The organism is Flavobacterium sp. C3NV, from assembly GCF_046825355.2.
Lineage (GTDB): Bacteria > Bacteroidota > Bacteroidia > Flavobacteriales > Flavobacteriaceae > Flavobacterium.
This window is the reverse complement of sequence record NZ_JBKQBJ020000002.1, coordinates 288,357-346,027: the sequence shown is the minus strand read 5'-3', so window position 1 is coordinate 346,027 and position 57,671 is coordinate 288,357. Positions and strand designations below refer to the sequence as shown.

Annotated in this window: 46 protein-coding genes and 1 pseudogene (2 of these 47 cut by a window edge); 24 read left to right on the top strand and 23 right to left on the bottom strand. The window is 33.3% G+C overall.

Annotated elements, in window-relative coordinates:
• The 13 genes from ACIDC4_RS04350 to ACIDC4_RS04290 all read right to left on the bottom strand — a co-directional run.
• Positions 1-451 carry the beginning of a RelA/SpoT family protein gene (locus tag ACIDC4_RS04350; RefSeq protein ID WP_412041902.1) on the bottom strand. 1,772 nt of this gene lie to the left of the window's left edge, so only the first 451 of its 2,223 coding nucleotides appear in the window; its start codon is at positions 449-451; its stop codon lies off the left edge, out of view.
• A 544-nt stretch (positions 452-995) separates the two neighbouring features.
• Positions 996-2,534, bottom strand: coding sequence for a serine hydrolase (locus tag ACIDC4_RS04345; protein WP_412041901.1), 1,539 nt, complete (start codon positions 2,532-2,534; stop codon positions 996-998).
• A 16-nt stretch (positions 2,535-2,550) separates the two neighbouring features.
• Complete coding sequence (locus ACIDC4_RS04340) at positions 2,551-3,342, bottom strand: TrmH family RNA methyltransferase (RefSeq protein WP_078008343.1); 792 nt, start codon at positions 3,340-3,342, stop codon at positions 2,551-2,553.
• A 399-nt stretch (positions 3,343-3,741) separates the two neighbouring features.
• A complete protein-coding gene (locus ACIDC4_RS04335) occupies positions 3,742-4,674 on the bottom strand; it encodes a DUF2167 domain-containing protein (protein ID WP_412041900.1) in 933 nt (310 codons plus the stop codon).
• Positions 4,675-4,719: 45 nt separating this feature from the next.
• The gene (locus tag ACIDC4_RS04330; RefSeq protein ID WP_412041899.1) at positions 4,720-5,805 is read right to left on the bottom strand and encodes a phosphoglyceromutase; all 1,086 of its coding nucleotides are present in this window, start codon (positions 5,803-5,805) and stop codon (positions 4,720-4,722) included.
• A 57-nt stretch (positions 5,806-5,862) separates the two neighbouring features.
• Positions 5,863-6,804: a hypothetical protein gene (locus ACIDC4_RS04325; protein WP_412041898.1), complete on the bottom strand. Its 942-nt coding sequence runs from the start codon at positions 6,802-6,804 to the stop codon at positions 5,863-5,865.
• A 175-nt stretch (positions 6,805-6,979) separates the two neighbouring features.
• Entirely contained in the window at positions 6,980-8,266 is a 1,287-nt protein-coding gene (locus ACIDC4_RS04320; RefSeq protein WP_412042020.1) for a DUF58 domain-containing protein, read from the bottom strand.
• Positions 8,267-8,343: 77 nt separating this feature from the next.
• The gene (locus ACIDC4_RS04315) at positions 8,344-8,958 is read right to left on the bottom strand and encodes a hypothetical protein (RefSeq protein ID WP_412041897.1); all 615 of its coding nucleotides are present in this window, start codon (positions 8,956-8,958) and stop codon (positions 8,344-8,346) included.
• Positions 8,959-9,019: 61 nt separating this feature from the next.
• Positions 9,020-10,033, bottom strand: a complete 1,014-nt coding sequence (locus ACIDC4_RS04310; RefSeq protein WP_412042019.1) for an AAA family ATPase — start codon at positions 10,031-10,033, stop codon at positions 9,020-9,022.
• 223 nt (positions 10,034-10,256) lie between these two features.
• Positions 10,257-11,459 carry a DUF4350 domain-containing protein gene (locus ACIDC4_RS04305; RefSeq protein WP_412041896.1) on the bottom strand — a complete coding sequence of 401 codons (1,203 nt, stop codon included), beginning with the start codon at positions 11,457-11,459 and terminating at the stop codon, positions 10,257-10,259.
• Complete coding sequence (locus ACIDC4_RS04300; protein WP_412041895.1) at positions 11,452-12,225, bottom strand: DUF4129 domain-containing protein; 774 nt, start codon at positions 12,223-12,225, stop codon at positions 11,452-11,454. Before ACIDC4_RS04300 ends, ACIDC4_RS04305 begins: the two co-directional genes overlap by 8 nt.
• Positions 12,218-13,027, bottom strand: a complete 810-nt coding sequence (locus tag ACIDC4_RS04295) for a hypothetical protein (RefSeq protein ID WP_488381128.1) — start codon at positions 13,025-13,027, stop codon at positions 12,218-12,220. Before ACIDC4_RS04295 ends, ACIDC4_RS04300 begins: the two co-directional genes overlap by 8 nt.
• 137 nt (positions 13,028-13,164) lie before the next feature.
• Complete coding sequence (locus ACIDC4_RS04290; protein ID WP_412041893.1) at positions 13,165-14,130, bottom strand: stage II sporulation protein M; 966 nt, start codon at positions 14,128-14,130, stop codon at positions 13,165-13,167.
• Between the two features lie 20 nt (positions 14,131-14,150).
• On the opposite strand from ACIDC4_RS04290, the gene ACIDC4_RS04285 reads away from it, so the two are divergent.
• The 8 genes from ACIDC4_RS04285 (at position 14,151) to ACIDC4_RS04250 (ending at position 21,445) form a co-directional block, all read left to right on the top strand.
• Positions 14,151-14,894 carry an RDD family protein gene (locus tag ACIDC4_RS04285; protein ID WP_412041892.1) on the top strand — a complete coding sequence of 248 codons (744 nt, stop codon included), beginning with the start codon at positions 14,151-14,153 and terminating at the stop codon, positions 14,892-14,894.
• 135 nt (positions 14,895-15,029) lie between these two features.
• Positions 15,030-15,881 (top strand): hypothetical protein, encoded by an 852-nt coding sequence (locus ACIDC4_RS04280; protein WP_412041891.1) that lies wholly within the window; start codon positions 15,030-15,032, stop codon positions 15,879-15,881.
• A 7-nt stretch (positions 15,882-15,888) separates the two neighbouring features.
• Positions 15,889-16,311, top strand: a complete 423-nt coding sequence (locus ACIDC4_RS04275) for a PH domain-containing protein (RefSeq protein WP_412041890.1) — start codon at positions 15,889-15,891, stop codon at positions 16,309-16,311.
• Positions 16,312-16,382: 71 nt separating this feature from the next.
• The gene (locus ACIDC4_RS04270; protein ID WP_065448238.1) at positions 16,383-16,985 is read left to right on the top strand and encodes a trimeric intracellular cation channel family protein; all 603 of its coding nucleotides are present in this window, start codon (positions 16,383-16,385) and stop codon (positions 16,983-16,985) included.
• A 140-nt stretch (positions 16,986-17,125) separates the two neighbouring features.
• Complete coding sequence (locus ACIDC4_RS04265) at positions 17,126-18,076, top strand: FemAB family protein (protein WP_412041889.1); 951 nt, start codon at positions 17,126-17,128, stop codon at positions 18,074-18,076.
• Positions 18,073-19,206, top strand: a complete 1,134-nt coding sequence (locus ACIDC4_RS04260; protein ID WP_412041888.1) for a DegT/DnrJ/EryC1/StrS family aminotransferase — start codon at positions 18,073-18,075, stop codon at positions 19,204-19,206. The genes ACIDC4_RS04265 and ACIDC4_RS04260 overlap by 4 nt, the downstream gene beginning before the upstream one ends.
• Positions 19,207-19,209: 3 nt before the next feature.
• The gene (locus ACIDC4_RS04255) at positions 19,210-20,706 is read left to right on the top strand and encodes an oligosaccharide flippase family protein (protein ID WP_412041887.1); all 1,497 of its coding nucleotides are present in this window, start codon (positions 19,210-19,212) and stop codon (positions 20,704-20,706) included.
• Positions 20,699-21,445: an acyltransferase gene (locus tag ACIDC4_RS04250; protein ID WP_412041886.1), complete on the top strand. Its 747-nt coding sequence runs from the start codon at positions 20,699-20,701 to the stop codon at positions 21,443-21,445. Before ACIDC4_RS04255 ends, ACIDC4_RS04250 begins: the two co-directional genes overlap by 8 nt.
• Positions 21,446-21,467: 22 nt before the next feature.
• On the opposite strand, the gene ACIDC4_RS04245 is transcribed toward ACIDC4_RS04250, so the two are convergent.
• Positions 21,468-22,352, bottom strand: coding sequence for a glycosyltransferase family 2 protein (locus tag ACIDC4_RS04245; RefSeq protein WP_412041885.1), 885 nt, complete (start codon positions 22,350-22,352; stop codon positions 21,468-21,470).
• 152 nt (positions 22,353-22,504) lie between these two features.
• Here ACIDC4_RS04245 and ACIDC4_RS04240 point away from each other — a divergent pair, with 152 nt between their 5' ends.
• Complete coding sequence (locus ACIDC4_RS04240) at positions 22,505-23,353, top strand: glycosyltransferase family 2 protein (protein ID WP_412041884.1); 849 nt, start codon at positions 22,505-22,507, stop codon at positions 23,351-23,353.
• Positions 23,337-23,759 carry a sugar 3,4-ketoisomerase gene (locus ACIDC4_RS04235; RefSeq protein ID WP_412041883.1) on the top strand — a complete coding sequence of 141 codons (423 nt, stop codon included), beginning with the start codon at positions 23,337-23,339 and terminating at the stop codon, positions 23,757-23,759. Before ACIDC4_RS04240 ends, ACIDC4_RS04235 begins: the two co-directional genes overlap by 17 nt.
• Here the strand turns inward: ACIDC4_RS04235 and ACIDC4_RS04230 are convergent.
• Genes ACIDC4_RS04230 through ACIDC4_RS04220 form a run of 3 tightly spaced genes read right to left on the bottom strand, consistent with a single transcriptional unit; the run spans position 23,737 to position 26,249 of the window.
• Positions 23,737-24,672 (bottom strand): glycosyltransferase family 2 protein, encoded by a 936-nt coding sequence (locus tag ACIDC4_RS04230; protein WP_412041882.1) that lies wholly within the window; start codon positions 24,670-24,672, stop codon positions 23,737-23,739. The two genes, ACIDC4_RS04235 and ACIDC4_RS04230, sit on opposite strands and share 23 nt — an antisense overlap.
• A gap of 6 nt (positions 24,673-24,678) precedes the next feature.
• Positions 24,679-25,566, bottom strand: a complete 888-nt coding sequence (locus ACIDC4_RS04225; protein ID WP_412041881.1) for a glycosyltransferase family 2 protein — start codon at positions 25,564-25,566, stop codon at positions 24,679-24,681.
• Complete coding sequence (locus tag ACIDC4_RS04220; protein WP_194616473.1) at positions 25,566-26,249, bottom strand: cell division ATP-binding protein FtsE; 684 nt, start codon at positions 26,247-26,249, stop codon at positions 25,566-25,568. Before ACIDC4_RS04220 ends, ACIDC4_RS04225 begins: the two co-directional genes overlap by 1 nt.
• Positions 26,250-26,589: 340 nt before the next feature.
• Here ACIDC4_RS04220 and ACIDC4_RS04215 point away from each other — a divergent pair, with 340 nt between their 5' ends.
• The 12 genes and pseudogenes from ACIDC4_RS04215 to ACIDC4_RS04160 all read left to right on the top strand — a co-directional run bounded on the left by ACIDC4_RS04215 (position 26,590) and on the right by ACIDC4_RS04160 (position 48,276).
• Positions 26,590-29,604 carry a tetratricopeptide repeat protein gene (locus ACIDC4_RS04215; protein WP_230036423.1) on the top strand — a complete coding sequence of 1,005 codons (3,015 nt, stop codon included), beginning with the start codon at positions 26,590-26,592 and terminating at the stop codon, positions 29,602-29,604.
• 112 nt (positions 29,605-29,716) lie between these two features.
• Positions 29,717-30,580: a PhzF family phenazine biosynthesis protein gene (locus ACIDC4_RS04210; protein ID WP_412041880.1), complete on the top strand. Its 864-nt coding sequence runs from the start codon at positions 29,717-29,719 to the stop codon at positions 30,578-30,580.
• Between the two features lie 161 nt (positions 30,581-30,741).
• Positions 30,742-32,496: a TonB-dependent receptor gene (locus tag ACIDC4_RS04205; RefSeq protein ID WP_412041879.1), complete on the top strand. Its 1,755-nt coding sequence runs from the start codon at positions 30,742-30,744 to the stop codon at positions 32,494-32,496.
• A 250-nt stretch (positions 32,497-32,746) separates the two neighbouring features.
• Positions 32,747-33,278, top strand: a pseudogene (locus ACIDC4_RS04200) (GNAT family N-acetyltransferase).
• A 64-nt stretch (positions 33,279-33,342) separates the two neighbouring features.
• Positions 33,343-33,792, top strand: coding sequence for a hypothetical protein (locus tag ACIDC4_RS04195; protein ID WP_412041878.1), 450 nt, complete (start codon positions 33,343-33,345; stop codon positions 33,790-33,792).
• Positions 33,793-34,368: 576 nt separating this feature from the next.
• Positions 34,369-36,045, top strand: a complete 1,677-nt coding sequence (asnB, locus tag ACIDC4_RS04190; RefSeq protein WP_055098428.1) for an asparagine synthase B — start codon at positions 34,369-34,371, stop codon at positions 36,043-36,045.
• Positions 36,046-36,368: 323 nt separating this feature from the next.
• Complete coding sequence (asnB, locus tag ACIDC4_RS04185; protein WP_412041877.1) at positions 36,369-37,985, top strand: asparagine synthase B; 1,617 nt, start codon at positions 36,369-36,371, stop codon at positions 37,983-37,985.
• A gap of 299 nt (positions 37,986-38,284) precedes the next feature.
• Entirely contained in the window at positions 38,285-41,023 is a 2,739-nt protein-coding gene (locus ACIDC4_RS04180; RefSeq protein ID WP_412041876.1) for a M16 family metallopeptidase, read from the top strand.
• 350 nt (positions 41,024-41,373) lie between these two features.
• On the top strand, positions 41,374-43,314 hold the full coding sequence (gene gyrB / locus ACIDC4_RS04175) for a DNA topoisomerase (ATP-hydrolyzing) subunit B (RefSeq protein ID WP_412041875.1): 1,941 nt from the start codon (positions 41,374-41,376) through the stop codon (positions 43,312-43,314).
• A 109-nt stretch (positions 43,315-43,423) separates the two neighbouring features.
• Complete coding sequence (gene mdh / locus ACIDC4_RS04170; protein WP_194616482.1) at positions 43,424-44,359, top strand: malate dehydrogenase; 936 nt, start codon at positions 43,424-43,426, stop codon at positions 44,357-44,359.
• A gap of 228 nt (positions 44,360-44,587) precedes the next feature.
• On the top strand, positions 44,588-47,578 hold the full coding sequence (gene secDF / locus ACIDC4_RS04165) for a protein translocase subunit SecDF (protein ID WP_412041874.1): 2,991 nt from the start codon (positions 44,588-44,590) through the stop codon (positions 47,576-47,578).
• An 83-nt stretch (positions 47,579-47,661) separates the two neighbouring features.
• A complete protein-coding gene (locus ACIDC4_RS04160) occupies positions 47,662-48,276 on the top strand; it encodes an acyloxyacyl hydrolase (RefSeq protein ID WP_412041873.1) in 615 nt (204 codons plus the stop codon).
• A gap of 54 nt (positions 48,277-48,330) precedes the next feature.
• Here the strand turns inward: ACIDC4_RS04160 and lgt are convergent, their stop codons facing one another.
• From lgt to ACIDC4_RS04130, 6 genes are all read right to left on the bottom strand, one after another.
• Entirely contained in the window at positions 48,331-49,263 is a 933-nt protein-coding gene (gene lgt, locus ACIDC4_RS04155) for a prolipoprotein diacylglyceryl transferase (protein ID WP_412041872.1), read from the bottom strand.
• Between the two features lie 63 nt (positions 49,264-49,326).
• Complete coding sequence (yidD, locus tag ACIDC4_RS04150) at positions 49,327-49,566, bottom strand: membrane protein insertion efficiency factor YidD (RefSeq protein WP_230036446.1); 240 nt, start codon at positions 49,564-49,566, stop codon at positions 49,327-49,329.
• A 22-nt stretch (positions 49,567-49,588) separates the two neighbouring features.
• Positions 49,589-51,067, bottom strand: a complete 1,479-nt coding sequence (gene cysS / locus ACIDC4_RS04145; RefSeq protein WP_412041871.1) for a cysteine--tRNA ligase — start codon at positions 51,065-51,067, stop codon at positions 49,589-49,591.
• 80 nt (positions 51,068-51,147) lie between these two features.
• Complete coding sequence (locus ACIDC4_RS04140; RefSeq protein WP_078008313.1) at positions 51,148-51,513, bottom strand: four helix bundle protein; 366 nt, start codon at positions 51,511-51,513, stop codon at positions 51,148-51,150.
• Between the two features lie 96 nt (positions 51,514-51,609).
• Positions 51,610-52,281, bottom strand: coding sequence for a GTP cyclohydrolase I FolE (folE, locus tag ACIDC4_RS04135; RefSeq protein ID WP_065448260.1), 672 nt, complete (start codon positions 52,279-52,281; stop codon positions 51,610-51,612).
• Positions 52,282-52,483: 202 nt separating this feature from the next.
• On the bottom strand, positions 52,484-53,680 hold the full coding sequence (locus ACIDC4_RS04130; protein ID WP_412041870.1) for a pyridoxal phosphate-dependent aminotransferase: 1,197 nt from the start codon (positions 53,678-53,680) through the stop codon (positions 52,484-52,486).
• A 122-nt stretch (positions 53,681-53,802) separates the two neighbouring features.
• Between ACIDC4_RS04130 and ACIDC4_RS04125 the strand changes: the two genes are divergently transcribed.
• On the top strand, positions 53,803-55,128 hold the full coding sequence (locus ACIDC4_RS04125; protein WP_412041869.1) for a PDZ domain-containing protein: 1,326 nt from the start codon (positions 53,803-53,805) through the stop codon (positions 55,126-55,128).
• Between the two features lie 159 nt (positions 55,129-55,287).
• A protein-coding gene (locus tag ACIDC4_RS04120; RefSeq protein WP_412041868.1) for a T9SS type B sorting domain-containing protein crosses the window boundary here: on the top strand, positions 55,288-57,671 show its 5' portion. 265 nt of this gene lie beyond the right edge of the window; only the first 2,384 of its 2,649 coding nucleotides appear in the window; its start codon is at positions 55,288-55,290; its stop codon lies off the right edge, out of view.

Genomic DNA, 57,671 nt, shown 5'->3' with positions numbered 1-57,671 from the left:
GTTTTATCAAAATTACACGAACGTCATCGTTCAGTGTAAGGATCATTTTTCTGAAATTTTCTGCCTGCATCGACGCATTCAGATCTTTTTGAACTAACGAAATTTTGGTTAAACCTTCAACAAGTTGCGCCACTTTTGGGTTAAATAAACGCTCAATATCCTCGACTGTCATAGGGGTATCTTCGACAACATCGTGCAATAAAGCCGCCGCAATAGAGGTCGCTCCTAAACCAATTTCAGAAGCCACAATTTTCGCAACTGCAATAGGATGAAAGATATACGCTTCGCCAGATTTACGTCTTTGTTCTTTATGTGCATCTACTGCGACATCAAATGCTTTTCGGATTAATTTTTTGTCGGTTGGACTTAAAGTCTGATAACTGATTCGAAGTAATTCTTTATACTCTTGGGCAATTGCTTTATTTTCTTTCTCAATATCTATTTCTATCATAACGGCATAGTTCAAGTACTAAAAATAAGAATAAGTTTGAATATACGCAAGGGAATGAAGGGTTGATTTTAGATTTTAGATTTCTGATTTTAGAGGGTAGATTTTGGCTTGTCAAATCGAGCAGAGTCGAGATTCTTTTGTAGTAAAAAGGACTTCGACTCCGCTCAGTCTGACATTAGCCAAAAACTTAAAAAATGAGATTTGTTAGAGATGGCTTGGTCAAAATTAGTGAGTGCATTTTTTGTTATCCCGAGGGTTAATTTTTTTCAAAAAAAGCAATATAAATGACGTCATTGTTAGCGAAGTCGAAGAAGATACAAGAAATTCTATAATCTTTGCCATTAAACGCAGATGACACGGATTTAAACGGATTTTATTTTAATTCCAAGAAACGTCATTGGTAGGAACGAGGGATCTCCACAAGAAACTAACACAAAGTATATTTAGATTGCGGAGCTACTAACGGAGATCCCTCGTTCGGGATTGACAAGATTGAGGTGATAACTGAGATTGAAAACTGCGACTGAAAACTGAAAACTAAAAACTACTCTTTCGAAAAATCCAAATCCTGAAAATCATAACTAAAATCAGTTAGTTCAGAGATTGGGAGCATTTTTAAGTTGATGACTTTTCCGGTTTCATCGTATTTGAAAAGCAAATGCGCATCGGCATGAAAAAAGGCGTTGTTCCATTTTACGACATAATTTCCATCTTTATAAAAGAAAACTTCACCAACAAGTTGTGGCGAACGTTTTGATGCAAAATAGGCCTTTCCTTTTTTCTCTGTTATGGTAACTTCTCCAAACCAATTGTCTTTGTAAGTTCCTGTAATTTTAGAGAAATCAATTTTTAGTTTGTCTTTTTTATTTTTTGCAACGGCTGCCCAAACTTCGTCAGTCACTTTATCTGCCGATGCTTCGCTGGCTTTCACACGGTTGCTGTAAGTGGTCACGTAATCTTCGGGTTTAATGCCCAGATAACTGTCTTTTATGGTGTTTGTTATGGCAGTAAATGCCGCTCCGGATTGTTGATTGGTCAGGACAATAATTCCTAAACCTATCTCCGGAATCAAAGTAGTTTGTGTCACATTTCCTTCTAATCCGCCGGTATGCGAAACTTGTTTGTATCCTTTTACATCACTCAAAAACCAACCTAAACCATATCCTGAAAAATGAGTATTGTAAGGTAGTTTTGTTTTTGCAGGAATAATGGTTTGCAATTGCCACATTTCGTCGTGTTCTTTCTCTGAAAATAATTGCTTATTGTCTCCGTATTTCCCGTTGTTGATTTGTAAAATCGCCCATTTGCTCAAATCATTTACGCTTGAATAAATTCCGGCAGCTCCATCAAAAAGCTGATTTTCATAACGTTTTATCGTTTTTAGTTTTCCGTCAACAGGAACATGCGGCGTAATAACGTTTGTAGTGTCTTTTAAACGTTTTACAGATGCTACACTATTGTTCATTTCCAGAGGTTTCATAATGCGTTCCTCAACAAAATCTGCCCAGGTTTTTCCGCTTACAACATGTACAATTTCTCCTGCGATAATGTACATCAAATTGTCGTAATCGTATTTGGTTCTAAAACTCGAAACTGGTTTTAAGTATCTTAAATTATGAACGATATCCTGTGCTTTAAAATCGCTTCCGTCAGGCCAGATCATCAAATCTCCTGCTCCAAGTCCGAGTCCGCTTCTATGCGTTAACAAATCACGAATTGTAAATTCGCGCGTTACAAAATCGTCGTACATTTTAAAATCCGGAAGATATTTCAGGACTTTATCATCCCATTTTATTTTGCCTTCATCAACCAACATGGCAAGTGCTGCGGTTGTAAATGCTTTACTGTTTGAGGCAATCCCAAAAAGGGTATTGGCATCTACTTTTTGTTGTGTAACGACCGATTTTACTCCATATCCTTTTGCCAAGACTACTTTTCCGTCTTTTACAATCGCAACCGCAATTCCGGGAACATCAAAAGCTTTTATAGTACGATTGACTAATTCATCTACTTCCTGATTCGTAATTTGAGCCGAAACTGAAAAAGAAAATAATAAGGCTAAAAGTGATAATTTATAACTCATAATTTTGAATATGTAATTAATTAAATCCTCTTTGGCGTTTGGCTTCAAAAATTAAAATAGCCGCCGCAACAGAGACATTCATGCTGTCGATTTCGCCCTGCATCGGAATAATAATATTCTGAGTTGCAGCATCACGCCAATCCTGCGTTAGTCCCGTGGCTTCTGTACCCACAACCAAAGCCGTTGGAGTAGTAAAATCCTGTGTATGATAAGAGGTTGAATTTTGTAGTGTAGCGCAGTAAAAATCGATCTTTTTTTCTTTCAAAAAAGCGATAATTTCAGCAGTGGTTCCTGTGGCAATCTGGTTGGTAAACAAACACCCAACGCTCGAGCGAACAATGTTTGGGTTGTACAAATCGCTTTTAGGATTGGCGATCAAAACCGCATCCAGATTTGCAGCATCGGCAGTACGTAAAAGTGCGCCAATATTTCCTGGTTTTTCTGGTGCTTCGGCAACAATTATCAACGGATTATCAGATAATTTTAAATCAGATAATGACATCGATTTGGTTTTGGCTATAGCCAAAATTCCTTCGGTGGTATCGCGATAGGCTAATTTCTGATAAACTTCTTTATTGATTTCGATTAATGAAACTGGCGTATTGACCAATTTATTAATCTGACTTTCAGTTACCAATTCCGGTAAAAACAAAACAGTTTCTATTTCGTAACCGCCTTTTATGGCAAGTGAAATTTCGCGTAATCCTTCAATCAAAAATGTTCCGGTTTGTTTTCGGGCTTTTGCCTTTTCTTGTAGTAAAACGAGCGATTTTATAAACGGATTTTGTATTGAAGTGATTTGTTTCATTTTTTTTAAAGGTACTTAGGTTCTGAGGCGCTAAGGTACTGAGATTTTTTTTAAAAGTTGCAAAGGTTGGGAGGTGCAAAGGTTCAGAGTTTTAAAGCGAAATAAAAAAAGTTAGCCACAGATTAAAGGATTAAAATGATTCCTATAGTTTTTTTAATCATTTTAATCCTTTAATCTGTGGCTAATAAATAGTGTTAATTCGTATAATTGCTTTGCCTGCTCGCTGTCGTTCAGGTCACGAATTTTTACCAATCTTTTTTTGCTTTGCGAAAAAATGGCATAAAAAAATAACCACAGATTAAAGGATTAAAATGATTCCTGTAGTTTTTTAAATCATTTTAATCCTTTAATCTGTGGCTAATAAATTAGTATAAATTCGTGAAATTCTTGGCAAAAAAATTATTCTTCTTTAGAATTGTTTTCTTCTAATAATGCAATTTCTTCTTCTTGTGGTTTTGATACCACCTGATCTTTTTTGCCAAAAAGAAATTTCTTAAGGCCTGCAAATGCTGCAATAATCCCGATCACGATGATTTTTCCAAATTTAGCCAAAATAGCAAAAAAGCCCACTTTTGCTAAAACTTTTCCGGCAACTAAACCACCAATTGTCCAGGCGGCAACGGTATCTGTGTCGGCATCAAAATCAAGATATTTATGTCCCTGATTAAATTCTACACTTTTTAAAATTCCCGGAATACTTGCTTTTACTTCGGCAAGTTCGTCCATTCCTGCAACGGCCGAAATATTGTACATTCCTTTTCTTCCTAAAACTCTTAAATCATAGTTTAAGGTATTGGCTTCATCTGTACCGAATTTTAATTCTTTGGCCCAATGCAATACTTTTAAATTATTGTCGTAATATGGTTTTGATGCCCATCCTACTAATTGCACTTCTGGATAACCGCCTTTTTTACGCTCTTCATTTTCTGCCTGAACATCTTCTTTCATGGTTTTCAGCAAATCGTCATAATCGATATCTCCGGCATCATCATCTTTTACAAAACCATCTCCCTGATAGCTAATTACGAACATCCAACTGTTGCTGTGTGTTACACCTTTGCCGTCAGGAACAAGCGATCCTAAAACACTTTTATCTTCAGGATTTCCCCATAAGTTGCTTAAAACATCCTGAGTTTGCGCTGCATTAAGAAACTTAAATCCTTTAGGGACATTAAGAGTTCCTTCTCCTGCTGATAAAGTGATTTTTCCAGATTCATATTTAAAAGATTTTTCGACCTTATCATAATACGCTGCAAGTGTATCGTTTGTTTGTGCTAATAATTTTGGACTGAATACAGTCATTAAAAAAAGAAATACTAAAGTTTTTTTCATTTTGGTCAATTGGTTTTGGTTGGTTGTTATATTTGGTTTAATTTATTATTCCTGAAATATTTCTTTAATTTCATCGGCCACAGGATGCGAAGTTGTAAAAGTGTATCCCATAACTTTGGCGATGGTTTGTGCGGTTTGTTTTTGATACAATTGCGATTGGGTTTTAACTTCGCCTTTTGGTGCAATTTCTGGTCCCATTGCAGCAAACCAAATTTCTGATGCTCCTGCAACGTCAGATCCGTGATCTGTCCATTCTTTCTTCTTTTTATCACCACGGCCATGATCGACAGTGATCAGTAAAGTAGTTTTGTTTTTGTACTGAGGATCATTTTGTACAAATTCCCAGATTTCCTTAATCCATTTATCTACCTGATTGGCAGCATCAAGATACGATCTGTATTGTCCTGAATGCGCCCACTCATCAGTTTCGCCATAAGCAATATAAAGTACTTTTGGTTTCTTTGTTTTAAGTTCGTCCATAGCCTGATAATGGGTAAAAACATCCAGACATTCATCTTCATGAAAAGGCTTATAAGAGTTATCACGCATGGCATTGAGCAGTTTCTGGGTTTCGGTTGGATTATTTCCTCCAATGCTGTCAAAGGCAGAAATTACAGGAAAGCCACTTCTTTTTTCGTTTAAGATTCGATCAAAGGCATTCCATGCACCAAAAGCTTTCACTTTACCGTTTAGATTAGGCTGTTGGTTTAAAAACTCCAGCACATTTACATTCGGATTGTCTTTATAATGATTAGAATTCACCGCATTGTCTGCGTTTCCGGTCATCATTTCGCTATATCCGGGATAGCTAATCCAGTATTTATTGGTAACATCTACTTTATTACCCAAATCACGATTGCCATAAATTTGCCCTTTCGAAGCAATTTCAGACCATAAAAAAGGCATTATTTTTTGGCGGGCTTCTGCAATATCAGCACTTCCGTATTTTTTGTAAATGTACTTTCTGTCTCCCTGATTGAATTTTTTATTGTCGGCAATTTCTTTGTCCATTCCCTTAAAAACTTCCTGCCATCTAAAACCATCTGTGGTTATGATGATGATGTTTTCTGTTTTTTGTGCGTAGGATAAAAGGCTTGTGAAAAATAATGTGAGTACAATTAATTTTTTCATTGTATGAGTTTCAAAGTTGAGACAAAAGGGTTTGAAATTTATTACTGAAATATTTTTTTATTCTATTTCATTAAACGAATTTACTTTGTAAAGTAATCGAAGTTTAATTGGGTCTTTTTTTGAATTTGGGTATTTCTCGCTGTTAACTCTTTGTTCAAAAATTTTCATTATATCTAAATCTAAATCATCTTTAACAGCGTAAATTATTTCGTTTTTTTTCTTTTTTAGTTCAAATTCGACCATTAGCTTACCTGATTTTAATGAGTTTTTAAATAATTCATTAAATATTTCATCTGTCTTTTTTATAAGTAATTCTATGTCTTCAAAAGAAATGTTTGCAGCTAATTCTTCGTCAGAATTTAAAAGCATAATCTTTTCTAGAGATGTTTCTTTTTTTCCTTTATATACAGAATCAATTTCTTTTCCGTTTTGATATTGTTTATAGGCAACTTGGCTTGTATTATTTTGATCAGGAGCTTTATCTAACCATAATAATTTTAAATCTTTTTTTAATAAATTTAAAATATAATTATTTCCCTTACTTTCTACAATCAACAATGGTTCTTCGATATCAAATGATATTACAGACCAGTAATATTTTAACTCGTTTTCGTTGGCTTTTCTAATAATATAATCCTGAGAAATTTCATTTCTAAATTCATCCCATATTATTTTAGATCCCGCAATATCCTGACTCATTTTGCCATCTAATATTGTATCATCTACATGAAATTGAATTGCTTTGCCTTCTACTTTTTGTATTTTCTGATTGTCTTTAAATTTTCTCCATAATTCAGGGCCAATTACTAGATTGTTCTGTAGTATTTTATAATCACTATTGGCAGATAAATTATTTTCTATTAGTTTTTTTGCTTTTTCAATTAATTTAGCGTCAGCGTATTTATATACTACACCTTTTGGAATAGTTATATTTTCTGTCTTTTGTGCATTAGATAAAAAACTATTAAAAATAAATAGTATTAGAATTAATTTTTTCATTTTTTTGAATTACAAAGGTTGAAAGAAACAAATATTTTTTGACTATTTTAAATTTATGGTAACAACTTGATGTTTTAATAATATTTATTAAAAGGACAATAACCAAGCAAATCTCAATTCTTTTTATTTCAAAAAAATAATTAAAAGTGCTTATTCTTTACATCTTCTCAAACTTCTACAAAATTCCTCTCGCTTTAATCTCTAAATATTTATTAATCGTATCCAAAGTCAGATTTTCAGGTTGTGTTAAAACCGAATGTATTCCGTATTTTTTCAGCTCGTTTGCGATTAATCGTTTTTCGAACATGAATTTTTCAGCAATTACTTTATCATAAACTTCCTGAATAGTGTCGGTTTTTTTATTGATGATCGAATTCAGTTCTGTATTGCTAAAAAAGACAACAACTAATAGATGACTTTTTGCAATTCCTTTTAAATAAGGTAACTGGCGATTTAAACCGTCCATGGTTTCAAAGTTCGTATACAAAATAATCAAACTTCTCTGATTGATGTTTTTCTTGATGTCGACATACAAACGGCTGTAATCACTTTCGAAAAAATCAGTTTTGATGTTGTATAAAGTTTCGAGGATTTTCTGCATTTGCGAAGCTCTTTTCTCAGCAAATACTCTGTTTTCTACTTTTTTAGAAAAGGCAAAAATTCCGGCTTTATCCTGTTTTTTTAGAATTACATTGGCTAAAACCAAAGTCGAATTAATAGCATAATCCAATAAACTCAATCCGTCAAAAGGCATTTGCATGACACGGCCTTTATCGATCGCCATATAAACCGATTGTGATTTTTCGTCCTGAAACTGGTTCACCATCAACGAATTTTTCTTTGCCGTGGCTTTCCAGTTTAGCGTTCTTAAATCGTCGCCCTGAACATATTCCTTGATTTGTTCAAATTCCATTGTATGACCAATTCGGCGTATTTTCTTGATTCCGTATTGATACAAATTATTCGAAAAAGCCAGTAAATCATATTTTCTTAACTGAATGTAAGAGGGATATGTAGGCACCATTTTATCTTTATCGAAAGAAAATCTTCTGGAAACCAATTGTAAAGGAGAAGAAACATAGATGTTTAAATATCCAAAGAAATATTCGCCGCGTTCTGTTGGACGCAGATCGTAACCAAATTCTTTTTGTTCCGAAGCTTTAATTGTTTTTACAATTTTGAAGTCACGCACCTGAAACTGAAACGGAATTTCGTCTATAATCTTAACGGAAATCTTAAAAGTATAACGGTTTTTGATACTGACAGTTACAGGATTTAAATCACCGTTCGAAAGTTTTTCAGGTGTTATTCTTTCTGCTTCGATTCCTGTTTTGGTGATGTATAAAATCAAAATATCAAGCCCTAAAAAAGTGACTAAAACCAAAACCACAAACCAAACAGCATTGTATAAGTTTGGAAAAATAAAAGCACAAACAAATAATCCAATAATGCCCAAAAGCATATAAAAGAAGAAGTTATTGAGGTAAAGGCTTTTTATGAATTTCAATTTTTATAAAATTAGGGTTAAAGATCTTTGTACTATATTTTAGTAAAGCTTTGATAATTAAAACCATCTAAAACGGCAATTTTCCAGATTCCATTTTCTTTTACAGCAGTTACTTTATATTTGGGAGTTTCTTTCCATTCTGTCCAGGTCCAGTAAAAAGTAGCTTTGTTATTCTGAATCTTTAAGTCGTTTATTTTTAATGTTTTCCAGTACGATTCAGGATAGTCTTGACACTCACACCACGGATTACTATCAGAGCCGTATGGAGGTAATTCTCCAACAAAATATTCGATCTTATTGGTTTTAAGATTCTCGCCAATTTTCAATGCAATTTTGTTATAATTGTCAATAAATTGTTGGGCAAAAAAATTAGAGTTTTTAAGTTCTGCCAATATTTTATTGTGTGTTTTTGTATTTAGTGCAACATATTTATCTCCTTTTTTATTTTCGACAACATCAAAATCAACTTTTGTTTTCTTGGTTTCGATCCATTCATAGGTTTTCCTGATCAATGTTTCGAGTTGCTGTTTATCAGTAGCAAAATAAATTGATGTATTTGTACGCTTCGCATGTTTCGTATCCATTGGTGTAAAACTCAACAACGAAATACAAATAAAAGACAGAAAAAATATTGTAGAAAATTTCATTAAAAAGGTTTATTATTAGCATAACGACTGAAAAACTGAAAACTGCCACTGCGACTGAAAACTATCTCGGAATTTCAACAGTTTCTATAATTTGCCTGATAATTTCAGAGCTTGTAATACCTTCCATTTCTCGTTCAGGCGCTACAATTACACGATGTTGTAAAACCGGAATTGTGGCTTCTTTAATATCCTCTGGAGTTACAAAATCGCGTCCGCGAATGGCGGCGAAACCTTTTGCAGCGTTTAAAATCGCGATCGAAGCACGAGGCGAAGCTCCCAGATATAAAAAGGCATTTTCACGGGTGTTTACTACAATTCTTGCAATATATTCCAGTAGGTTTTGTTCTACTCTTATTTGTTTTACTAAAGCCTGATATTCTTTTATTTCAGCAGCAGAAAGTATTGTTTTTATAGCTTCCAGTTTTCCGTGATCCTGCAATAAATGTTCTCTTTGGATAATTAGAATCTCTTCGTTTAATTTTGGGTAATCAATGGTAATTTTAAACAAGAAACGGTCTAATTGTGCTTCCGGCAAACGATAGGTTCCTTCCTGCTCAATTGGATTTTGAGTTGCAATAACCAAAAACGGCGTTTCAAGTTGGTAAGCAGATCCGTCAATGGTAATCTGGCGTTCTTCCATAACTTCAAAAAGTGCTGCTTGTGTTTTGGCAGGCGCACGGTTGATCTCATCAATTAAAATTAAATTAGAGAAAATAGGCCCTTTTTTAAACTCAAATTCAGAAGTTTTTAAATTGAAGATCGAAGTTCCTAAAATATCAGACGGCATTAAATCCGGCGTAAACTGAATTCGGCTAAAGCCAATATTCAACGTTTTCGATAATAATTTGGCTGTGATGGTTTTAGCAACTCCCGGAACACCTTCGAGTAAAACGTGACCGTTTGATAAAATTGCCACCAAAAGTTGATCGATCATTTTGTGCTGCCCTACAATTACGGTTTCCAGTTCTTTTTTGATACTGTTTACGTGATCTAAAAGCGGCGTTAGATTTATTCTGGTTTCAAAATTCACATTTTCGTTTGTGATTTCATTTTCTGTTGTATTGATATCGTCCATGTTGGTCTGTTTTCTGGTTGTTTTTTTTGCCACAGATTAAAGGATTAAAATGATTTTTATTAAAATTTATTAATTTTTTCTAATCTGTGTAATTCTTTAATCTGTGGTAAATATTTTTATTTAATTCTCTATTAATTATGTTTTTTTGCCACAGATTAGAATGATTCTCACAGATTTAAATATCATTTTAATCTTTTAATCTGTGGCAAATATTTTTTTTTATCTAATGTATAATCTTTTCTATTGCATTATTAATTCTAATTAAATCTTCTTCAAGACTTCCGTGATAACTATTTCGATGTTCGTTGATCAAAAATACAAGTTCCTGAATATCTGTTTCACTTTTTCCTGTTTTATGATGCAGTTTTTGAATAAAAGTATCGTCCAGTTTTGTGGTATCGATTAAATATTCGGTTCGCATTTTTTCTAAAAAGTATATAATCTTTTTATCAATGATATTGCGGTGATCGCCTTCCTGATAATATAAATTTCCTATGGTTTTGGTAAAATCAACAGTTGAATTGGCCAACGGTTTAAGGATAGGTACCACGCGTTGTTTGCGTTTAGCATTAAAAATAATAAAAATCAACATCCCGAATAAAAAGAAATACCAAGCCCATTTTAGTCCCGGCTGAGACATAATATAACGCAAGGGCGATTGAGAAATATTTTCATTATGCTGACCTTTAGTATACCAGAAAATATCGCCTTTTGGCAAATAAGACAAAACACTTTCGGCATATTGATAATGATCTGCTTTTAATAAATTAAAATTGGTAAAAGCAACGGGCTGGGTGTGCAAATAAAAGTACCCTTGTCTGTAAGGAACTTTTATATAATTGATATGTTTTTTTTGACTTGATTTGGTGCCATGGTATCCCAGAACAGTGGTGTTTAACGTGTCAATTTTAGAAAAATAATCTTGTATTTGATGGTCAAAAGTATATCTTTTAGTCTTTTTATTCGCCAGCCATAACTGAGTTTTATTGGCGTTCAAATAATCTGAATTGATTTCCAGTTTCAGCGTGTCTAATAAATATTTAGGAAAAGTCTTCATGCTTAAAAAAGCATTGTTTCCGTGCGAAACAAAATAAAAAATCTCCTTAATCGATTGTTCATCAATTGTATTCGATTCTGATATATTGATGAAAGTACCTTTTATTTTGTAGTTTTCTACCAGCGTATCTTCATCATATTTTGAATCTAAAAATTCATATGGCGTTACATTTGGGATTCTTTCTACTTTATGATTCTTAAAAAAGCCATTAATTTCCTTGTCCAAAACATATAATCCGTAAGGAATTTTGTCATTGACAGCATATGTTGGCCTCCAATCAATAGGTTTTGGCTGGTCACGATCTATTAGTAGAATCACGGCTAAAATAAAAACCAGAACAGCAATGTAAATTTTGATGCTTTTATCCATTACTAAAGGTTTTTATGGCGTTCTTAAATCGGTTTTCGGCTTTTATAAACGAGGTTTCATCAATAGTAAATTCGCCATACCAAATATAATTATACAAGTACGACAAATAGGTAAATTCTTCTTTATGTGCAGGTCGCTGCAGTTCGTATAAATAATCAGAATTGGTTTTTTCGATATCCCATTCGATATAATGATTTTGTGCCATTACTTTTAGCAGCCACAAATAATAATAACGAATCGCAATTCTTTTTTCTCCTGTCAAAAGACTTTCTTTTATTAATTTTTCGAAATCCAGAAGGTGAATATTCTTTTCGATATCAGAATAATAAACATTTCTTTTATTCGAGTTTTTACCAAAAATCCATTGACCTTCTTTATTGATTACTGCTTTTGCTATTAAGTAGATTACAAAAACAATAATTAAAACCGCTATTACCCTTAAAAAGATAGCGACAAAATCGAGAGAGGCTTTGGTATCTGACTCGCTAAAAATGCTACGGTAAATACGGGCAAGCCATTCAATAAAGCTTTGCCATAAACCTTTTTCAGGAGCTTTTTGTTCGTATACGAAATCAGAATCAGTATACTTTTTTTTGAAATTTTTAGAGAAGGTTTTGGCTTCTACAGTACTGGTATCAATTCGAATATCTTTCTCGGTATATTTTACGGTACTTATTTTTGGAGGTTCGGCTGTAGCCAAAGAATCCTGGGCATGCGAAATACCGGAAAAAAAGAGAAAAGATAAAAAGAGGAGAAGTTTATTCATTATTGCTTCCAATTGATTCAATTTCAGTTGCCGAAATTCTATCGTCTGCTCCCAAACTATAATAGATAATTCCCTGATTGATTACCAAAACGTTACTAAAAATATTACTCAATGCCATAATTAAAACAAATGCTACAGTAATCAGGATTAAAAAAACTGGCGAAGGTTCAAAAGGCATCTTCTCGAAATCAGGATTGGCAATTGCAAAGAAAAGAAACGCAAATATTCCGACAAAATAAAAAAACATAGTGATGGATGCCTGTATCATCTGAACCATAATCATGACGATAAGACTGGCTCCTATTGCAGACCAGAAATCTTCTTTTAGCAAAAGATGTGCATGATTTAATGATTCAAAAAAGCTTTTATCCTCTGTTAAATAGGTATAAAAACTCAAATTTACCCAGGTAAATAAAGTAGGTATCGCCACTATTAATAATGGTATGCCTACTAAGACAAAGCAGAGAAAAAATAAAGCGATTATAACGATAAATAAAACAGGAAATATAATGAATACAACGCCCAGGCCGAACTTAATTATTTTCCAAAGGCTTTTTCTAAAGGCGGCTAATATATCCTGTGTGGTAAAATCGTTAGTGTTTTTTTCGGCTATTAATTTTAAATATAAAATTGGATAGGAGGAATTAAAAAGGGATAAAAATATAACTATAACTACAAAAAGTATCGCAAATCCTGCAAGAAGGGGATAGCTTTCAAAGTAATTGAAGAGGTCATCCGGAGTAGTTTTTTCTAAAGTATTACCGGCCAGAGACTTAAAATTAGTTTCTAAAAATAAATACATTAATGCACCCATAATGAGCAGCATACCAACATTTATGGCGAAAAAAATCTTAAAAAAGTGTTTTCCGAAATTTTTGAAAAAGGTAAACGAATCTACGATATAGTCGCCGAGTTGTCGTTTTTTGTAAAGTTCAAACATTATAATGAAGTTATTTTTTTGTGAACAATGAAAGGATAAACCAAATAATAAAATGAGATGATCCCTAATGTAAGTAAGATGATAAAACTACTGAGCCAGTTGGGCATATCGATAGAATACCGCGTTATAAAACCTTCGAGAAATCCTGCACTTATGGTAAAAGGAAAGGTACTCAGGAATATTTTGAAACTGTTTTTGAAACCTATTTTAAGCGAATTTAATCGCGAAAAAGTTTTAGGAAAAAGGATCGAAGCTCCCAGAATAAATCCGGCTGCACTTTCGATTACAATGGCAAAAATCTCCATAGAACCATGAATCCAGATACCGCGAACACTTTTCCAGAAAACGCCCTGATCGTAGAAAAAGTACTGAAATGACCCTAACATCAATGAATTTTGAAGAAAAATATAAAAAGTTCCCAAGCCGCCAAATATGCCGTAAATGTAACATCTCGCGCCTACATAAAGGTTGTTCAGGGTAATACCAATAAAACTTCCCCAGTTGCTTCCGGAGCCGTAAACGGCCATTGGATTTCCTTTTTTGATGTTGTCCAGCGTCATGTTGACATAATTATCGCCCAAAATTAAGCGAACAAAATTTTGATCGTATCTTGCCGAAACGACGCCCATTGCCACCGTAACAAAGAACAAAATAAAAGCATAGAGTAAATACCTCCTGTATTCGTAAAGCAGTAAAGGAACCTCGGTTTTAAAAAATTCAAGGAATCTGTTTTTTTCGGTTCTTTTAGTTTTGTAAATCTTTTGATAAATCTGCGAAGCGAGGTGATTGAGATATACAACTGTCTTACTTTTTGGGTAATACGTTTGCGCATACGACAAATCATTCATCATTTGAATGTACAAATTAGCTAACTCATCAGGATTTTTTTTAGCTTTACCAAAAATAGCGAGCTCAAACTCCAGCCATTTTTCTTTATTTTGTTTTATGAAGGCAACTTCTCTCATTGTAGGCTAAAATATAAAATATGTCAGAATTATCTATTAATACAACCCAAAATGTTAAAATAAATTTTATTGCCGCTTCACCAGGCGAGCGAATAGGCTCTTATTTCATCGATCTCGCTATTAAAGTGGCTTATATAAGCGTGGTTTCACTTGTGTTTTTTTATTGGTTAAATCTCGGTAAATTATTCGACAGATTAGACAATTGGTCCAAAATTTCGATCGTTTTAATACTTTATTTTCCGTTTTTTATTTATTCGCTAACTTTAGAAAGCATTTTTGAAGGCCAAACCATCGGGAAAAAATTAGTAAAAATAAAAGTGGTTAAAATAGATGGTTATCAGGCGGGATTTGGAGATTACTTAATGCGCTGGTTTTTTAGACTGGTAGATATTACCCTATTGTACGGAATTGTCGCAATTGTAAGCGTGGTTTCGAGTAAAAAAGCACAACGATTGGGTGATATGGTAGCGGGAACTGCGGTAATTACCTTAAAAAATAAGATCGATATCAGCCATACCATTCTTGAGGAAATAGGAGAGGCTTATGTTCCTACTTATCCGTTGGTCATTAAATTGTCTGATAATGATATGCGTATTATTAAAGAAACTTTTAAGAATGCCGAAGCCAGAAATGATCATGAAGTCATTTATAAATTGGTCGCTAAGATCGAAAATGTAACAGGAATTAAAAACCAATCCGGTAACGAAAACGATTTTTTACGCGTTATTTTAAAAGATTACAATTTTTATACGCAGAATATGTAATTAATTTGTTTATGTGAGATGTTTTGTTAGGAATTTCGTAAATTTGTATATGCTTTTTATTGTACAAATTAGCGAGCATTTTTTTAAAGGCGAATCCGAAAAGCCCAAGAGTAGGAAAATTTAATCTTAAATACCATGAACTCTAAAAAAGTTATTACCGCAATATTATTGTTGTTTGTCTCTGTTTTATCTTTCGCTCAGGGCGGAAAAAAATTAGATAAAATTATCAAAAGAGATTATCAGATTATCGAATGTACAATTGCCAAAATATCCGATAAAACGGTTGATTATTCCTTACCAGGAGAAACATTGCAAATAGAATTGGAAGTATCCCAAATTGCCAGAATTGATTTTGCCAGTGGACGTTCTCAAACTTTTGCTGTAACTGCAACTACTCCCACTAATAATGACTCAGCGGCTCAGGTTGTTGTTTCTGCCGAAATGAAGCCTAACACAATTGCCGTTTTGCCAATCCCATATGTAAATTCAGGAACCTTAGAAACTTCTGAAGAAATGGCGAAATTTGCTCAAAACGACCTTTATAATAAACTGTTGGACAAATCTGCCAATCTTTTTCCGTTAACGGTTCAGGATTTAAGAGTTACAAATAGTTTGCTGCATAAAGCCGGAATCGATTATAAAAACATAGATGAAACTCCTATAGAAGATCTTCAAAAAATTCTGGGAGTCGACAATATTCTTGCCGCAAAAGTTTCGTATACTATTACCGAAGGCTCAACTGCTTCTACTTATAACAGTGGAAGTGCAAAAGTGAGTGACAATAATAAAAAGGTAAAAACAAGTGATATATCGACTACAAATTCCAGTAATCTAACGTATTACAATTACATGGTTTATTTTGATATGTATAAAAACGGGACAAAAATTTACTCACAAACCCGTAAACCATTCCTAAATATAAAAGACAGCTGGATGGACTCTATTACGTATTTATTGAAAAGAAGTCCAATTTATGTGAAAAAATAAGAAGTAAATGGAAAAATTTGAATCTAAAATTGACCTGTGGTTTATACTATTTTTGGCTTTGATTTTTGGAGGAATCCTTGTAAGATCAGCCTATGATCAAAATTGGATTGGTTTTTCTATTATACTTTTGGTGGTGATTTTTATTGCCTATATGTTTTCGACCACTTTTTATATAATCGAGAACAAAAAACTACGGATAAAATGTGGGATTTTTTTTAATCTTTCGATTGAAATTAAAGGTATTAAGAAAGTTTCTGAAAGTTACAATATCATAAGTTCTCCGGCGCTTTCTTTTGACAGGCTGGAGATCTTATACAATAAATTTGATACCGTTTTGATTTCTCCAAAGGATAAAATAAGATTTATTGAAGCAATCAAAAAAAATAATCCTGAGGTCGAAATAAAAATTAAGGAAAAAATTTACAAATGAGTTAAAATAATTTAATCTTTTGTGTCTTTGTACCTCTTGACCTTTGTACCTTTGCACCTAAAAAAAGTAAAATGTTTCATTTATTAGACATTATTGGTACAATGGCTTTTGCAATGTCCGGCGCACTAACGGCAATGCACAAAAAACTAGATCCGTTTGGTGTTTTTATCATTGCTTTTGTAACGGCAGTAGGAGGCGGAACCCTTCGTGATGTTTTAATAGGCAGAACTCCGGTGGGCTGGATGCAGGATTTAAAATATGTTTATGTCATTATTTTAGGTTTTGGATTGGCAATTCTCTTCAGAAAAAAGTTTGACAAATTAAGAACTTCCCTATTTTTGTTTGATACAATTGGGTTAGGTGTTTTTACTTTAATAGGCCTTGAAAGAGGTATCATGACGGGTTTACATCCTGTAATATGTATTGCTTTGGGCACCATGACGGCTTGTTTTGGCGGGGTAACCCGTGATATTTTGTGTACTGAAATCCCAACGATCTTTAGAAGGGAAATTTATGCGACCATTTGTATTTTTGGCGGAATTGTATTTTTTGCGCTAAAAAAACTGAATCTTGAAGACGATGTTTTGTACTTAGTAACTTCTCTTGTCATTATTACTGCTCGATTATTGGCCGTGAAATTCAAATGGTATTTGCCGGCATTTGACCACAAATAAGATTTTTTTGCTACCAATTTCACTAATTTTTACGAATCATTTTGACTGCAAAAAATGTGCGCATATTTGTTTTGTATTTTATGCAGAGAAAAATTAGTGTAAATTCGTGCGATTTCCAGCAAAAGAAGCAACAACAATAAATGACAAAATACACTGTAAAAAAATACGATCAGAACGATTATAAAATCTGGAATGACTTTATAGCTCAGGCTAAAAATGCTACATTTTTATTTCATCGTGATTTTATGGAATATCATAAAGATCGTTTTGAAGATTTTTCGCTTTTGGTTTACCAGGATGAAAAGCTAATAAGTATTTTGCCTGCCAATAAAGTTGGAAATTCTCTTTATTCACATCAGGGACTTACCTACGGCGGATTGGTGTATGCCAGTAAATTAAAAGCTGAGAAAGTAGAAGTCGTTTTAGATGCCGTTTTACTTTTTTTGAAAGAGAATTTATTTGAGACCTTTTATTACAAACCAATCCCAAACTTTTATTTTCCTGAAGGCAATAACGAAGTTGATTTTTTCTTGTTTAAAAGAGGAGCAGTTATAGAACGAAAAGAAATGAATCTGGCCGTTAATCTCGAATTGCCTTTACAAATCTCTAAAAGTAAGCTAAAACACTTTAGAAGAATAGAAGATCTCGATTTGGATATAATGGAAGAAGATGATTTTAATCCTTTTTGGGAGAAAATTTTGGAACCACGATTATTAGAGAAATTCAATGTAAAACCTGTTCATACCAAAGAAGAAATTTTACTTTTAAAACAGAATTTCCCTGAAAATATCAGGCAATATTCGGTTTATCAAAACGACGAAATTATTGCCGGAATTACCATTTTTGAAACCGAAAATGTGGTAAAATCGCAATATGGAGCCACTTCAAAAAAAGGTGAGGAATTTAGGGCGCTTGATTTTTTATTCATTAATTTGATCGAAAAGTACAAGCGAAAAGGAAAACGCTTTTTTGATATGGGAATTGTAAATGAAGAAAACGAAAGCGGCTATCATTCCGGACTTTTAAAACAAAAAGAAGAATTAGGATGTACGGTTTACAATCAGGATTTTTATAAAATTGAGATAAAATGATACCATTTCTGGACCTAAAAAAAATAAACAAACCTTATGAAACTGCTTTTCAGGACAAACTGAAATTGGTTTTAGATAATGGCTGGTATATTTTAGGGAAAGAAGTAGAAACATTCGAAAAGGCTTTCGCCGAATATTGCCAAACTCAATATTGTATAGGAGTAGGGAATGGTTTTGATGCTTTGGTCCTAATTTTTAAAGGCTACATTCAGCTGGGGAAATTGCAAAAAGGTGATGAAGTTATCGTTCCTGCCAATACTTATATTGCTAGTATTCTGGCCATTTTGCAAGCAGATTTAATTCCGGTTTTGGTTGAACCAAAGTTGGAAACGTATAATGTAGATCCTGATTTAATTCAACAGCAAATCACCTCAAAAACGAAAGCGATTTTAGCAGTTCATTTATACGGTCAATTGGCCGAAATGGATAAAATTAATCAATTAGCGATTGAAAATGATTTAATCATTGTTGAAGATGCAGCGCAATCGCATGGAGCTTTTAAATCCCAAATTCCAAATACCGATGTCCAGGAAAATAATCTAAAATCTAAAATCAACAATCTAAAATCAGCAACCGCTTATAGCTTTTATCCGGGTAAAAATTTAGGATGTTTGGGCGATGGCGGAGCAATAACGACAAACGATTCTGAATTAGCAAAAGTGCTTTTTTCGCTTCGTAATTATGGCTCTGAACAAAAGTATTATAACGAATATATTGGCGTAAATTCAAGATTAGATGAACTTCAGGCATCGTTTCTAAATGTAAAGTTGCCTAATTTAGATTCCGATAATGATAAACGTCGCGCGATTGCGAAACGCTATTTATCAGAAATTAAAAACGATAAAATAATGCTGCCGTTTTGGGATTTATCAGGTAATCATGTTTTTCATTTGTTCGTGATCCGGACTTCAAACAGAGAAGATTTACAAGCCTATTTGACTCAAAATAATATTCAGACCGTTATTCATTATCCGGTTCCTCCGCATCAGCAAAAAGCGCTTAAAGATTGGGATAATTTGTCTTTTCCGATAACAGAAAAGATTCATAACGAAGTTTTGAGTTTACCAATAAGTCCTGTTTTAACAGATGAAGAAGTTAGTTTTATTGTTGCTGTTTTAAATCGATATTAGATTGTGTCAGATAGTAAAAATTCATATCAACAGATTCTAAAAACAACTTCTATTTTTGGAGGGGTTCAATTTTTTACGATTTTAATTTCGGTAATACGAACGAAATTAATTGCAGTTTTCATAGGTCCCAGCGGAATGGGAATTATTGCTTTATTAAATTCAACTTTGGGTGTTATTAGCGGTATATCTGGTTTAGGAATAGAGACAAGTGCAGTAAAGAATATATCTGAAAAGTATAAAAATGAAGATTTAGACACAGTTTCAGGAATCATATCGATTGTTAGAAAAATTGTTTTTTTTACAGGTATTTTAGGAATGTTACTTGTTATCGTTTTTTCAAAGACGTTGAGTATTATTACTTTTGGAGACTCAACTCAGATTTATTCCTTTACGTTATTATCAATTACCTTATTATTTAAACAATTTTCTACAGGGCAATTAGTTGTTTTGCAAGGATTACGAAATATGCGTTTTTTAGCAAAAGCTAATTTATATGGTAATTTATTTGGCTTACTTTTTTCTGTTCCGTTGTACTATTTTTTAAGAATTGATGCTATAGTTCCAAGTATTATAATTACATCTTTATCTGCATTATTGTTTTCGTATTACTATTCCGGTAAAATTAAAATTAAATACGAAAAAGTCTCACGAAAAGTACTTTTAAAAGAAAGTAAAACAATTGTAAATTTAGGAATAATGCTTACAATCAGTGGCTTTTTTGCACTTGTAACAACATATTTAATTCAGATTTATATTGAAAAAAATGGTGGTTTAGAACAAGTCGGGTTTTATAATGCAGGTTTTACATTGCTTAATTCGTATGTAGGAATTATTTTCACGGCTATGAGCACGGATTATTTCCCAAAGCTTGCTTCGATTAATTCTGATAATGAAAAAATCAGGTCAAGTGTAATACAACAAGCATTTATTTCAATCATAATTATAACGCCAATAATTGTATTATTTTTAACTCTTATTCCAATACTGGTAAAAGTCATTTATACGGCTAAATTTGATCAAATCATTCCAATGGTTTGTATTGGCATTTTAGGAATGTTGTTTAGGGCTGTTTCATGGTCTATGGGTTATATTTTAATTGCAAAAGGAGATTCTAAGATTTTTATCAGAACCGCTTTAGGATTTAATCTTTTATCATTAGGCATGAATTTTTTAGGATACTATTTTTATGGTTTAGAAGGATTAGGAATTAGTTTCTGCTTGTATTTTTTAATTCATTTTACAGGTTTAAAAATAATTACTAAAAACAGATACGATTTCTACTTTGATAAAGATTTTTATAAAATTTATTTTATTTGTTTTTTAATATGTATCGTTACTTTTTTATTTCGTTATATTGAAATTCCAATTTTAAAATATAGTTTAATGACTATGATGATTATAATTTCTTTGATTTTTGGTTTGTATCAGATGAATAATAAGATGAATTTAAAAGAAATGCTTGCATCAGGAAAAGCAGAAAAAAAGAATCAGAATGATTAAGAGTGTTTATAGAAAATGTCGGTCTTTTTATCATAAGTTAAAGTTTTACTTTACTGTAAACTGGACAAAAACGCTTTATTTTAATTTTAAGAAATTTCCATTTCAAACTGCAAAAAAGCTTCCGGTTTTCTTTTATGGAAAAGTAAAATTTACTTCTATTACAGGTACGATAGCAATTGAAGCCCCAATTCGCAAAGGAATGATTGGTTTTGGTCAGCCTTATGAAATGAATACAGTTCATAGAGGAACAGCTGAGATTAATATAAAAGGGACTTTAATTTTTAAAGGACATGTACAGTTAGGGAAAGATTACTTTGTTTTTATAAAAAACAATGCATATTGTGAATTAGGGCATATGTCTTCTTTAGGATCAAATGGGAAATTAATTTGTACCGAAAAAATCACTTTAGGTAATTATGCAAGATTAGGATCAGAGTGCCAGCTAATAGATACCAATTTTCATGATATGATTGATACAAAAAGCCGTAATTTATTGAAGCTGACTTCACCCATACAAATTGGGAATTACAATTTTATCAGCAATAGAGTTTCAATTATGAAAGGAACAAAAACTCCCGATTATTGTACTATTGGCTCTAATAGTTTATGCAATAAGGATTATTCTTATTTGGGTGAAAATATTCTAATTGGTGGTATTCCTGTAAAATTGCTTAAAAACGATATTTCAAGAGATTGGGAAGGTGAAAATGAAAGTTTAAATGTTTTTTTGACAATTTGATTAATTGAAAAATCAATTAATTTTAAAACCTTAATTTCAGTTCCAACGGAATATATTTAATAAACAACCCAATATCGTACGTCTTTTTAGCCTTTACCATTTCCTGATGCACTCTTTTTAGAACCGCTTTATTTTCTGCTTTTGTTTTATTTAAGGCAATCGCTTTTTTAAGAATAAGATAGGTGGAATGATTTATTTTTCGGGTTCGGGAATTGAATTTTTTATAAAACTGACTTCCCAATGAGTTCTCTAGTTCTCTTTTCTGAATTAAAACCGAATCAATAAATTCAAAGTTATAGTTTCTGGCTGTTCTGATCCAAAGGTCTAAATCTTCGTACGCCAGATTTTCATCGTAACCGTTTAGTTCGTCCAAAACTTCTCGTTTTACCATCGAAGAAACAGAACAAATCATACTACTCTGACTTAAAATAGAGGAATAAATATCTCCTGTAGCAGGTTTTTTTAGTACTTTTTTCTCAGGATTCACTTCATAATAATAACGAAGATGTTTGTTGTTTTCAGAGATTATTTCGACATTTCCGTAAACGATGGCTAGTTTTTTCTGATTAGAATTTAAAAAAGTGTCAATTTGTTTTTCCACACAATTTGGCAATAAAACATCATCAGCCGCCAGATCAATTACATAATCTCCTTTTGCGATCTTCAATGCTTTATTAAACGTTTTGGTATTTCCTAAGTTCGTTTCGTTGGAGACAAATGGTATATCAGGATGGTTTTCGAGCCAGTTTTTAATGGTTTTTTCAGAAGAATCTGTACTGCAATCGTCTGCAATAATGAGTTCGATGTTTTTATAGGTTTGGTTTAGAACTGAATTCAATGATTCAACTACAAATTGTTCGTGATTGTAACACAAACAAATGATGGAAACTAATGGGGATTTTTGCATAAAAGTTGAATATGAAACCGCTTCTTGAAGCATTCAAAAATAAGAAATATTATGCCTGATTGCGTTAAGATTTGCTGAATAGAAAAACAAAACTAAACAGCAGCTTTTAAATTGTATTCTTTTCGTTTACTATTTTTTACATTTGCTTTAAGATGGAAGATAAATTAGAAGGCTTTTTTACCGAAACTGATGTTGAAATTTTGATTTCTACCATGAATCAGGATTCGTTAGATTTTTTAGTTCCAATGTTTCCGTTTCTTCATTTTTCTAATTTCCGAATCTTAATCATTAATCAAACTCAAATCGAAACAATATTAGAATCAGAATATGCTAATATCAGAGTTATAAATTCTTTCGAAAAAGGTTTGTCCAAAAGCCGAAATCTGGCACTTGAAACTGCTCAGGGAAAAATCCTTCTAATTGCTGATGATGATGTAATATATCACGAAGGATTTGTTGCCAAAATTATCAATGCCTATAATCAATTTCCGGATGCAGCTGCAATCAATTTTTGTGCTGTAAAGTCAGATGGAAGTTTGATGAAAAACTATCCTAAGCATTCTAAAACGAATATGAATGCCTTTGATGTTTTTAATACAAGTTCGATAGAAATGACATTGAATAAGGCAATTTTAGATAAAACCAAAATTCGTTTTGATGAAAATTTTGGGTTAGGAGGGATGTTCGAAATGGGAGAAGAAGCCATTTTTTTATTTGATTTAAAGAATAAAAAACAACAACTGGTTTTTGAACCGGAAGTAATTGTAAAACATCCTGAGTTGACATCTTCATCAAAAAAAAGCATCGAAGAAAAATATTATATTCAGGGCGCTTTATATACCAGAATTTTTAAAAGAAATTATATTTATTGGATATTTGTCAAGTTGTTTTTTGATTTAAAACAGCATAAAATAAGATTTGGCAAACTTAAATCAGCACTTAAAAATTCAAAAAAAGGACATCAAAAATTTGAAAAATTACAGCATGGCAATAAAAAATAACGGAATACAAATTTTATCGATTCCAAAGATAGAAGATCGAAGAGGTAATCTTTCTGTGATCGAAAATGATATTGTTCCTTTTGATATTAAGCGGGTTTATTATTTGTACGATGTGCCAAGCGGTTCTGAACGTGGTGGACACGCACACAAAGAACTTAAGGAGTTTTTGGTTGCTTTAAGCGGCAGTTTTGATGTGGTCCTGAAAGATGGAGAAGAACAAGAAATTGTGACCTTAAACAAGCCTTATGAAGGTTTACTAATTAATCCGGGAATTTGGCGGGAGCTTCAGAATTTTTCTTCAGGATCTGTTTGTTTGGTAGTGGCTTCAGAAGTTTATATCGAAGAGGATTACATCAGGAATTTTGATGAATTTTTAAATTATTCTAATGATAAACAGAAAAATTAATTCCCCATTTTTTTAAAATACGATTTGATTTAAAAAGAAAACGCAAACAAAAAGGCGGCAGCTTCAGTAAAAACCGAATCTTTGAAATTATATTTTGTTTGTCTACCTCTTTAAAATAGAATGAACTTTTCTCTTTATAGCCGGAAACATAATATTTAAAACCATATTCAATTCGGTACAAATCCAGAAATTTTTTGAGAGAAGGATTTTCTCTTTCAGCAATTTTAAATTGTTCAAAATCCATTAAATTCATCGAATTGATATTCTTCTTAGCGAGACTTTCGGGAATATCATTATTATAAATAGCCGTAGTATTATTGGTTATCGCTATGGGAAATTGTATTCCAATATTAGTCCATAATTCTAAATCCTGACCATTTGTTATGCCCGGAGTAAATCCTCCTAAAGTTTCGAGAATTTGTTTGGGTATCGCCAAAGACGAAGTCCAGGTCATTCTAAAAGGCATATTTGAAGCAAAATAATCTTTTACAACTCCACTAAAAGATTGGTCTACGCCATAATAATATGGAGTTTGAAAGTGGTTTTTGGCGGTTTTGATTTTATAGCGAGAACAGTAAATTCCACAATCAGGAAAGCTATGATATAAGTTGGCTAATTCTTCGAGATGACTCGGAAACCAATAATCATCAGCATCCAGAAAAGCGATCAATTTTCCTTTTGATTTTTCTATTCCAAGATTTCGTGCAACTGAAACGCCTTGATTTTTTTGATTAAAGATCTGGATTCTGTTGTCATTTAGTTTACGAACTAAAGCTTCACTTTCATCAGTAGATGCATCATTAATTACAATGATTTCAAAATCTGTAAAAGTTTGACTGAGAACACTTTTTATAGTGTTTTCAATATGACTGGCTTTATTGTATAACGGAATGACAACAGAAAAAAATACCATAATCGATTATTTTTTTAGATTACAATAATAGCCTAATTTATAAAAATCAAGTAAATATAAATTCGGATTTTCTGAAGTTAAATTAGTGAGGATTCGTTTCTTTGTTCTTCCATATATTGCCTTTATAATTCTGGTAAGATATAGTTTTTTTAATATTGCATAAAGGCTACTCAATCTGATTTTTTTAGAAGCGATTTTATTAAAGTGAATTAAGTCGTGCAAGTTTTTAACGGCTCTTTCGGATTTATTTATAAAATCGATACTGGTTTCTGAGTTGTGGTGAATTAAGCAATTTTCGATATGAGTAACCGGAACTGAATTGAAACGCAGATTTTCTATGAAAATGAAATCTTCATACCCATATTCATTTATAAATTCCGGAAAAGGAAATTGCAAAAGAATTTCTTTTTTTAAAAGTAAATTCCATGTAAAAACAAAATCGTACTGGTGTTTCAGTCTGTGATCTAAAGATTTAATTTCTCTATTTATTCCGTATTTCCATCGAAGCAATTTTTCTTTAGAAGGAATGTTTTCAGGATATTTTACACCACCAAAAATAACATCGTGATTCGATTTCGATAGTATTTCGATATAATTTTTAAGATAAGATTCATTCTCAGGCAAAGCGTCAGCTTCCATAATCAAAACACAATTATATCTTGATTTGGCGCATAATACGTTGATGTTTTTTCCTCTGCCTAAATTTTCTACATTAATAGAGAAGGAACAATTTTCTAATGAATTGATCTGAGAATTTTCAGAAATAAATTCCTGACTAACATCATCTTGTACAAGGATTTCATATTCAATTCCTAAACTATCGGCTTGTTTTTTAAGCTCTAAAACAAGCGGAAAAACATTATAATTATAAACAGGAACTAATATAGAAAGCATTACACGCTGCGTTGCACCACTTCAAAAATTCTTTCATCTTCACATTTTAATGTTTTAGACGGGAATTTTAGTAATAAAGCATAATCGTGAGTCGCCATGATAACGGTTTTACCATTAGCATTGATTTTTTTCAATACTTCAAGAACCTCAGAACTTGTTTGCGGATCTAAGTTTCCGGTTGGTTCATCGGCAAGAATAAATTCAGGATCGTTAAGCAAAGCTCTTGCAATCGCAACACGTTGCTGCTCACCACCGGAAAGCTGATGCGGCATTTTGTTAACGTATTCTTTCATACCTACTTTGTCCAGAACTTCATCAATTTTACGTTCCATTCCTTCTTTGTCAACCCAACCTGTCGCTCTTAAAACAAAAAGCATATTGTCTTTTATAGAACGGTCCGGAAGTAGTTTAAAATCCTGAAATACGATCCCAATCTTACGTCTCAAATACGGAATGTCTTTTTCTTTTAAAGTAGCCAAATCAAACTCAACTATGTGACCTTCACCTTCAGATAATGGTAAATCTGCATATAAAGTTTTTAAGAAACTACTTTTTCCGGATCCTGTTTTCCCAATGATGTAGATAAATTCACCGTGGTTAACATCCAGATTAATATGAGATAAAATTTTTCTTCCTTCCTGATATATAGTGACTTCTTTAAGAGATAGTACGGTTTGTGACATAATAAATTGATTTGATTGGTAAAAGTAATAAGATAACGCTTCGATTCAAAATAAATTTGAATCATTTCTTAATAAAATACCTAAATGAATTTTAAATCCTATAAGAGATATAAGTTCATTTTAGTAAGTGACGCTGAATTTTTTTATTTGTAATAACTTATATGATTTAAGATCAAAAAGAAGTCAGTAAAGCTCCTAACTTATAATTACTTATATCGCTTATATGGTTTAAACTTAATTTCTAAATATTCATTGTTAAATATTTGTTCATAATAAAAGCCTGAAACGTTTCGTTATAAACGGTATAAAATGATACATTTGAATACTAAATATAATTAAAATGCGTAAACTTTCCTGGTTCTTTTTATTACCAATTATCCTTTTTTCGACCATAGTTTCGGCACAAAAATCAGCTATTTACACTTACGATTTAAAGGAATTTGACAAAGCACTGGCTTTATATAATGACAAACAATATGCTTCGGCACAACTTATTTTCGAACATGTAAAAAACAATGCTACAACTGAGGAAGTGCAGTCAGATTGTGCTTATTATATTGCCAATTGCGCCATTAGAACCAATAAAGCAAATGCTGATGCTTTGATGGAAAAATTCGTAACTGATTATCCAACAAGTACCAAACAAAATCAGGCTTATATCGAGGTGGCTCAGTTTTTCTTCGAACAGGGAAATTATCCAAAAGCGCTGCAATGGTTTGATAAAGTGGATGAAAGCTACATGAGCAAATCTGATTCGGATAAATTTAATTTCCAGAAAGGATATGCGTATTTCAATGCCAAAAAGAAAAAAGAAGCTACGACTTACTTTAATAAAGTAGTGAATTCTCCAGAATTTGGTTCTCAGGCCAAATATTATTTAGGTTTTATGGCCTATGAAGGCGATGATTATAAAGAAGCAACCAAATATTTTGATGAAGTTTCAGGCGAAGAAAAATACAAAGAGAAGCTTTCGTATTATCAGGCTGACATGAATTTTAAGTTAGGAAATTTCCAGAAAGCAATCGATTTGGGACAAAAAGCAATGGCTAAATCAAATGAACTTGAAAAATCGGAACTGAATAAAATCATCGGAGAAAGTTATTTCAACTTAAAACAATACGACAAAGCGATTCCGTTTTTAGAGCAATATGCTGGTAAAAAAGGAAAATGGAATAATACCGATTTCTACCAGTTGGGTTACGCGTATTATGAGAAAAAAGAGTATGAAAAGGCGATTTCTCAATTCAATAAAATCATTGAAGGAAAAGATTTCGTAGCTCAAAATGCATATTACCATTTAGGTTTGGCTTATTTGAATACAGGGAAAAAACAAGAAGCTTTGAATGCTTTTAAAAATGCTTCTGAAATGGATTTTAATGCACAAATTCAGGAAGATGCCGCTTTGAATTATGCTAAAGTGAGTTATGATATCGGAAATGCGTATCAGACTGTTCCGGCAATTTTACTTGATTTCCTGAAAAAATATCCAAACAATTCAAGCCGATCTGAAGTAGAAAAATTATTGGTTGATTCTTATATTTCGACTAAAAACTACAAAGAAGCGTTGACTTTATTAGAGAAAAACAGGTCGGCAGAAAATAAAGCAGCGTATCAAAAAGTACTTTTTTACAGAGGATTAGAATTGTATAATGAATCGAATTATCAGGAAGCCGGAAAAATGTTTAAAAGTGCGATCAGCGAACAAAAAACGCCTGAGTTTACAGCACGCGCTACTTTCTGGAAAGCAGAAACAGAGTACGTTACTGCCGATTTTCAGAATGCCTTATTAAGCTACAAACAGTTTGCAGGATTGGCTGCTGCCAAAGGAACTGACGAATACAAAAACATCAATTATAATATTGGATATACTTATTTTAAACTGAAAGAATACGATCAGGCAGGAAATTCATTTCAGGCACAAATCGACAATTCAAAAGAAGATAAAGTTCGTTTGAATGATTCGTATTTGCGTTTGGGAGATTGCCGTTTTGTAAATTCTAAATACACTGCGGCAAATGAAGCTTACGCCAAAGCAATCGAAGCAAGAGGCGTTGATGCTGATTATGCTCAGTTTCAAAAAGCGATTTCTTACGGATTCATGTCTAAAAATGACAAGAAAATTGATGAGTTGAACAATTTCCTTTTGATGTATAAAAAATCAGAATATCGTGACGACGCTTTATACGAATTAGGAAATACGTATGCTACAGAAAAAAAGAACGATCAGGCGCTTAAAACCTATGATCAGTTGATTTCTGAATATAAAAACGGAGCTTTTACTTCAAAATCAATTTTGAAACAAGGATTGATTTATTACAACTCAGATCGTGATGCTCTGGCTTTGACTAAATTCAAAAAAGTAGCGGCTGAATTTCCAAAAACTCCGGAAGCTTTAGAAGCGGTTTCTACAGCGAGATTGATTTATGTAGATTCAGGAAAAGTAGATGAATACGCAACCTGGGTTCGTACATTAGACTTCGTTGCCGTTACAGATGCTGAACTGGATAATGATACTTATGATGCGGCTTTCAAGCAATACAGTCAAAATAACAGCAAATTGGCAATTACTGGTTTTACGGGTTATATCAATAAATTTCAAACGGGACTTCATTCATTAGAAGCAAATTATTATTTGGCACAATTGTATTATGCAGAAGGTTCTGAGACGAAATCGGTTGCTAATTATCAATATGTAATCGATCAGCCAAGAAGTGAATTTACAGAGCAATCCTTGATGAAATTAGCTCAGATTTACTTGAAAGCAAAAGATTGCGATAAATCGATTCCGGTCTTGAAACGTTTAGATGACGAAGCTGATGCGGTACAAAACAAAAGTTTTGCACAAGCTAACCTGATGAAATGTTACTACGACAAAAAAGATTACGATAATTCGGTTACCTATGCTGACAAAGTGTTGCAAAATCCAAAAGCCGATGCCAATGTAAAAGCCGATGCTCAAATTATTGTAGCGCGTGCAGCAATTCAAACCGGAGATGAAGACAAAGCGAAAGCAGCTTACGCAAAATTATCGACAACATCAAAAGGAGAATTAGCCGCAGAAGCATTGTATTATGATGCTTACTTTAAAACAAAAGAAGGCAAGTTTGATGCTTCGAATGTATCGGTTCAGAAATTGGCGAAAAATTATTCGGCTTATAAATATTACGGAGCGAAGAGTTTGGTGTTGATGGCGAAAAACTTCTACGGATTAAAAGACAGTTATCAGGCCACTTATATTTTAGATAACGTAATCAACAATTTTACGGATTATCCGGATGTTGTTGAAGAAGCTAAAAAAGAGTTGGCTGCGATAAAAGCAGAAGAGTCTAAAACGAATTCGTCTATTAATAAGTAAGAATAAAGAGCATAGAATGCAGAAAATAGAAAAAAGAGGCAAGATGAAAGATTGCTGAAAAGTCTTTTCTCTTTGCTCTTTTCTCTATTTTCTAAGAAAAAAAAGAAAAATAATGAGTTTACCCTTTTATATAGTTGATGTTTTTGCTGATAAAAAATATGCCGGAAATCAATTGGCGGTTTTTATGGATGCAGGAAATTTAAGTTCGGCAGAAATGCAGCAAATTGCGCGCGAAATTAATTTCGCCGAAAGCACTTTTGTAACCAAACTCGACAAAGAAAATAATAAAGCCGAGATAAAAATATTTACACCATCTCAGGAAATGCAATTTGCGGGACATCCAATAATTGGAACTTCATGGGTTTTGATGAATAAGGTTTTTGATAATGCTCCGGAGCATATAAAATTAAATGTTCCAATTGGTCCTATTGCAATTCATCAGTCTGAAGGTTTGATTTGGCTAAAAGCTGCCCAGCCGAAATTTTGGGATATTTTTTCGAAAGAAGATATTACAGTATTTAGTAATCTGGAAAATCATGATTTTGAAAATCAATTTCCTATTCAGGAAGTAACCACCGGAAGTGCTTTTGTAATGGTTGGATTAAGCAGCAAAAGAGCATTGGAAAATTTGGTTTTAGATAAAGATAAAACGGATGACTGGCTCAAAAAGAATTGCAAAACAAGCCATAGAGCTTTATATTTTTATTATTTAGAAGGTTCAAAATTGTTTAGCCGAATGTTGTGTATCGAACACAATCAGTTGGTAGAAGATGCAGCAACAGGAAGTGCGAGTACTTGTTTACAGGCTTTTCTATTAAAATATCACAAACCTGAATTTGATTTGATTAATTATCAGGGAGATTACATTGGTCGTCCGTCGCAGATTTACTTTCACGGAAGTGTAAAAGAAAATGATTTTGATATTCAAATAGGAGGAAAGGCTCAGTTTGTTGCAAAAGGAGATTGGGAAGCTTAGAATTAGAGAATAGAAGAAAGAACAAAGAGAATAGAGTCAAGAGAATAGAGTCAAGAGAATAGAACAAAGATTTAGAATATAGAAAATAGAGAAAATTTAGAAACAAGAGAGAAGTCTTTCTTCTTTGCTCTTTTTTCTTCTTCTCTTAAAATAAAAGAAATATGAAAATTAATTGCCATAATAAAATCATCATTTTACTTGTATTGTTTGCTGTCCAGCTTTCGTTTGCTCAAAAGAAAAAAGAGGAAACTATAGGAACAGAAACTGTAAACGTGGTAAAGCCTTATTCACCAACAATTTCGGATGCTTTTAAAGTAAAGGAAACTCCTTCGCTTGATGATAGCGGAAATCAGCCTAAAGAAACGATTAAATATAGTATTTTGTCGGTTCCTGTAGCGTCTACATTTACGCCATCAAAAGGAAAAGCAGAAGGTGTGGAGAAATCAAAAAGAGAAAAATTGTTTAATAATTATGCTACTTTAGGACTTGGAAATTACGGAACTTTAAATGCTGAATTATTCGTGAATCAGGATTTGGGAAACAATGATTATGTGGCTGGAATGTTCCGTCATCATTCTTCGCAAGGCGGAATAAAAGGGGTAGAACTAAATGATGAGTTTTATGATACAGCATTAAATGTAGGGTACGGCGTAAACAATCGCGATATGGCCTGGAATGTTGATTTAGGATATCAGAATCAGGTTTACAATTGGTATGGTTTACCGGCTGAATTTGGTACGACTTTAGCAGGACAAACTCGTGATGATTTAATTAGAGGAATTAATCCAAATCACTCTTATAATACTATTTCGCTTGGAGGAAATATTGAGTTTAATGAAGGGATTTTTAGTAAAATATCAACTAAATTCACCCACTTTTCAGATAGTTTTTCGTCTTCAGAAAATCGCTTTTATGTAAAGCCTTCTTTCAAGGTTGAAGTAATGGATCAGTCGATCAATACCAATATTATTGTGGATCACGTAAGCGGATCTTTCGAACATAATTATACTAGAGATAATACGCAACCTTTAAAATACAGTCTAACAAATTTTGGAATTGAGCCAAGTTTTGTAATTCTTGAAAACGACTGGACACTTGAATTAGGAGCTGGATTGTTCTACGGTTTAGATTCTGAAAATAGCGGCAACAAATTTTATATTTATCCAAAAGTAAACGCTTCGTATAAACTTGTTGGTGATTTAATGATTTTTTATACGGGAGTAAATGGAGGTTTAGAACAAAACTCTTATGCTGATTTTGTAAATGATAATCCGTTTTTATCGCCAACATTAAATATGCGTCCAACAAACAATCAATATACAGTTTTTGCAGGTTTGAAAGGTAAATTGGCCAACAACATCAATTATAATGTAACAGGTTCTTATCTAAACGAAAAAGACAAAGCATTATACAAAGGCAATGATTATACAGAAGATTTTTCGAATCAGAATTATGCTTTCGGAAACTCTTTTGGAGTGGTGTATGACGACGTGAGAACCTTCCGTTTTTACGGAGAATTAAAAGCTGATTTTTCAAGAAATGTCTCTTTCGGAATCAACGGAACTTTTAATAGTTATAAATACGATGGTATCGAAGCATGGAATTTACCTTCGATGAAACTGAGCTCTAATCTTGATGTAAACATTACCAAACAATGGTATGCGGGTTTGAATGTTTTCTATGTAGGAGAACGTAAAGACATGCAATCGAATCTTACTTTAGGAACTGATCCTGTTATTACAACTCTAAAAAGTTATTTTGATGCCAATGCGCATTTAGGATACAAATACAACGAGCGTTTAACGTGTTTTTTAAAATTGAACAATATTGGAAATCAGGCTTACGAAAAATGGCTGAATTATCCTGTACAAGGATTTCAGGTGTTAGTGGGAGCAAATTATAAATTCGATTTTTAAATTATTGCCACGAAGGCGCTAAGACACTAAGATTTTTTTACAAAATTTTAAGCCATGAATTCACGAATGATTTTTAAATAAATTCGTGAATTCGTGGTTAATTTTTTTGACAATATTGGCATATTCCTGAAGCTTTGTAATTGTAAGAATAAGTTTATATATTTGTGTTCTGTGCGTTATTGTTAAAGCTTTAATATTAAAAGATCTTATGTCCTTTCGGATAAATAAGTTGATAATTAAAAAGGTTAAGATGGAAATCAAATTAAGACAAGAGAATGAAAATGATTATAAAAGCGTTTTTCAATTGATAGAAAAAGCTTTTGAGAATGAAGAATACAGTGATCATAAAGAACAATTTTTGGTAGAGAGATTAAGAAAATCAGATGCTTTTATTCCGGAATTATCGATTGTTGCCGAAGTGAATAATCAAATTGTTGGTCATATTTTATTATCGAAACTTGAAATCGAAAATGATATCAATACAATCGAATCTTTAGCATTGGCACCGGTTTCAGTTTTACCGGAATTTCAGGGAAAAGGAGTGGGCTCAAAATTAATTTTATATAGTCACGAAGTGGCAAAAGAATTGGGATACAAGTCAATTGTACTACTAGGACATGAAGATTATTATCCTAGATTTGGTTACGAACCAGCCAATAAATATGGAATCGAAATGCCTTTTTGATGTTCCTGCGGAAAATTGTATGGTGGTTATTTTAGCTGAAAACGGATTATCAGGAGTAAGAGGGAAAGTGATTTATCCATCTGCTTTTTTTGAATAAAAAATCGTCAAACTATAAAAAACCTTTGCACCTTTGTAGCTTAGAACCTCAGTACCTTTTTTAAATGGAATTCAAACAAAAAATACATTCTCATTACCTGCAAATGGTTCAGGACCGAATAGATGTTTTCAGAGACATGATTTCGGCTTTGACCGAAGATTCTAAAAATGATGCCAAAGGTTCAGCCGGCGATAAACATGAAACCGCTTTGTCGATGATGCATATCGAGCAGGAAAAACTCACCAATAAACTAAAAGAAGCAATAACCCAAAAAGCGATTCTGGATAAAATTGATGCGTCGAAAACAACTGAAAATATTATTTCAGGTAGTTTGGTAAAAGCAAACGGAATCTATTTGTATGTAAGTGTTGCACTTCCTAAAATTGCTATTGATGGTATCAATGTTATTGCGCTTTCTCCACAATCTCCGCTTGGTTCTCATTTAATGGGGAATAAGGTTGGGTTTCAATTTGAAATTAATAAAACGCATTATACGATTGAGAGTGTTTTGTAAATGTTGTTTCACGCAGATTTCACAGATTTAAGCAGATTAAAAAGGATATTATTCGCACTCTTCAACGGATTAAAATCCGTTGCTACAAAATAAGCCGTTCCTCCGGAACTTTACATAAAGAGCCTTAGGCTCGATTTATTTTGTAGGGATGGATTTTAATCCATTCATCACACACGGTACCCGACAATCATTATCGATTTACTGTGCGGAGTTTCTAGTGTGATCTTTCCTTCGTCAAGATGACAAAACAAGACGCGCATTTGTGTAATTTGATGAAAATCACAATTTCAAAGCAACTTCTATTCTTGTCTTTGAGAATCTTTTATTGTTTTTGAAATATCATAAAATTTAATTCAAAGATTTCTTGAAAACATTGCTTTTTTACTTCTGATTAAGCTTAAAATTGAAATCTTTAAGTTTGAGGCTTTTTTTAGTGTTAAAATTTTACATTTTATATGTAAAAACAATTTTATGCTTTTAAATTATAACTGAAATGAATGTTTGTGTTTTTCAATTGTAACCATTAATGCATCTTTGCCCTATCAAAATAAAATTTACAAATAAAAATATAGAATTATGTGTGGAATCGTATGTGCCTTTGATCTAAAACAAAAAGCCGAAACCTTAAGACCTCAAGTATTAGAAATGTCTAAAATCATTCGTCACCGCGGACCAGACTGGAGCGGAATTTACAGCAATGATAAAGCAATTCTTTCTCACGAGCGTTTGGCGATTGTAGATCCAGCTTCAGGAAAACAACCTTTATTTACAGAAGATAAAAAATTGGTTTTGGCTGCAAATGGTGAGATTTACAACCACAGAGAATTGCGTAAACAATTTGAAGGAAAATATAACTTTCAAACAGAAAGTGACTGCGAAGTTATCTTAGCATTATACAAAGAAAAAGGACCTCACTTTGTAGATGAAATGAACGGAATCTTCGGATTTGCGATTTATGATGTTGAGAAAGATGAGTATTTTATCGCTCGTGACCATATGGGAATTATTCCATTATATATTGGTTGGGATCAACACGGAACTTTTTATGTAGCTTCTGAATTGAAAGCTCTAGAAGGATATTGTACAAAAATTCAATTATTCCCTCCGGGACATTATATGACAAGTAAAGACGGTGAATTTGTACAATGGTACAAAAGAGACTGGACAGATTATGATGCAGTAAAAGACAATGAAACAAGTATTCCTGCGATTAAAGAAGCACTTGAAGCAGCAGTTCACAGACAATTAATGAGTGATGTTCCTTACGGAGTTTTACTTTCCGGAGGTTTAGATTCGTCTATTACTTCGGCTGTAGCCAAAAAATTTGCACAAAAACGTATTGAGTCAGATGATACAACAGATGCCTGGTACCCGCAATTGCACTCTTTCTCGGTAGGACTAGATGGTTCTCCGGATTTAGCAGCGGCTCAAATTGTAGCAAAACATATCGGAACTATTCACCACGAAATTAAATTTACAATTCAGGAAGGTTTAGATGCTGTTCGTGATGTAATTTACAACCTAGAAACGTATGATGTAACTACGGTTAGAGCATCGACTCCAATGTGGTTAATGGCGAGAGTTATTAAGTCAATGGGAATTAAAATGGTATTATCTGGTGAAGGTGCAGATGAATTATTTGGAGGATATTTATATTTCCATAAAGCGCCAAACGCAAGAGAATTTCACGAAGAAAACGTTCGTAAATTAGGTAAACTTCATATGTACGATTGTTTGCGTGCCAACAAAAGTTTAGCAGCCTGGGGAATCGAAGGACGTGTACCATTCTTAGATAAAGAATTTATGGATGTTGCGATGCGCATCAACCCACAAGATAAAATGATCAATAAAGAACATCCAATGGAAAAATGGGTAGTTCGTAAAGCTTTTGAAGATATGTTGCCGGAAAGTGTAGCATGGAGACAAAAAGAACAATTTTCTGATGGAGTAGGATACAGCTGGATTGATACTTTGAAAGAAGTGGTAGCCAAAGAAGTTTCGGATGAGCAATTGGCAAATGCGAAATACAAATTCCCATTGCAAACACCAACTTCTAAAGAAGAGTATTACTATCGTTCAATCTTTGCAGAACATTTCCCAAGTGATGCAGCAGCTTTATGTGTGCCTCAGGAAGCAAGTGTGGCTTGTAGTACAAAAATTGCTTTGGAGTGGGATGAAGCGTTCAAAAACATGAACGATCCTTCAGGAAGAGCTGTAGCAAGTGTGCATGATGACGCTTACGCGAAAGCATAAAAAAAGAATTTTTAGAATTAGTATATATTATATTTCCGAAAGACGTTCTCAATCCTGAGAGCGTTTTTCTTGTCTTATAATGTTAAATTCTATTATTTCAGTGACTTAAAATTATTTTTCAATAATTATTTAAGTTTCTTTTTTATATTTGGCATTCGCCGAAATAATATTAAGAAGCTTGTATTGTAGCGATAAAACTACATCAAAGCTGAAAATAATATTTGGTTTTAGCTGAATATTAGTGAATTATAAAAAGGTTTTATATTAGGCTTGCCCCTTTTAGTTGTGAGTAAAAATTAAAAGAAATAAAAAAATAGAATAGTATGTCTGGATTATTGGCTGTTATTGGTAAAGGAAAAGACCCGCAACTTGTAAAAGAGCTTTCTTCAAGAATGTCGCATCGCGGTCCTGATGAAAGTGATTTACACATTATGGAAAATGGCAGTATTATTTGCCATGAGAGCCTGTCAATTATTGATCTTAAATCAGGTAAACAGCCTATTCAGGGAACAAATAAAGCCTGGATGGTGCATGACGGAGAAATTTATAACTACCAGGAATTAAAAGACACGGTTTTAAAAGAGCATACCTTTAGAACAAAATCAGATTCGGAAGTAATCGTGCATTTGTACGAAGAATTTGGATACAAGTTTTGTAATATACTTGATGGCGATTTTGCTTTTGTAATTATCGATGGTGATAATTACATTGCGGCAAGAGATGCTGTTGGTGTTAAGCCTTTGTATTACGGACTGGACGAGAGAGGAAGAATTTATTTTTCTTCAGAAATGAAATCAATTGCAGATCAGTGTAAATCATTTTCAACTTTTCCTCCGGGACATTATTATACCGGTAAAACTGGTTTTGTAAAATATTATAATCCGGAGTACGAAGATCATTCGAATGCGAATAAATCTTTAGATCTTGATTTGGTTCGTGAATCATTAATCGATGCTACACGTAAACGTTTAATGAGTGAAGTTCCTGTTGGCGTATTGCTTTCAGGAGGTTTAGATTCATCTTTAACATCTGCGATTGCATCCCGAATATTAAAAGATAACGGACAAAAACTACATTCGTTTTCTATTGGTTTAGATGCGAATTCACCTGATAATGCTGTGGCAAGAAAAGCCGCTGAATTTTTAGGTACAGAACATCACGAAATACATTTTACGGTAGAAGAAGGTGTTTCTATTTTAGAAAAAGTAATTTATCATATCGAGACTTACGATATCATTTCAGTAAGATCCGGAGTTCCGATGTATTTATTATCGAAAGCCATAGCCGATCAGGGAATAAAAGTAATTCTTTCCGGTGAAGGTGCCGATGAGGTTTTTGGAGGTCATTTGTATTTTAGAAATGCACCATCAGCAGAAGAATTTCAGGATGAAACTATCGAAAGGGTACAGAAGTTATTTACTGCCGATTTATTACGTGCCGATAAAACAACCATGGCGCACGGACTAGAAGCCAGAATTCCGTTTTTAGACAAAGATTTTTTAGATGTTGCCATTCGAATTAAAACCGAAGAAAAGCAACCAAAAACATACGATGGTATCGAGAAATATATTTTAAGAAAAGCATTCGATACAACTGAAAATCCCTATTTGCCTGCTGAAGTTTTATGGAGACAAAAAGAACAATTTTCTGATGGAGTAGGTTACAATTGGATCGATGAATTGATCGAGTATTGTGCAACACAAGTTTCAGACGAGCAATTGGCAGGAGCAAGTGCTGAATTCCCATATAATTCGCCTACAACAAAAGAGGCTTATCTTTACAGATCTATTTTTCATAAATTTTATCCACAGGTTAGCGCCGCACAAACCGTTCGAAAATGGATTCCGAAATGGCAGGAAAACCAAGATCCAAGCGGAAGAGCGAATGCCGCTCACGTAAAAGCAGATGTTGAAATTTCGAAAGCCGGAGTAACGGTTTAGTATTTTAAATTCCAATAAATAAATTCAAAATTCCAATTTGGAATAGAATAATAGAAATATGAAGCCACATTTCTAATTATAAAATTTCAAAAAAAAATAAATTCTAAATTCCAGTTTTGAAAATAAATAAAAAGAATCCGAAAGAGCATTTAAAGTGCTTATTTCGGATTTTTTTTATGCCTGAATTTTAGCTTTACGGTTTGCCGTAAATTACTAAAAGTAAGTTAATGTTAATATCGTATTTAGGAAAAAAGCTATATTTGATTACCAAAAATTAACTAATCCTTTAACTAGAATCTATGAGAAACTTATTATTAAGCAGCGTGTTATGCTGTTCTCTTGTTTCATTGTCTTCTGTTTATGCGCAGAAAAAGACAGAAGCTCCAAAATACATTAAAAATGTCGAAGGTGTAAAAGAATATTCGTTGAATAACGGATTGAAAGTTCTTTTAATTCCGGATGCTTCGCAAAGCAATATGGTTGTAAATATTGTTTACAATGTGGGTTCCAGAAATGAAGGTTATGGCGAAAAAGGTATGGCGCATTTGCTGGAGCACATGCTTTTTAAAAGTACCAAAAATTTGGGAGACATTAAAAAAATGCTTTCGGATAAAGGAGGAAATGCCAACGGGACGACTTGGTTAGACAGAACGAATTACTATGAAGTTTTTCCATCAAGTGATGAAAACTTAAAATGGAGTATCGAAATGGAAGCAGATCGAATGATCAATGCGACTATTTTGCAGGCAGATTTATCTAAAGAGTTTTCGGTAGTAAGAAACGAATTTGAAATAGGAGAGAATAATCCGGATCGCGTATTACAGGAAAGAATACTTTCGACGGCTTATTTGTGGCACAATTACGGCAATAGTACCATAGGAAGTAAAGAAGATATAGAAAGAGTAAAAGCAACTACGCTTAGGGCTTTTTACGAGAAGTATTATCAGCCTGACAATTCTACTTTAATAATTGCCGGTAAGTTTGATGAGCAAAAAGCATTACAATATGTTGGGCAATATTTTGGAGCTATTCCAAAACCAAAAAGAGTTTTGGATAAAACGTATACGGTTGAGCCGGCACAAGATGGTGAAAAATTTGTAGAGCTTAACAGAGCGGGAGACAGCAAGAATATTGGAGCTGTGTATCATACAGCGGCTTATGTAGACAAGGATTATGCTGCAATTGATGCTTTGGGCGAAATTTTAACTTCGGATCCATCCGGATATTTGTATAAATCATTAATAGAGACTCAAAAAGTGTCTAGTGTTTATTATTGGCAGCCAACCACCAGAGATGCAAGTTATGTATATTTTGGCGTAGCGGTTCCTAATGATAAAGATATCAAAGCGACTAAAGAATTAGTAAGAACAGAGTTGGATAAAATTGCAACGACTAAATATACTGATGAAGATGTAGCGAGAGCAAAAGCAAAAATTATAAAACAACTTGACGGTATAAAAAATAATACCATTTCGTTTGCCATAAATCTTACTGAAATTGTTGGAGCAGGAGATTACAGGTTAGGATTTTTATACAGAGATGTTGTCGAAAATCTAACCAAAGAAGATATACAAAGAGTTGCTGAGAAATATTTTAGAAGCAACAATAGAACAGTTGGTATATTTATTCCGTCTAAGGATGAGCAAAGATTAAAACCTGTCGAATATACAGATGAGCAAATAGTAGCGGTAACAAAAGATTATAAAGGAAAAGCTTTAGAAAAAGAAGCTGCTGCATTTGAAGCTTCTATTAAAAATTTAAAACAAAATTTTGTAGAAGGAAAACTTAGTAACGGAGCAAAATATGGCTTAATCAAAAAAGAAATAAAAGGCGGAAAAGTTCAGGCGAGTTTTAAATTTCCGGTGAGTAACGAAAAAGATTTAGAGGGCAAAGGAGATATAGGATCTATTCTTGCTCAATTAATGAAAACAGGCACAAAAACCAGAACTAAAGAGCAAATTAGTGATCAGTTAGATCAATTAAAATCAAGTGTATACTTTGATTATTCAGGTCAGACTTTGTCAATCAACATTAATACTTACAAAGAAAGTTTTAAGGGTGTAATGGATATTTTGGGAGATTTGTTAGTGAATTCTACTTTTCCTGAAAATGAATTAACCAAAACGATCAATGAGTACAATACTTATTTAGAATCAAATCTTAATGATCCTCAGTCGATTGCTTTTATCGAAGTTTCAAGATTAACATCGAATTATCCAAAAGGAAGTATTTTTTATACCTCGACCGTTCAGGAGCAAATTGATGCTTACAAAAAAATAAAACAATCTGAAATCGTTGATTTTTATACCAATATCTTTGGAGGAAATAACGGAGTAGGAACTGTTGTTGGAGATTTAGATGCGAAAGAAACAGGACAAATTCTTGAAAATACTTTTGGTAAATGGAATTCTAAGTCAAAATATGTTCTTGCTTTACCAACGTATTCAGATACTAAAAAGATAGACAAAGATTATATTACTCCAGACAAGGAAAATGCGGTTGCAACGGGTAAAATTTCTTTTAAAATGAATTTGAAAAGCCCGGATTATCCTGCATTTGTAATGGCGAATGAAATTCTTGGAAGTGGTGGTTTTTTAAGCGCCAGAATTCCAATGAGATTAAGAGAAAAAGAAGGAATTAGTTACGGTGCGGGTTCGTTTATTAGTATTCCGGTTGTAAGCGAGGTTGCATTTTGGGAATATTATGCATTCCTGAATCCAACGAAAAAAGGTGCAGTTGAAGCAGCAACAAAAGAAGAAATTGCAAAAGCACTAAAAGACGGATTTACGGCTGAAGAAGTGAAATCAAATTTAGTAAGCTGGCTAAATGAAAGAAAAACAAGATTAGGAAATGACATGATGTTGATTAGTTTAACAAACAGCTATCTTCAATACGGAATTCCTTTAGAAGATTATGACGATCTTGAAACTAAAGTCAAAGCGTTGAAAGTAGAAGACGTAAATGCAGTTTTGAGAAAGTATTTGAGTTTAGAAAAAATGACTTCAATTTATGCGGGAGATTTTAATAAGAAACCATAAAGGTGGTAAAATTCCAATAAAATAAATTCCAAATTCCAATTTGGTTGTAAATTTTAAAATCCGAAATGACATTAAAAATGTTGTTTCGGATTTTGTTTTTGCATCATTTAAAGTTTTGGAATTTGGAATTTATTTATTGGAATTTCCTTTAAGTTTTGGAATTTTGGATTTAAAAATTGGAATTTATTTAATAAAGAGGATAATTTTTGGAATTTAGAATTTATTTTTTGGTTTTTCAGCTAATTGTGTTAATAACTTAAGTGCTTTATATGGTATTTTAACGGATATATAATTTGCGTTTTTATATATTTGCGTGTTAGACAATAATTACATTTTTTAGAATAAATTATATGAGCGAAGAAATCAAGAAGAACAATTATTCAGCAGATAGTATTCAGGCATTAGAAGGAATGGAGCACGTAAGAATGCGTCCATCGATGTATATTGGAGATGTGGGTGTTCGAGGGCTACATCATTTGGTTTATGAGGTTGTTGATAACTCTATTGATGAGGCGATGGGAGGACATTGTGATACCATTGGTGTTGCAATTAACGAAGACGGTTCAGTAACAGTTGAAGATAACGGTCGTGGTATTCCAGTTGATTTACATAAAAAAGAAGGTGTTTCGGCACTTGAAGTAGTAATGACCAAGATTGGTGCGGGAGGTAAATTTGATAAGGATTCTTATAAAGTTTCCGGAGGTTTACACGGTGTTGGGGTTTCAGTTGTAAATGCACTTTCGGTTCATATGAAATCTACTGTTTTTAGAGAAGGTAAAATCTATGAGCAGGAGTACGAAAGAGGTAAAGCAATTTATCCTGTTAAACAAATTGGAGAAACAGATAAAAGAGGTACACGTCAGACTTTTTACCCTGATGATACGATCTTTACTCAAACTACAGAGTTCTCTTATGATACCTTGTCAGCTCGTATGCGTGAGCTTTCTTTCTTGAATAAAGGAATCACAATCACGTTTACAGATAAAAGAGAAGTTGATGAAAAAGGTGAGTTTAAGGTTGAAGTATTTCATTCAGACGAAGGTCTTAAAGAATACATTCGTTATTTAGATGGTAACCGTGAGCCAATTATTTCTCACGTTATCAGCATGGATCACGAAAAAGGGGAGATTCCGGTTGAGGTTGCCTTGATTTACAACACAAGTTATACAGAGAATATTTTCTCATACGTAAATAATATTAATACACACGAAGGAGGAACGCATTTACAAGGTTTTAGAAGTGGTTTAACAAGAACCCTTAAAAAATACGCAGATGCATCCGGAATGCTGGATAAATTGAAATTCGAAATCGCGGGAGATGACTTCCGTGAAGGATTAACTGCTATTATTTCGGTAAAAGTACAAGAGCCACAATTCGAAGGACAAACCAAAACTAAACTAGGAAACAGAGAAGTAGTTTCTCCGGTTTCTCAGGCGGTTGGAGAAATGTTAGAAAATTATCTGGAAGAAAATCCAAATGATGCCCGAATCATTATCCAAAAAGTAATTTTGGCTGCACAAGCCCGTCACGCTGCTAAAAAAGCACGTGAAATGGTACAACGTAAAACCGTTATGGGTGGCGGTGGATTGCCAGGAAAACTTTCAGATTGTTCTGAGCAGGATCCTGCAAGATGTGAGGTTTACCTTGTCGAGGGAGACTCGGCTGGTGGAACAGCCAAACAAGGTCGTGATCGTAACTTTCAGGCGATTTTACCATTACGTGGTAAGATTTTGAATGTTGAGAAAGCGATGCACCACAAAGTATTCGAAAACGAAGAGATTCGTAACATTTTTACTGCTCTTGGAGTTACCGTGGGTACTGCAGAAGACAGTAAAGCCTTAAATCTTGAAAAACTAAGATATCATAAAGTAATCATCATGTGTGATGCCGATGTCGATGGTAGTCACATTTCTACCTTAATATTAACGTTCTTCTTCCGTTTTATGAAAGAACTAATCGAAGAAGGTCACGTTTATATCGCTGCGCCGCCTTTATACTTAGTTAAAAAAGGAAATAAAAAAGAATACGCATGGAACGATGTTCAACGTGATCAGGCAAACGAAAGAATGGGAGGAAGTGCTGCTATTCAACGTTATAAAGGTCTTGGAGAGATGAACGCGGAGCAATTATGGGAAACTACAATGGATCCGAGTTTTAGAACTTTACGTCAGGTAACTATTGATAGTTTGGCCGAAGCAGATAGAGTTTTCTCAATGTTAATGGGAGATGAAGTTCCGCCACGTAGAGAATTTATCGAGAAAAATGCTGTTTACGCTAATATCGATGCCTAATAATTTTTAATCATCAATTCGTTTAATTGTTTAAATTTACTTAGACGATTAAACGAATTGTCGATTTATTAAACACACAAATTAATTAATAACCGATAAAGTATAAAATATGAAAGTTACCATTGTAGGAGCAGGAAATGTTGGAGCTACATGTGCAGATGTTATTTCTTATAGAGGAATTGCAAGCGAAGTAGTGTTGTTGGATATTAAAGAAGGTTTTGCCGAAGGGAAAGCGTTGGATATTATGCAATGTGCAACAAATACAGGTTTTAATACCAAAGTGTCTGGTGTAACCAATGATTATTCTAAAACTGCCGGAAGTGATGTAGTAGTGATTACATCAGGAATTCCAAGAAAACCAGGAATGACTCGTGAAGAATTGATTGGTATAAACGCAGGAATTGTAAAAACAGTTGCTGAGAATGTATTGAAATTTTCTCCAAATACTATAATTGTTGTAGTTTCTAATCCAATGGATACTATGACTTATTTAGCTTTAAAAGCTACAGGATTACCAAAAAACAGAATTATTGGTATGGGTGGAGCGTTAGACAGTTCTCGTTTCAGAACATATCTTTCTTTGGCTCTTGATAAACCTGCAAATGATATCTCTGCAATGGTTATTGGAGGTCATGGTGATACTACTATGATTCCTTTAACGCGTTTGGCTTCTTATAACGGAATTCCGGTAACAGAATTTCTTTCAGAAGAGGTATTGCAAAAAGTAGCTGCCGATACAATGGTAGGTGGAGCTACACTTACAGGTCTTTTAGGAACATCAGCATGGTATGCGCCAGGAGCTTCTGTTGCTTTTCTTGTAGATAGTATTTTAAACGATCAGAAAAAAATGATTGCATGTTCTGTTTTTGTTGAAGGCGAATATGGTCAAAATGATATATGTATAGGAGTGCCTTGTATAATAGGTAAAAACGGAGTTGAAGAAATTTTAGACATCAAATTAAACGAGCAGGAGAAGGCTTTATTTGCTAAAAGTGCAGATGCAGTTCGTGGAATGAATGACGCTTTAAAATCGATTTTAGTATAACGATTTTCGAAAAAAAAGGAGAAGACTGCACTTTTGCAGTCTTTTTTTTAAGATTAATTAATAAATAAATTGGTTAATCATTTCGAGAATTATATATTTGCTCGGTTTAAAAAAAATGTTGTAATTCGTGATCTCGATTTTTTAGTTTTAAAAACTCACGTCAGGGCTTATTTTTAGGGAATTTAAAACCAAAAACAAACAATAAAACATAATTAATTTTTAGTAATAATGCAGAATAAAGGACTTATTAAATTTTTCGCAATTCTATTTGCATTGGTAAGTATTTACCAACTTTCTTTCACTTTTGTGGCAAATAATGTCAAAAGTGAAGCTAAAGCCTTTGCAGGAGATAATCCTGATAAAGAATTAAAATATTTAGATTCTATTGGTAAAGAAAAAGTGTTGAACCTTGGTTTTTCGGATTTTACTTATAATGAAGTAAAAAACAAACAACTTAATAAAGGTCTTGACTTAGAAGGAGGAATCAACGTGATTCTTCAAATTTCTATTAAAGATGTTTTGAAAGGTTTAGCTAACAATTCTAAAAATCCGGTATTTAATAAATCATTAGCTGATGCAAGTGCAAATTTAGAAGGAAATAAAACTTACTTAAATAAGTTTTTTGAAGCTTTTGAAGCGAATTCAAACGGAACAGTGAAATTAGCTTCACCTGATATTTTTGCAAACAGAAGTTTACAAGGAGAAGGTGGAATCGATTTTCAAATGTCTGATTCGCAAGTTCAAAAAGTAATCAAAAGAAAAGTTGATGAGTCTGTTGAAAGTGCTTACAAAGTATTAAGAGAGCGTATCGACAAATTTGGTGTTACACAACCAAACATCCAGAAATTAGGAGAAACAGGAAGAATCTTAGTTGAGCTTCCAGGTGCTAAGGATGTTGATAGAATTAAAAAATTATTAGGTGGAAAAGCTCAGTTAGAGTTTTGGGAAACTTATAAAATTGAAGAAATCGGAAACTTCTTAGTTTCTGCAAATGAGGCTTTAAAAAAGACGGAAATCAAAAAAACAGAAACTAAAACTGTTGCTAAAGATTCATTAAATGCTTTATTAACTGATACTAAAGATTCAGTTGCTGCTAAAAAAGGAAACAACCCATTATTTGACAAAATCGTAGGTCAGGGTGGTGGACCAGTTTTAGGTTACTTCGCACCAAAAGATACTGCTGCTGTAAACAGCTATTTCAAAAGAGCAGATATCAGAGTTTTATTAGGAGCTGATCAGCACAATGCAAAATTTGTATGGAGCAAACCAACTACTATAAAAGACCCACAAGCAAAAGATGTAAAAACTGCTAAAGATATTGAAGTAGTTGAATTATATGCTTTAAAAGGAAACAGAGATAACGTTCCTGCGATGAGCGGTGGAGTTGTTACTGATGCAAAAGATACTTTTGACCAATTAGGAAAACCAGCTGTTTCTATGCAAATGAACAGCCAGGGTGCTAAAGTTTGGGAAGAATTAACAGGTAGAGCTTTTTCTCAAAAAGGTTATATCGCTATTGTTTTAGATAACATCGTATATTCTGCTCCTGGTGTTACTAGTGGGCCAATTGCCGGAGGAAGATCTGAAATTACAGGATCTTTTGATGTTGCTGAAACTAAAGATTTAGCTAACGTTTTAAATGCAGGTAAATTACCAGCTTCTGCTGATATTGTTCAGTCAACTGTTGTAGGACCATCTTTAGGTCAGGCTGCAATTGATGCAGGTACAATTTCATCTGTATTAGGATTTTTATTAGTTTGTTTATGGATGGTATTCTATTATGGTAAAGCAGGTTGGTATGCTAACTTAGCATTATTATTGAACTTACTTTTCTTATTCGGAATTATGGCAAGTTTTGGTTTTGTACTTACATTGCCAGGTATTGCAGGTATCGTACTTACATTAGGTACAGCGGTAGATGCGAACATTATTATCTATGAAAGAGCAAAAGAAGAATTACGTGAAGGTAAATCATTGTCTGAGGCAGTTGCTGCTTCTTACGGATGGCACGGAGCAATGCGTTCTATTATTGATGCGAACGTAACACACGTTTTAACTGGAGCTATCTTGTTTATTTTTGGAACAGGACCAATTAAAGGTTTTGCTTTAACTTTACTTATTGGTATCGTAACTTCAATGTTTACGTCAATCTTTATCGCTAGAATTTTTATCGACAGAAATATTGCTGGAAAAGGTGATTTAACTTTCTCTACAAACATTACTAAAAACTGGTTTACAAACTTCCACTTTGACTTTATTAAAATCAAAAAATTCACTTATATTTTCTCATCTATTGTAGTTGTAGTAAGTTTAACTTCTATCTTCTTCGTAAACGGATTAGATGAAGGTGTTGATTTTGTTGGAGGAAGAACATTCCAGGTTAAATTTGAAAAACCAATTGATGCTACAACAGTTTCAGATGAGTTATCTGCAGCTTTTGGAACTCCTGTTGAGGCTAAAATTTTAGGTGATGATGATCAGTTAAAAATCACGACAAAATATAAGATTAAAGAAGATGGTGTAGCTATCGACGAAGAAGTGAATCAAAAATTATACAATGCATTGCAAAAGTATTACCCAAACACTTCTTACGATAAATTCATCAACTCATTTGATGGTAAAAAAATCGGTGTATTACAAGCTTCTAAAGTTGGAGCTTCTATCTCTGAGGATATCAAAACTAACTCATACTGGGCAGTTCTTGGTGCAATGGCAGCAATCTTCTTGTACTTAATGGTTTCTTTCCGTAAATGGCAATATTCATTAGGAGCGATCGCAGCTGTAGCGCATGACGTTATCTTTGTATTAGGTATCTACTCTTTATGTTATAAATTCATGCCTTTCCACATGGAAATGGATCAGCACTTTATCGCTGCAATTCTTACCGTTATTGGTTATTCTATGAATGATACCGTAATTGTATTTGACAGGGTGAGAGAGTTTATCATCGGAAACCGTAAAGGTAGCTTCGAAGATATCGTAAACGCTTCTATTAATACTACATTATCAAGAACGTTGAATACGTCATTAATGATGATCATTGTATTATTAACGATGTTTATCTTTGGTGGAGAATCTATCAGAGGATTTATATTCGCGATGTTAGTAGGTATTGTGGTAGGAACTTACTCTTCATTATTTATCGCTACACCAGTATTGGTAGACACGATTTCAACTGATGAGAAACACACAATTGAAGAAAAACACAAACAAGCATAATTGCAGGTTTCTATAAATTAAAAAGATCCAACGAAAGTTGGATCTTTTTTTTGTGCTATATTTAGACTTATAAAGAGTTATTTATGAGTAAAAAATTACTGTTTGTTGTATTGTTTCTTTGTGTTGTGTTTTATGCTTTTGCACAAGATAAAAAGGGTAAAATTGCGATAGGCCTTAATTACGGTTTTGGAAGTGAATTCAGTAACAGAAACTACACTTTTACCAATCACTTTTATAAAGCCCAATTGTATTATCGAATTAAAGAGATGAAACACTTTCAGTATGAAATTTTGATTCAGCCGGAAATTAATTTTGCCTCACATCAATTGCTTAATTTTTATTTTGTAAAGCCTGAAACGCCTGATTACATCGAAAAAAGAGAAGAATATACCAAATTGAAGGATATCCATGAATACGTTTTAAATTTTGGATTTCTGGTAAGAAAGCCAATAGGCAAAACATTTTCAATTTATGCTTTAGGAAGTATAGGTCCCATGATTACAGATACTGAAACCGAAAGAATGTCTGATGGGTTTGCTTTTGCAGATGTTTTAGCTTTTGGAATATCCGCTAAAGTAGATCAGTTTAGGTTTGATATTCGACCGAGTATCCGGCACGTATCTAATGCAGGATTAAATAGTGAAAATGCGGGCTACAATACAAAGAATATTGAAATAGGTATTTCGTATGGTTTATAAAAAGAAAAAGCCCAAAATCTTAGATTTTGGGCTTTTTTTATTTTGAATATTATTTTAAGATGTTGCTAAAGGATTTCTTTGCGCTCTAATAATAAAAAACAAACCTATAATGATAAAAGGAATACTTAACCATTGTCCTGTAGAGAAAATCCCCAATTCTTCTTCGATTCCTCCCTGGCTTTCTTTTACAAATTCTACTATAAAACGAACTACAAATAAAAGAACCAAAAACAATCCGAACAATAATCCTGATTTAAGTCTTGCATTTGTTTTCCAGTACAAGAAATATAAAGTAGCGAAAACAAATATATAAGCAATACCTTCATATAGTTGTGTTGGGTGTTTTGCAGGAACCTGAGCTAATAATTCGGCAAATTTAGGATCTGTTGCAATTGCAGTGTAAGCTGCTTTTGGATCTGCAATTTGTGTTGCGTTTACAGCTTCATTTTTGCTAAACTGATCATGTAAAAAACGAATCCCGAATGCAGAATCAGTTTCTTTTCCGATAATTTCAGAATTGAAAAAATTCCCAAGACGAACAAAAATAGCACCACTCGCTACAGGAATAACTACACGATCTAAAATCCATAATAAAGAACGTTTTAAGATTTTTTTGCTGTAATAGTACATTGCAATTATAATAGCGATTGCTGCACCATGGCTTGCTAAACCTTGAAAGCCGGTAAATTCAAACTTTGGTTCAAATCTAAATGGCAAGAAGATTTCAAGTAAATGATTTCTGAAATATTCCCAGTCGTAAAACAAAACATGTCCCAGACGTGCGCCTATCAAAGTTGCTAAAACAGTCCAGACAAATAAAGAGTCTAATTTATCTAGTGATTCATTTTCGCGTTCAAAAATCTTTTTCATTATGAACCAGCCTAATCCAAAAGCGATTACGAACATTAAACTGTAGTAACGAATCATAAAAAATCCTAAGTCGATTCCTTCTGAAGGATTCCAAATGATATTTGAAGAAAGTGTCATATATTAAATTGTTTTTGTGTTGTAAAAATAAATATTTAAAGTATAGTTGGTCTTTATAAAAAGTTAATGTTTATGTGAACATTTCTTTTCGGGAACAGGATCGTAGCCGGTTCTTCCCCAAGGATTACAACTCAAAATTCGTTTTATTCCCAGATATCCGCCATAAAATAATCCATGAGTTTGTAGTGCCTGAATCATATAGCTCGAGCATGTTGGTTCGAACCTGCAGCTTGCCGGTGTAAAAGGCGAAATTGCAGTTTGATAAAAGCGCACTAATAAAACAAACGGAGTAGTTACTTTCATGATTTATTAGAAAATGAATGAATTATATAGAAAAGCTTGTGCCTTCTTTTCCGTCTTTTAACTGGATTCCCAAAGCAATCAACTGATCGCGAATTTGGTCAGAAAGTGCGAAGTTTTTATCGGCTCTGGCCTGATTTCTCATTCCAATAAGCATATTTACAACACCTTCTAATTTATCATTATTAGCGTCAGCAGCTTTCTCATCGCTTAAACCTAAAACATCAAAAACAAAAGCATTAATGGCAGTTGTAAATGAAGTTAGATCTTCGGCAGAAATCGTTTCTTTTCCTTCTTTCAGTAAATTGATATAACGAACAGCCTCGAACAATTGTGCGATTAAAATAGGGGTATTAAAATCATCATTCATGGCATCGTAAGACAATTGCTTCCATGAAGCAATATCTATAGAACTAGTGGCACTTGCTGAAATACCTGGCAAGGCATCAACAGCTTCCATTAATCTTTTATATCCTTTTTCGGCCGCAACAATAGCGTCGTCAGAAAAATCCAGAATACTTCTGTAATGCGCCTGTAACATAAAAAAGCGAGTTACAGAAGCTGAAAAAGCTTTGCTTAAAATAGTATTGTCTCCACTTAAAATTTCGCCTGGTAAAATATTATTTCCAGTCGATTTGGCCATTTTTTTACCGTTAAGGGTCAGCATATTAGCATGCATCCAGTAATTTACCGGAGACTGACCTGTACAAGCTTCGTTTTGAGCAATTTCACATTCATGATGAGGGAATTTTAAATCCATTCCACCTCCGTGAATGTCAAAATGATTACCCAGATATTTAGTACTCATCGCAGTACATTCAAGATGCCAGCCCGGAAAACCATCGCTCCACGGCGAAGGCCATCTCATGATATGTTCCGGTTCTGCTTTTTTCCAAAGAGCAAAATCCTGCGGATTCCTTTTATCAGACTGACCATCAAGATCACGCGTATTGGCTAACATATCTTCGATATTTCGGCCGCTTAAAACTCCGTAATTATGATTTTCGTTATATTTTACAACATCAAAATAAACAGATCCGTTGGCTTCATAACCAATTCCGGTATCAATGATTTTTTTGATAATTTCGATTTGCTCAATAATATGTCCCGTAGCAGTAGGTTCGATACTTGGAGGTAAAAAGTTGAAAGATTTCAGGATATCATGAAAATCTACCGTATAGCGCTGTACAACCTCCATAGGTTCCAGTTGCTCTAAACGTGCTTTTTTGGCAATTTTATCTTCACCTTCATCAACATCGTCTACAATATGCCCGACATCAGTAATATTACGAACATAACGCACCTTGTAATCAAGGTGTAGAAAATATCTGAATATCACATCAAAAGACATAAAAGTTCTCACATTTCCTAAGTGTACATTGCTATAAACCGTAGGTCCGCAAACATACATTCCAACATTTCCTTCATGGATTGGTTTGAAATTTTCTTTTTCACCCGAAAGTGAATTGTATATTTTTAGAGGCTGTGATATGTATAATGGCATTTTTGTTTTGCTGTTTAATCGTTTAATAGTTGATTTGTTTAATCGTGTAAACGTTTTTTTGTTTTTTAATTTGTCACGTATTATTCTTTTGAAAGATAATACTTTTTTAAACTATTTATCTGATTACAGATTTTTTCAATTTTTTCACGAGATTCGACATATTCTGTTTCAGACACATAATTTAAATCTTTTGAAATAATTAAGTGATTCAAAGTTTCCATTGCCGATGAATATGAGATCGTTAAAAAATGAGCTTTGTCTTTGTTTGTATTTCTTGAAGTTCCTTCCGCAATATTAGTAGCAATTGATGATGAACTTCTTTTTATTTGAGATGTTATTCCGAACAACTCATTTGAGGGGAATTTACTAGTTAATTTGTAAATATCCAAAATAAACATTCTTGCATTTTGCCAGACTTCTAGCTTTTCAAATGAAAAAACATACATCTTTTTCTATTTAATTGTTGATTTGTTTAATCGTTTAATCGAAAATTAAGATCTAGTGATAAAGCGATTAAACAAATTAACGATTTACCGATTAAACTAAAACTGAGTGTCTAATTTAATATAATCTAAAAATTCTCTCTTAGTTTGAGGATCTTTGAATTTTCCACCAAATTCAGACGTTACAGTGCTGCTTTCGATATCTTTAATTCCTCTTGAGTTTACACAAAGGTGTTTGGCATCGATAACGCAGGCAACATCTTCAGTACCTAAAGCTTTTTGTAATTCCTGAACAATTTGCATTGTTAAACGCTCCTGAACCTGAGGTCTTTTGGCATAATATTCTACAATTCGGTTCATTTTTGATAAACCAATCACTCTTCCGCTCGAAATGTAAGCAACATGCGCGCGTCCTATAATTGGTAATAAATGGTGTTCGCAGGTAGAATAAACGGTAATGTTTTTCTCGACTAACATTTCACCGTATTTGTAATTATTATCAAAAGTTGAAGCTTTTGGTTGTTTTGAAGGATTAAGACCACCAAAAATTTCCTTTACAAACATTTTTGCTACTCTGTTTGGAGTACCTTTTATGCTGTCATCCGTTAAATCCATCCCTAAAGTCTGTAGGATATTTTCAACATCTTTTTTTATTCTTTCTATTTTTTCATCATCGCTTAAATCAAAAGCATCCTGTCTTACAGGGTTTTGTGCGTTGCTGCTAAAATGATTGTCTCCTATTTCGTCTAAAAAATCTTCGTTATTTATCATTAAAAACTACTATTATGATGGGTATATCTTTTTAAGGCGGTAAAGATAATTAATAAATAGGAAACCTTTTCTATCGTTTTTACTATTTAATCGTTCCTTTTTGGATATAATTTAAATTAAAACCAAAATGGTATTTTTTTAAAACACAAAAGACAATAACATAAGGTGTTATTGTCTTTTGAAGGTTTTTGTTTTTTGTTATTTATTTTTTGTTGTAAACCAAAAGTGCTTCTTTTAAAATGTTTACAGCAGTCACTAAATCTTTTTTGTTTAAGACATAAGCAATTCTTACCTGATTCAATCCCATTCCGGGAGTAGAATAAAATCCCGCGGCAGGAGCAACCATAACAGTTTCACCATTAAGATCGTAAGTTTCAAGAAGCCATTGTGCAAAATCTTCAGAGTTTTCTATTGGCAATTGTGCAATGCAATAAAAAGCGCCTTTGGGTTTGGTCACAATAACACCGTCGATTTTATTCAATTCTGTAATCAAAGTATCACGACGGCCCTTATATTCTGATATTACTTCATCAAAATAACTTTGTGGCGTATCTATCGCAGCTTCGCAGGCAATTTGCTCAATAGTTGGCGGACTCAAACGCGCCTGTGCAAATTTCATTACAGTTGCTAAAACATCTTTATTTTTAGTAATCAAACATCCAATTCTTGCTCCGCACATACTGTAACGTTTTGAAACAGAATCGACCATGATTACATTTTGCTGAACATCCTCAAGATTCATTACAGAATAATGAACATCATCGCCATCGTATAAAAACTCACGATAAACCTCGTCAGCGATTAAATATAAATCGTGTTTTTTTATTAAGCCGGCCAATTGTTTTATCTCGGCTTCAGAATATAAATAACCCGTTGGATTACCAGGATTACAAATTAAAATTGCTTTGGTTTTTGGTGTAATCAATTTTTCAACATCTTCAATGCTTGGCAATGCAAATCCAGTTTCGATCGTAGAAATAACCGGAATTACAGTTGCACTCGTAGACGATGCAAACGCATGATAATTAGCATAAAAAGGTTCCGGAATAATAATTTCATCTCCCGGATCTGTAATTGTGGCCAATGCAAACAATAAGGCTTCAGAGCCACCAGTAGTAACAATGATGTCTTCTGAGTTAACATTTACGTTTTGACGTTGGTAAAATTGAGCTAATTTTTTTCTATAACTTTCATATCCGGCAGACGGACTGTATTCGATAAGAGTTAAATCAATATTTTTTACCGCCTCGATGGCCACTTCGGGTGTCTTGATATCCGGTTGACCAATGTTTAAGTGATACACTTTTTTCCCTTTTTGTTTTGCAAGATCTGCAAAAGGAGCAAGTTTACGTATCGGTGATTCGGGCATGTTTCTGCCTTTGTGTGAAATTGTTGGCATGAGTTTTATTATTGAAGTGCAAATTTGCATTTTTTTTTCGAATTTAACGTAAACATTACAGGTACTTATTAAAATGTAACAATTATCAATATTTTTAGTAATTTTATCATAAAATATTATCAATGAAAAAATATTTCATGTTGTTTTTTGGGCTTTTGACATCTTTGTCACTTATGGCACAAGGTGATTTTTTGATTGATAAGCACAGTAGCAAGGTTACTATTCCTTTCAAACTGATTAATAACCTTATTTTTATTCCAATAAAAGTAAACGGTATCGAATTAAATTTCCTCCTTGATTCCGGTGTCGAAGAAACGATCTTGTTTAGTATGGAAGAAAGGCAGGAAGTGAGTTTTAATAATATCCAGAAAATAAAATTACGCGGCTTAGGAAGTGAAGCCGAAATAGAAGGCCTGAAATCGACGAATAATGTTTTGGAAACACATGGTTTAAAATCAAGTAATCATTTAGTGTATATTATTTTAGATCAGAGTTTTAATTTGTCTTCGCATATAGGGATTCCGGTAAACGGAATCATAGGATATAAATTTTTTAAAAATAATATAGTAGAAATCAATTATCAAAAAAAGAGGATAGTTGTGCATCTAAACAACGAACAAACCAAACAAAAACTATATAAAAAATTCAAAACAGTTCCTATAACTATAGAAAGATCCAAACCTTATATCTATGCCACCGCTATTGTTGATGATAATAAAGTGCCGGCAAAATTACTAATTGATATAGGTAATAGTGATGCTTTCTGGATTTTTGAAAACAATAAAATTAAATTACCTAAAAAGAATTTCCCAGACTTTTTAGGAAAAGGTTTTAGTGGTGATATTGAAGGGCATCGGGCTAAAATTGATAATTTTTTAATTGATGATTTTAATTTTAAAAAACCAATAGTTTCATTTCCTGATTCAAGCTCTATTAAGAATGTAAAAATGGTTCCGGATCGAATAGGATCTGTTGGCGGAGAAGTTTTAAAAAGGTTTACCGTAGTTCTGGATTATGCAGATAAGAAAATGTATCTTAAAAAAAACGGTAAATTTTCTGAACCCTTTACTTATAATAAAAGCGGAATCACTATTCAGCACAACGGTCTTCAGTGGGTTCAGGAAACGGTTCATTTAGAAATGGTAAAAGTGGCTTCAACATTAGATGAAGTTGCAAATAATGAAAAAAAGGATGGTAATTTCAGATACAAATTTTCATTAAAACCTGTTTACGAAATTGTCAACATCCGTAAAAACTCAGCTGCCGAAAAATGCGGATTACAAAAAGGAGACATTATTGTAAGCATCAACAAAAACGCACCTTATAAATATAGTCTTCAACAAATCAATACCCTTTTAAAATCTGAAGAAGATATTTGGATTAATCTTGAAGTAGAAAGAAACAGCCTTATTTTAAAATTTAGGTTTAAACTTGAAGATGAATTATAAAAAGCTAAAAAACAATTAATTGAAAATCTAAACAAAAGGGAATATTATCATTGATAATTTTGCAGTTTGTTTGGGTTTTGTGAAAATTTAACTATTAAATTGTGTTTTTTGTTTAATGAACGTTAATAATTTATTATGTTTATCCTAAAATAACACTTTATGGTTAAAAACTACTCTAATTTCTTACAAATTATATTGTTTTTTGTTTTTTTATCGGTTTTACCCTCAAAAATGTATGCACAATGTGCTGGTGATGATGCACAAAAAATAATTTGTGACATTCAGAATTCAGCTAATCAAAATATTTCTTTATTTTCATTACTTGGAGGTTCTCCAACTGCTGGCGGAAAATGGACAGACGATAATAATTTTAGAGGTTTGGATTCTATTACCGGAAATCTAAATGCACAACTTATTAAAGAAGGTGGTGTTTACCATTACACCTATACTGCTCCTGATGTTGCGGGATGTACAGATAATACAGCAACAATAACACTTACGATTGGTGCTTATGTAGGAGTGGGATCTAAAGCTACGGTATGTAGTCTTGCCGGCAGCTTTAATCTTTTTACGGCATTTGATAGTACCGTTATGGGACCTCATGAAAACGGAATCTGGCGAGATGCTGCAGGCGCGATTCTGGGTTCGCCTTCCATTAATATTAGATATATTACAACCCCAACAGAAACACGTCAATTTACGTATGAGGTGCCGCTCGTGCCCGATTGCCCGTCTACGCCGCTAATTACAACTGTATATGTCACCATTGTAAGGACGCCTGAAGAGGGAAACCCACAAGAACTTACATTATGCGGAACTACAGATTTAGACAGTTATACCAATTATGATATGTTTGAATCACTTAAAGATGAAGATCCCGGTGGTGTTTGGAAAGGTCCTGATATCACTTCACGATCAGATCATAATATTAATCTTAAGGAATTGTTTGATAAGTATGGAGCGGGTGACCTGAATTATACGTACACCGTTCTTGCAGTTCCTAACCAAAATATCTGTACCGACAGAACTGCATTTGTAACCATTACACTCGAAAAAAGAATTGATTTTACAGGTACAACACTTGTTGTGCTTAAAGATATTTGCGAAAGTGAGATGGCTACCGCTACTTATTCGGCAAAAATTACAGAAGGTCCTGATGGTATTCCTGACGGAGAATATAAAATTACTTTTAATGTCGCAGGTCCAACCGGAGGATCAGAAACGGTAACGGTAAATTTTCTAAACGGAGTAGTTAATTTTCCAATTAAATCTGCCTATTTTCAAAAGGTTGGTAAGTTTACTGTCAACGTTACAAGCATTATTCCAACAGCCGGCCCAAAAAAGTGTGTCACTATATTTAGTCCTTTTTCTTATGATATAAATATTTCTCCGTTGCCGCGTTTAGATAATGCTGTAATAACTGCCAGCGCAGTTTGTCAGAACGATATTGCAACAGTTCAAATTTCGAATGCCACTTTATTAGCCGATGGTAAGTATCGTATCCTTTACAAGATCAATGGCGATAATGTAGCGACAGCGCAAACTGCCACTATAACAGCTGTAGGAGGAAAAGCCAGTTTTGAAATTCCGGGAAGCCTTAACGTAAATAGCGGATTATCTGTAATTACAATTACTAATATCACCAATATTACAAATCCAACTCCGCAATGTAGTAATACAGCAAATGTTATAGGCAACCTGACAATTAATCCGTTGCCTGTTGTTATAAATGTAAAAGTAGTGGTCAATGATGATTGTTTAAACGGAGTTTTTACTGCGAACGTTTCAGGCTTAGGAACCTTAACAAAAGTGAAACTTTCTTATGTGCTTTTAGATAGTAATACTTCGACAGCACAAACTGTCGATTTAACGGTTGTAAACGGAAATGCCAGTTTTGTAATTCCGTCAGCTTTGCTTGCAAATACAGGCTCTACTGTGATTTCGGCTACTTATTTAACGAATGATATTACAGGTTGTGGAAGTCTTTTGGTAAATATATTAGATAGCTTTTTAGTCAATCCAATTCCGTTGGCGCCAGTTGCAGTTAATCCGCCGGATTTTTGCAAAGTAGACAGAGCAACAATTGCGAATTTAACACCGCGTGGCCCGCAATATAAATGGTATAATTCTGCAGCTTTAACCACGCCGCTTGCAGATACCTACCTTTTAAAATCTGAAGAACTATATGTTACCGAAACGTCTGCGACAAATTGTACATCGCCAGCCAGTATGATTTCGGTTGTAGTAAAAGACACTCCCGCACCAACTTTGAATCCTGACGGACAAAATTTTTGCGGATTAAAAAATCCAGCAATTTCAGATCTTTCAAAGGCGACAAATGTACCTTCGACGGTTTCGTGGTATGATGCTCAAAACAATGGTAATTTATTGGCTTCGACTACTTTGCTTGTCGATAAAGCTACTTATTATGGATACGATCTTTCGAGCGTTACCGATTGTATTTCGGATAGCGTCTTAGAAGTTACCGTTTCACTAACCGAATGTGATCCTGCAGAATATGCCTTTTTTATTCCTGACGGATT

Coding starts and splice junctions, on each gene's coding strand:
- cysS (WP_412041871.1), bottom strand. CDS start 51,067: ATGCCATTATACATATCACAGCCTCTAAAAATATACAATTCACTTTCG.
- asnB (WP_055098428.1), top strand. CDS start 34,369: ATGTGTGGAATCGTATGTGCCTTTGATCTAAAACAAAAAGCCGAAACC.
- ACIDC4_RS04205 (WP_412041879.1), top strand. CDS start 30,742: ATGAAAATTAATTGCCATAATAAAATCATCATTTTACTTGTATTGTTT.
- ACIDC4_RS04325 (WP_412041898.1), bottom strand. CDS start 6,804: ATGAAAAAATTAATTCTAATACTATTTATTTTTAATAGTTTTTTATCT.
- ACIDC4_RS04240 (WP_412041884.1), top strand. CDS start 22,505: ATGGAAGATAAATTAGAAGGCTTTTTTACCGAAACTGATGTTGAAATT.
- gyrB (WP_412041875.1), top strand. CDS start 41,374: ATGAGCGAAGAAATCAAGAAGAACAATTATTCAGCAGATAGTATTCAG.
- ACIDC4_RS04285 (WP_412041892.1), top strand. CDS start 14,151: ATGTCAGAATTATCTATTAATACAACCCAAAATGTTAAAATAAATTTT.
- ACIDC4_RS04215 (WP_230036423.1), top strand. CDS start 26,590: ATGCGTAAACTTTCCTGGTTCTTTTTATTACCAATTATCCTTTTTTCG.
- ACIDC4_RS04180 (WP_412041876.1), top strand. CDS start 38,285: ATGAGAAACTTATTATTAAGCAGCGTGTTATGCTGTTCTCTTGTTTCA.
- ACIDC4_RS04300 (WP_412041895.1), bottom strand. CDS start 12,225: ATGAATAAACTTCTCCTCTTTTTATCTTTTCTCTTTTTTTCCGGTATT.
- ACIDC4_RS04275 (WP_412041890.1), top strand. CDS start 15,889: ATGGAAAAATTTGAATCTAAAATTGACCTGTGGTTTATACTATTTTTG.
- ACIDC4_RS04295 (WP_488381128.1), bottom strand. CDS start 13,027: ATGTATTTATTTTTAGAAACTAATTTTAAGTCTCTGGCCGGTAATACT.
- ACIDC4_RS04270 (WP_065448238.1), top strand. CDS start 16,383: ATGTTTCATTTATTAGACATTATTGGTACAATGGCTTTTGCAATGTCC.
- ACIDC4_RS04235 (WP_412041883.1), top strand. CDS start 23,337: ATGGCAATAAAAAATAACGGAATACAAATTTTATCGATTCCAAAGATA.
- ACIDC4_RS04210 (WP_412041880.1), top strand. CDS start 29,717: ATGAGTTTACCCTTTTATATAGTTGATGTTTTTGCTGATAAAAAATAT.
- lgt (WP_412041872.1), bottom strand. CDS start 49,263: ATGACACTTTCTTCAAATATCATTTGGAATCCTTCAGAAGGAATCGAC.
- ACIDC4_RS04245 (WP_412041885.1), bottom strand. CDS start 22,352: ATGCAAAAATCCCCATTAGTTTCCATCATTTGTTTGTGTTACAATCAC.
- ACIDC4_RS04305 (WP_412041896.1), bottom strand. CDS start 11,459: ATGGATAAAAGCATCAAAATTTACATTGCTGTTCTGGTTTTTATTTTA.
- ACIDC4_RS04230 (WP_412041882.1), bottom strand. CDS start 24,672: ATGGTATTTTTTTCTGTTGTCATTCCGTTATACAATAAAGCCAGTCAT.
- ACIDC4_RS04340 (WP_078008343.1), bottom strand. CDS start 3,342: ATGAAACAAATCACTTCAATACAAAATCCGTTTATAAAATCGCTCGTT.
- ACIDC4_RS04335 (WP_412041900.1), bottom strand. CDS start 4,674: ATGAAAAAAACTTTAGTATTTCTTTTTTTAATGACTGTATTCAGTCCA.
- ACIDC4_RS04280 (WP_412041891.1), top strand. CDS start 15,030: ATGAACTCTAAAAAAGTTATTACCGCAATATTATTGTTGTTTGTCTCT.
- ACIDC4_RS04195 (WP_412041878.1), top strand. CDS start 33,343: ATGGAATTCAAACAAAAAATACATTCTCATTACCTGCAAATGGTTCAG.
- ACIDC4_RS04130 (WP_412041870.1), bottom strand. CDS start 53,680: ATGCCAACAATTTCACACAAAGGCAGAAACATGCCCGAATCACCGATA.
- ACIDC4_RS04315 (WP_412041897.1), bottom strand. CDS start 8,958: ATGAAATTTTCTACAATATTTTTTCTGTCTTTTATTTGTATTTCGTTG.
- yidD (WP_230036446.1), bottom strand. CDS start 49,566: ATGAAAGTAACTACTCCGTTTGTTTTATTAGTGCGCTTTTATCAAACT.
- ACIDC4_RS04320 (WP_412042020.1), bottom strand. CDS start 8,266: ATGCTTTTGGGCATTATTGGATTATTTGTTTGTGCTTTTATTTTTCCA.
- ACIDC4_RS04160 (WP_412041873.1), top strand. CDS start 47,662: ATGAGTAAAAAATTACTGTTTGTTGTATTGTTTCTTTGTGTTGTGTTT.
- ACIDC4_RS04220 (WP_194616473.1), bottom strand. CDS start 26,249: ATGTCACAAACCGTACTATCTCTTAAAGAAGTCACTATATATCAGGAA.
- ACIDC4_RS04330 (WP_412041899.1), bottom strand. CDS start 5,805: ATGAAAAAATTAATTGTACTCACATTATTTTTCACAAGCCTTTTATCC.
- folE (WP_065448260.1), bottom strand. CDS start 52,281: ATGATAAATAACGAAGATTTTTTAGACGAAATAGGAGACAATCATTTT.
- ACIDC4_RS04260 (WP_412041888.1), top strand. CDS start 18,073: ATGATACCATTTCTGGACCTAAAAAAAATAAACAAACCTTATGAAACT.
- ACIDC4_RS04250 (WP_412041886.1), top strand. CDS start 20,699: ATGATTAAGAGTGTTTATAGAAAATGTCGGTCTTTTTATCATAAGTTA.
- ACIDC4_RS04310 (WP_412042019.1), bottom strand. CDS start 10,033: ATGGACGATATCAATACAACAGAAAATGAAATCACAAACGAAAATGTG.
- ACIDC4_RS04125 (WP_412041869.1), top strand. CDS start 53,803: ATGAAAAAATATTTCATGTTGTTTTTTGGGCTTTTGACATCTTTGTCA.
- secDF (WP_412041874.1), top strand. CDS start 44,588: ATGCAGAATAAAGGACTTATTAAATTTTTCGCAATTCTATTTGCATTG.
- ACIDC4_RS04265 (WP_412041889.1), top strand. CDS start 17,126: ATGACAAAATACACTGTAAAAAAATACGATCAGAACGATTATAAAATC.
- ACIDC4_RS04290 (WP_412041893.1), bottom strand. CDS start 14,130: ATGAGAGAAGTTGCCTTCATAAAACAAAATAAAGAAAAATGGCTGGAG.
- asnB (WP_412041877.1), top strand. CDS start 36,369: ATGTCTGGATTATTGGCTGTTATTGGTAAAGGAAAAGACCCGCAACTT.
- mdh (WP_194616482.1), top strand. CDS start 43,424: ATGAAAGTTACCATTGTAGGAGCAGGAAATGTTGGAGCTACATGTGCA.
- ACIDC4_RS04140 (WP_078008313.1), bottom strand. CDS start 51,513: ATGTATGTTTTTTCATTTGAAAAGCTAGAAGTCTGGCAAAATGCAAGA.
- ACIDC4_RS04225 (WP_412041881.1), bottom strand. CDS start 25,566: ATGCTTTCTATATTAGTTCCTGTTTATAATTATAATGTTTTTCCGCTT.
- ACIDC4_RS04345 (WP_412041901.1), bottom strand. CDS start 2,534: ATGAGTTATAAATTATCACTTTTAGCCTTATTATTTTCTTTTTCAGTT.